A 57671-nucleotide genomic window follows, 5' to 3' on the forward strand; every position below is an offset into this window, starting at 1 on the left:
TTGCTGCTTTGGGTTAGATCTGTCATTAGTTTTGCTAATAATTGGATTGCCTCTGCATTCTGATTTGTTTTTTCGTTAATAGAAGCAATCAGTTGTTCTTGATTAATGGTATCTTCTGCTATGTTTTGACTGGATGCCGTAATAGTAGAAACATCCTTGGCGCGGTTTAATAATTCTTTCGAAATTTTTAATGTATGTTCTACGCTAATGGTGGTTTTTTGTTGACCTGATTCCATCGATTTGACGGTTGTATCTAAGCTCGAATTAAGGTTTGTTAGTACTTTTTCGATTTCATCTGTCGATTGACTAGAGCGAAGTGCTAGTGTTCTCACTTCATCTGCGACAACAGCAAATCCACGACCAGTCTCTCCTGCTCTTGCTGCTTCAATTGCAGCATTAAGTGCGAGTAAGTTTGTCTGCTCAGAAATACTTCGAATAGATTGCAATAATTGCGTGATTGCATCTACATCAGCGGTTAATGCTGTTAAAGATTCTGATACCGAAGTGATTTCGTCAGAAAGCAATTCCATATCTTTCATTATAATTAAAGCTTGATCGCTATCTGTTATTGTCGCTTTTTCTATTGCCTTAACAAAGTCTACCGATTGGGCACTGTTTTCTGCAACAATTTTCATTGATTGAGAAACTTCTGTTGATGTGTTGGCGGCGTCTTGTGAGCGGATCGTGCTTGATTCAACATTCGTGTTGGCCTGTGCACTAATTTTATTTATTTGCTTGCTTGTATTGACTAAAATAGTTGCGATATTACGATAATCAGCGAAAAGTGTAGATAACTGATCTAATAATTGATTTAGTGAAATTTCCGCATTTGATACGGGGTTTTCTACTCTTATGGAGAGATCATTACTATTTGAAACTTGTTCAACCACATTGGCAATTTTAATGTTAGCTGATGATTCTTTTGTCATGACCCATGCCATATAGATTAAAATAGCCGCTTCCGCAGCCGCAAAAGCACAATGAACAAACATTACTGCCATACTGTGATGGCCAGAAAATAACATAATTGGCATATCACCAAGATAAACATTGGCCATTTGAATATACATAAAACTAACGTGATAAATAGCTGTTGTTAATAATGCTGCAATAATTGGTTGCCATTTTTGATAGATTAGGAAAATAACCATCGAAGCAAATATATGGAAATGCATTTCAGTCATACCGAGTTGACTTTGTATCATTGCTGATGAGACTAGCATCATTAATATTCCAGCTAAAATAGAAAAAATGAGTTTCCCTTTGAATAAGCTATAACTTAACTGGGTTGCTATTAGTAAAATAACAGCAGAGACTAAGGTAAAAGAAAAGAGTTTTTCTCCTATTACTCCACTGATTAATAAAATAGGAGCTTGTGCAAGTAAAAATCGATAGGTAAATAAATCGTTGTTCAATGTGCGTTGTTTTATTTTTGATATTGGCATATTCGATCCATTATTTTGGGGTATCTAAAAATTGGTTTTTAAATAGTTTGTTATTGGTGAGTTTTTAGGTGTCGATTTTTATAAAATAATAATATTTTTAAGTTGTATTGACTTAAAAATTCACATAATAATTATAGATCATTTTCAATACTTGATTATTTGGTCGAGTAAATTTAATTGTATTGATCCATTCAATATAGGTAAAATCACCGTCTTTAAATTTTTAACCTAAATAAGTTGTTCCCCATGAATCAGAAAATAGAATTATTAGCCCCCGGTGGTGATGTTGATGCGATTAAAGCGGCCATTATCGCTGGCGCCGATGCTGTGTATTGTGGATTAGATACCTTTAATGCGCGTAACCGAGCTGCTAATATTTCCTTTGAGCAATTAGTCGCACTGATTCGTTTAGCACATCAATATGATTGCCAAATATTTTTAACGTTAAATATTGTTATGCTAGAGCGTGAGTTTAAATCGCTTGCTAAGTTATTAAGTAAGCTCGCTAATACCAAGGTAGATGGGATTATTGTCCAAGATATTGGTATGTTTAATTTGATTAAAAAACATTTTCCTACTCTGGATATCCACGCTTCTACACAAATGACAACTCATAACGTAGGGCAAATACCATTTTTGAAAAAATTAGGGGCATCTCGTGTTAATTTATCGCGAGAACTGAGCTTAAGAGAGATCACTCAAATTACTGCTGTTAGTCATGAGAATGACGTATTAACTGAAGTTTTTGTGCACGGTTCTCTATGTGTTGCTTTTTCAGGTTTATGTTATTCAACATCGGCAAGCGCGGGTAATTCTGGAAACCGTGGTCGTTGTAGTCAAGCCTGTCGAGAAGAGTACCAAACGACGCCATCTGGCCATAATTTTCCCTTAAATATCAAAGATAATTCAGCTTTTTTCGATCTACCTGCTTTAATTGAAGCGGGGGTTGATTCCTTTAAAGTCGAGGGGCGAATTAAAGGCGCAAGTTATGTACATACGGTGATTGATAGCTTTCGTAAACAGATCGATGGGTTTGTTGAAACCGGCGAATTAACACAAGATGGCGAACGGTTATATAAAGTATTTAATCGCGATTTTTCAAATGCATTTCTACGCGGTGATTTAAACCAGTCGATGTTTATTGATAACCCGCGTGATAATTCTAAAAATCATGTTATTGATAAAAGTAACGCTATTTCAATCGTCCAAATTCAAGAAGTAGAGCAACACTTACAGGAAGAAAAGAGTGAGATTGAAGCCTCTGTTCACGATAAAATTGCATATTTAACGATCAATAAAATTGGATTAACGCTGAGTTTTTCAGGCCAAGCTGGTAGCCCGTTGCTATTAACGGTTACGCGCGATGATTTAACAGAAGGACAAAACCGTTTCACTTTTAAGTCGACAAGTTTGTTAGGTCAAAGTGATAAATTCAGTATTGATCAGGCCGCCATTGAAAAACGTTTCAAGAGCATTAATAATGCTGAGTTCGATTTATTATCATTAACGACGTCTGAGTTAGATGACGGTTTATCAATTCCTTTTAAAGAATTAACGGCATTAAAAAAACAAGTCACTACATTTTTAAATGATGGTCAAAAGGTGCTACCAGAAGTGCAGTTACCGGCCCTTGAACATTTTCCAAAGGAGCGGGAACAATCACCTCGCTTATCATTACTCATTTGTGATCAAACGGATATTGATTTAGTCGAATTTACGGACGCCGATATTTATTTCAAATTGCCCGATGCTTATAAACGTGGTTGCACGAAATACATCGATTTTTTAAATCACAACCCGCGTTTAATCCCTTGGTTTCCGGCCGTATTGATTGGTAAAGATTACGATGTGGCGGTTAATATTTTAAAACAGGTAAAACCAGAAATTATCGTAACGAATAACACTGGGATTGCCTATGAAGCCCATCAATTAGGAATAAAATGGATTGCAGGGCCATTTTTAAATACAACTAATTCCTATGCTTTAATGGCATTAAAAGAGACCTTTGATTGCAGTGGGGCTTTTATTTCAAATGAGATAAATAAAGGACAGATTCAACATATTAAGCGTCCTGAAAACTTTAAGCTGTTTTACAGTATTTATCATCCTATTTTATTAATGACCAGCAGACAGTGCTTTTTCCAACAAAGTGTGGGGTGTGAAAAGCCACGTATTGACAATGGTTGTATGCTTTCTTGTGATAAATCGACAACGATTACGAACCTTAAAGATGTTTCTTTTAATATTGATAAACAAAAAGCAGGCTATCCGAGTATTTATAATCAAGAGCAGTTTTTGAATATGGATATTGTGAAGGATTTAAGTCATTTATTTGATGGCTTTTTAATTGATTTAACTAATATTGGTGCAGGAGACAGAGAGTCACCGGATAAAAAAGAACTGATTAGTCATTTCACTCAATTATTAAAGGGTAATGAACAGGAAAAAGTTGCGCTGAATAATATGGTGTCTGCTTCAACCCATAGTCAATATATTAATGGTTTGTAATGATCGCTAATTATTAACGGATAATAAAAAACGCCAAGCATTGAACATGCTTGGCGTTCTATTGATGTTTTTAGTGCGTGATGATTAACCGAATAATTTACCCGCCATACCTAAAGCACCACCAAGTCCTCCAACGGATTCTAATAAAGAACCACCATCACTTGCTTGGTCGATCATTTGAGGAATGGCTTCGGTTAAACCGCCAGCCGCTTCTGTTTCGCTTAAGCCAAGTTCAGAGGCAAAACTTGCAATTTTGTCTGAACCAAATAAATCCATAATGCTGGTTAGGCTCATTTCTGCGTTGTCGCCACCACCAAGAAATGATGAAGCCATTGCTGCCATGCCGCCACCTTGCATATTACTGAGTAACCCTGCGATATCTAATCCACCTTCGGCATTTTCACCAATAAGGTTAGATAAAGCGCTAACAATTGTTTCTATATTCAGTCCACTGCCTGCTTCGCCACTCATGTTACTGTTCATAAATGCCGTTGCACCCATTTTTAAAAGACTTCCCATATCCATACTCAACTCCTATTTGATGATACTATTGTGAATAAATTCGAATTAATAATAGCTTATAGGTCAAAAAAATGTAGAAAATTAGTCCAGTTGTGATGTGGCTCTTATTTTCAATATTTCTATTTATATAAAAAATGGTTATTTGAGACTTAAGCAACGCTAAATTTCAGGCTACTAACGCGGTTTAGCAAATACTTGTGTCCAATAGTAATTGTATGTAGAGCCACTATTTGATGCACATGCAAGGCCCATTTCGGTCACATTTTCACTCATAATATTTTTGCAGTGACCATCGCTCCCCATCCACGCATCTACCACATTCTGCGCTGTTGTTTGTCCTGCTGCAATATTTTCCGATACATAGGACCAGGAATAACCTTGATCTGTTACGCGTGTGCCAACGGTACTGTCATCAATACCTGTATGGTCAAAATAGTCGAAATTTGCCATGCTTTCAGAGTGTGATTGTGCTGCTAAAGTGAGTGCGTCATTCCAGGTAACTTCATCAACCGCTGGCATTGTTTGATCGCCACAGGTCTGTTGTGTTGTTCGTTTTTCATTAATTAAGGTTAAGACACTGGTTAAGTCACTTTCACAACTAAGTAAGCTGTAGTCTATTTCTTCATTGCTAGTTGTTTCATCGTCCGCTGCATCGCTACTGCTATCTTCATCGGTGGTTGCTTCATCGTCCGTAGTATCGGTGTTGCTATATTCATCGGTGGTTGCTTCATCGTCCGTAGTATCGGTGTTGCTATCTTCATCGGTGGTTATTTCATCGTCTGTTGTATCGGTGTTGCTATCTTCATCGGTGGTTATTTCATCGTCTGCTGTATCAGTATTGCTATCTTCATCGGAGGTTGTTTCATCGTCGGCTGTATCGGTGTTGCTATCTTCATCGGAGGTTGTTTCATTGTCTGCTGTATCAGCGGTGCTATCTTCATCGGAGGTTGTTTCATCGTCCGCTGTATCGGTGTTGCTATCTTCATTGGTAGTTGTTTCATCGTCAGTTGTATCGGAAGTGCTATCGTCACTGAGTGTTATTTCGGTGTCGTTATTAGTGTTGTCACCTTCAGATGAACTACTACCACACCCAATAAGAGTGAAGAAACAAAAGAGTGCCATTGAATAAGTGCGCATACAAATACTTCCTTTTTATTTTACTAAAAATAGACAAAGTTAGCGGCAGCATAACAATCTAAAGACTAAGTAGCAATTGCGAGTGGCTTCAAGTTGAGTTAATCCCGCATAAAAGTTAAAGTCTTTAAATAATTACATATTGGAATAATGACATGGCTCAACTTGTTCTCCCCCTATTGATCTTACTTCTTTCGTCTATCGTTAATGATGTGAGCGCAGAAATATACAAATACCAGGATGAAAATGGATCATGGCACTTTTCAGATAAGCAGCCAATGGAAGAGTCTGGTGCTGAATTGCTCGTTGTAGATACGACTAAAACAGAGTCTGAACGGTTTAATGCAAAGATAAATCAAGATTTATTAGTGTACTTAACGGACTTAATAAAACCTAATAATGAGATTGAAAAAGCGAGTATGTCCGTTGTGAAAATAGAGACGCCAATAGGGACTGGCTCTGGTTTTTTTATTAGTGATCATGGACATATTATTACAAATAAACATGTAGTTCGTCATATAAGCAGTGAGCAATGGCGACAGCAACAAAAAGAAACTGAACAACAATTAGCTGAAATGTCTGAATATTTATCTCAAAAAAAACTAGAAATCGGTCAATATAAAAAGAAATTGAGCAATTATAAGCAGCTTATTGTTTCTGCAAGTGACTCGGATAAACCGAATATGCAGAAAACCTACGATTATTACTACAAACAATATAATAAACGACAAACCGAACTTGATACGAATACTCGTAAATATAAACAAGCTAGTCGTAAGTTTTATCAATTAAAGCAAAAAACATTAGTGTCTGAAAATACCAATAAATTTAATGTTATTTTAAAGGACGGTACTCAATTGGAGGCGCGTTTAGTCAAACTTAGTCGTGATGTTGATTTAGCTTTATTGCAATTGACAGATAAATATAAAACTCCCTTTCTGAAAAACGAAACAGATTATATTCAAGCCATGGATGTTTATGCGATTGGGAGTCCCTTAGGTTTTAATGATTACATTACAAAGGGGATTATTACAGGACAAGAAAAAGGAAATATCGTTACCGATACACAAATATTACCAGGTAATAGTGGTGGACCTTTGATTACGCCAGAGGGGCATGTTGTCGGTGTAAATACTGCTGTAATTAATGCTGGTGGTAAACTTGGCACTGAGCTATTTGGGTATGCGATACCTATTTCTTTTGTCGAAAATGAATTTGCTAATGAAGTGTATCGCGTTGCCGGTACGCAATAATGGATAAAATCATTGCGCTAATTAAGCAAGATGACTTGAGGCTTGCTGCACTTGATTGTGTTTTTCAACTTGATTTACCTCAGTGTTATTTAGCTGCTGGTTTTTTGCGTAATTTAGTTTGGGATTATCTTCATCGTAAGACATCATCAACGCCTTTGAATGATATTGATGTTATTTACTATGACCCCTTCGAGCAGAAGGATGATAGACACGTTGAATATGAAGCCATGTTGAATTCGATGATGCCGACGATGAAGTGGCAAGTACGTAATCAAGCTAAAATGCATCATCGTAATGGTGATGCTCCTTATTTAAGTTGTTTAGATGCGATGCGTTATTGGCCAGAAAAGGAAACCGCTGTCGCTATCAGGAAAATAAGTCACGGGCACTATGAGTGTGTCTCTGCATTTGGATTTGAGTCCTTATTTAACCTTGAGATAACACATAATCTTAAGCGAGAACGCAATATTTTTGAAGGGCGTATTCAATCAAAAGATTGGTTATTACATTGGCCAAAATTAATTATTTCATCTTAAGCTAAGGCAAATAGTGATGGCAGAAAAGGTCGATAAAGCATTATATTGGATAATGTCTATTTTAGAAAATGAAGGTATTTCTTATCAGATTGTTGGTGGAATGGCTGCTTATATTCATGGAGGCAAACGCCCAATTGCAGATATTGATTTATATATTCGGCAATCAGATGCAGATACACTACTAAATCGTGTTGAACCCTATATATCAAAGCCACTTAAGCAATATGTTGAAGGGGCTTGGAATTTAGAATATTTTCAACTTATTTATCAGCAACAAAAAATTGAAATTGGGTTATCACCCGGCGCTAAAATATGGGATAAAACATCTCAACAATGGGTAGATCAAACCATTGTTTTTTCAGATTCAGTTATCGGTTTTTATCACAATTTGGAAGTGCCTGTTATGCCCAAAGATACATTGATTAAATATAAATCGATATTGGGTAGAGAGGTTGATCTGATTGATATTGCTGAGATATCAGATTGTAGTAAGGATAATTAAAATGGAAAAAGTAGTTGTAAAAACGGAATCACCTTGTGTCCGAAGTTGTTGTTTAGATGGTAATGATGTTTGCTTAGGTTGTTATCGAACATTAAATGAAATTCTTAATTGGGTTAAATCGCCAGAACAAGATAAACAGTTAATTATTTCTAACTGTGAATTTCGTAAACGTGAGCGAGAAGCAAATCAACAATAACGACCATAGGGTCAAAAACTATAGGTATTTTAGGAAATGATTCGCCATGAAATTGTCTGTTAAATGGTCGCGCCTCGATGAGTTAAGCGGTCTTCAGTGGTATAGGATAGCCAAAGCTCGAGAATCTATTTTTGTTGTTGAGCAGCAATGTATTTATCAAGAAACCGATGAAATGGATCCTGTTTCTTGGCATTTAGAAATGACAATAGATGATCAATTTGCTGCTTATGTTCGTGTGGTTGAACCGGGGATAAAATATAAACAACCTTCTATTGGTCGAGTTATGGTTATTGAACAATTTAGAAGTAAAAATATCGGGCGCGAGTTAATGAATGAAGCGATTCGATTTACAGAACAGCAATATCCAAAAATGGGCATTAAAATAGGCGCCCAAGTTTATTTACAAAAATTCTATCAGTCGCTTGGTTTTGAGACGGTTAGTGAACCTTACGATGAAGATGGGATTTTACATCTTGATATGATAAAACCTGCAACTTGTTAAGTTCAACTAAAGAGTAATTAATGAAAGATTCGTTAAAAAAAATATCTGAAATCGTTGCTGAAGGTAGTGATTTATTTTATGGCAAACATAAAAAACTCGATCCGGTTATGGGCATTATTGATCAGGCGTTACGTAAGCAGGGCATGAAAGCCGACGCCATTACCATCGACTGTATTACGCTAGATAAAAAAATAGTTTTTTTACTTGAAGATAATAAGCCTGATTCTATTGGGGTTGCATTAGGAAATAAAGCCGGAGATATTCATTCATCAAGTGAATATGTTTTAAATAAACTAACCAAAGAAGAGGTCTTGAAAATAATGGAATCGCATTTTATCGCATTTACATAGGCTCATGTGTTTGTTATTTAAACAGTTAATTCTTGCTATGGGCGATTAAGTTTGGTGTAATCAATTTGATTTTTTGTTTAACATTGAGTTAACAAGTGTGGATGACTTGCATATTGCCGGTTAGTTCTACTTTGATACAACATGGACTAGGAGAAAAAATGAAAAAGTTAATACTTGCTACGCTAGCTGCACTAACGATAGCTGCCCCTACTTTTGCTGCTGAAGGTTTAATTGATGTTAAAAGTGCCTATGGTGTGAAAGAAACGGGCGACCGACTAGAACATGTTCTACAGGAAAAAGGGATGACTATTTTCAATCGTATAGCGCATTCTGCATCGGCTCAAAAAGTAGGTATTGAGCTGCCTGAAACTGAACTGATTTTATTTGGGAACCCAAAGGTCGGCAGTCCATTGATGAAGTGTGAATTAAGTGTTGCGATTGATCTTCCACAAAAAGCATTAATTTGGGAAGACAAAGATCAACAAACGTGGATTTCATACAATGACCCTAAGTATCTGCAAAAAAGACATGAAATTGCTAATTGTGATGAACTGGTTACTAAAATAGGTAATGCCTTGGCAGGGATGACAAAGGCTGCTGCAACAAAATAATAATGTGCATCACGTTATCGATAGAGAATAATAAGTCAGTGTCAATCGTACTAACGTACTGATTCACGGTGATTTTATTATTCTCTTTTTTATGCACAATGCCAATCTGCATAATTATCTGATAAATTTTGTCTGTTAAAATGATTGCTTGTTTTGTCGTTTTCAATCCCAATAGCTAATTATTACCATTGCTATTCAATTCTTTTTCAACAGAATCAACGGTATTTTTCTATTATTCGTATTGCTACTAAGTATATTGTCAGGCGATAATAAAATTAGAAATTGACTAATAACCAAGAGACCAAAAAATGAATCCAATTATTCAAACCCTTAAAGATAATAACGTTAATGATCAGAAAATTGCTGAAGTTTTTCAAGCATTAACCGATAACCCGTTGGCTGCCATGGGGACTATTCAAAGCCTTGGTATTCCAGAAGAGGAGTTAAAATTATTAATGATGTCGGTAATGACCAACCCTGAGTTGATTAAACAAGCAGTAGAAGAATTACAGTTAGATTTTTCTAAGGTAGAAGCTGCTAAAGCTAAATTGCAAGAAAGCCAAACATTAGACTCGTGATTTGATAATAAAATCAACGTGTTGCCATTTCTCTATTGAGAAGGGCAACCGTTAATATCAAATAGTATTATTTAATGTTTAATTGAATAATTTATTGAGTTTACTTTTTAATTTATCTTCTAGTTCTTCACTTTTTTCATCAATTTTTTCCTGTGCTTTTTCCTGCAATTTTTGCTTTTCTTCATCAATTTTGGCTTCTACTTTTTGCTTCTCCTCTTCAATTCTTGCTTTGGCTTTTTCTTTTAATGCGCCTTCTGTATCAAGTGAGAATTTAGGTTCGGTGAAAGTGCCTTTAATTGCTAATGGAATAGTAATACCGCTTAGATCTGCTAAATCGGTATCAGCATCACTGTTAGATAAAGGTGTTACACTTAATCCATAATCAAGAGTTTCCTGTAAAAGGTTGGCGTTACCCTTGCCATCAAGTCGAAGCACGGGGGACAACATTAATAATTTTGTGTTGTTGAAAATACCATTATTAATAGTAAATTCCCCTGTTAGAGAAGCAAAGTCAGTCTTTTTAATATCAGTCTCAGTTGGTGCTGCTTGACCTGTTAGCGTTGCTTTCATTGCGCGTATTCGCTGAGGAATATTAATGCCATATAACTCACCATCTAAGAGGGTAAAGTCACCATTGGCGACTAATCCTGATTTTATTTTACTGCTGGTTAAACCATTACCCTTTGCTGAAATATTGAATGCGGTTGTCCCGCTAATCAAGTCAACTTGCGCTGCATCGACAAGTAGTGGATATATTTGGAGATCTTTTAATGTACTTGTTATTTGATAGTTATTACGTCCTTTTGCATCGCTTACTTCCCCATTGACTGTTAGTAATCCTTCATACAGTGCAACGGTTAATGGTTGTAATGCCGCTTTACCATTATTAATAATGATATCCGTGTTTATGTTACCAATATTAATTTTGTCGGCGGTGATTCCTGCAATTGCTAATGAACCTTTAACATCTAAGCTATTAAGAAAACTTAAATCGGGCTCTTGTTCGGGCTGTGAGCTCGATTGAGCGGTATCTGATGTAGACGTATTTTCTGTTTCGGCCGTTGCTGTTTGTTCAGATAAAAAAGGAGTGAGATCCCATTTATTCCCCTGTAAATCGAAACGTACCTTAGTTTTTTCTGCTGTTTGAGCTGATAACGTGCCGGCTAAATTAATATCCCCGACTTGTAACATAAAGTCGTTAATATTAGCCGTGCTTGTTGTTAGATTGTAATTAACATTACTGGTAATGGTGCTGTTAATTTTGCCTTGAGGTAAAGCATCACCGATAAATTCGGTTTGTATATTAAGGTCATTAATTTGAACTGAGTTCAGGTCTGTTGCAACGGTAACGTCTGCTGTTAGTTCAACATGGCCTGTTAACTCTGCAACAAGCAGGTCTGTTATTATCGACAGACGGGTCTTTTCTCCTGGTGTAAATTCACCGAGTTTGATGTGTTTAATTTCTGCTTTTGTAATTGAATTAACTTGCAAATCCTGCATTTCAATTTGTACGTTTTCGATATTAATACCAGCTAATTTAATCTTACTGATGTCAAAAGCGGAATCCGCGTCCTGATAAACTTGTGTTGTTTTATTTTTTGCATTGCTATCAATACTGTTGCTTTTATCACTTTCAACGGGAAATAAATTATCCAGATTACTGCTGCCATCTTTATTGGTAATTAAATTTACAACTAAACCATCAATAGCCAGTTCGCCAACTTGTACTTCGCCCTGAAATAGCGGTAAAAGAGCAATGCCAACGGATGCATTTTGGATTTTGAGTAGATGTTTTTGTTCGAAACCTGCTAGGTTGTTTAATTCGAGTTCCCCAAAATCAAAGCCAATTTTAGGATAAAATGACCAGCTGATATCACCCGTAATTAATAGATCACGGTTTATGGCTTGTTTTACTTTTGTTTGAATTTGTTCTTTATAGTCATTAGGGTCAATAAAAATAGCCAGTGCGACAACGGCCACGAGAAGTAATGCAATGAGAGCTATAAATAATTTAATAAACAATTTCATTCTATTTTCCTTAAATTGCAGTGTTGTATCTTGAATTAACAAAGGTATACGTTACTCAAGTATAATTGGTTTATTGCTCAGTACCAATCTAATAAGAACACTTGATCTTTTATGCTAGCAGGTTAACCTGTTATAAAATATTATTGTTTATATACCCGTTACCATTCAAGATGCTGATAAACGCATCTTGATTGGTAACGGGTATAAATGAGTAACTTAATTTGTTAGCAGATACACAGCCTATGCCTGAAACTAAAATGCAAATTCCTCACTCTCAGGTAAAAATAGCTACATTTAATTTGTTTAATTATCTCGAACCTCCCTTTGCATTTTATGATTTTGACCGTATTTATAGTGTTGAACAATGGCAAAAAAAACAATTGTGGATCCGCGATTATCTGCGCGAATTTCAACCCGACATTATTGCTTTTCAAGAAGTATTTAGTCCCGAATCTTTACAAAATTTAGTGGCTCAGGAAGGCTATGTACATTTTGCCGTGGTTGATCAGCCTGAAATTATTGATGAATTTATATTTCGTCATCCTGTGGTCGCCATCGCATCGCGATATCCCATTGTTAATGTTGATTCTCCCGAGCCAGACTTAGCTGTCGTGGATGCAATTGGTTTACGTCATGATTTTAGTTTTAGCCGTAACGTATTACGTGCGACGATTGACTTACCACATATTGGTGAGTGTGATTGTTATGTTGTGCATTTTAAATCTAAACGCTCAATGATTGATTTTGAAGATAATCCAACCATTTCTGCTGAAGAAAATATTGTGGGTAAGCTAAAAGCACAAATTGCCGGTGGATGGGGATCGACCATTCAACGAGGATCAGAAGCAACGTTATTGATGCTGAATATGATCGCGCGTCGTCAAAAAAGTGGTTTGCCGATGATGTTAATGGGGGATTTTAATAATACCTTGTCAGATGGTGTATTATCGCATTTATTAACGGATTCATTACGCTTTGTTTCTCAGATAGATCGCGATGCTTTTCTCGATAAGTATTTGTTAAAGGATGCCTGGGATCTTTATCAAGTCGTTGGAGGTGATATTGATGATAGTGAGAGAAAGCCAACGCATTACTTCGGGCAAAACAGCTCTGTGCTTGACTATATTCTATTGTCTAATGAGTTTGATGCACGTAGTCAATCAAATATCTTCGAAGTGAGTGACTATCAGACCTATGATCGGCATTTAATTAATCCGATATTTGACCGTGATGGCGAAAGCACCGATCACGGTATTGTCTTGGTTACGTTAACGCTTCGAAGCTAGTTAACTTCAATTCGGGTTAATACCAATCGTAATAATTAGCTGCTCTATTTTGCTGGTTAAAATAGTTTATTTCTTTGTTGAAAGTTTCGTTAAAGGGAACAACCATTTACATCAACTTTCGCCTCAAACTAAACCATTTTTCCAGTGCAAAATTTAGATCACATATTTAATACAATTGGTATAAGCTATTATCCCTATTCCCAATCAATATGCATTTATCAGTCATTTTCTATGACATGAGGAAAATGACCGTTCCTTACGGAAAGTTAGGGGATAAAATGTCAACTCGCGATTATTGACGGATACCTTCAAAAATAATGTCTAAGTCAACATAACTCGAAGCACCTACAACGGGAATACCAAAATCAGCAACTTGTAATCGTGTTGTGCCTTCGAAACCAGCTCGGTAGCCACCCCAAGGATCGTCACCAGAGCCAATAACAGCAGCATTAATATCAACTTGCTTCGTGACACCATGAAGTGTCATATCACCTGTAATCGTGAATTTTCCATTGTTAATAGGGGATACTTTGGTGCTCACGAATGTTGCTTCAGAGAATTTTCCAGCATCAATAAATTTACTGCCTTTAAAATGTTTATCTCGTTCCGCATGGTTCGAATCTAAACTTTGCGTATTAACCGTGACTTGTACTTTAGATGCTTCCATATTTGCCGGATCGAAACTAAAGGTGCCTTCAAATGTATTAAAACGCCCTTGAATAAAGCTGTAGCCTAGGTGGCTAACTTTAAAGTTAATGGAAGCGTGTGCACCATCGGTATCAATTTTGTAATCGGCTGCAAATAGTTGTGTGGGTAATAACATTATGGTTGTTAATGCTGCTGAACAAAGTAGTTTTTTCATAGGTACACCTTTATTGAGTAATGAATTTAAAGCATTTTCTTTAATGTATTATCTTTATTAACAACGTGATGTTTGATTGCCGCTAAAATATGCAAGCAAGCAAGGCCAATCACGGTTAACGCTAAGTAGTAGTGAATATTACCGGCAATGTCTTCTTGGTTTTCAAAAAAAGCACCAAAACCAGGAATAGAAAACCAATTAAACACGTCAATATCACGGCCATCGGCAGTTGAAATCATATAACCAGAAATAAAAACTAAAAAAAGCAGTGTATAGAGCAAATGATGCACTGATTTTGCTATTTTTACTTCTTTTCGTGTGCCCTCAATCTCTGGTGCTTTGGTTGTTGCCTTCCAAATTAAACGGAGGATCGTCAGGGCAAATAGGCATAATCCGACTGACTTATGCCAGTGAGGAGCGAGTTGATACCATTGGCTATAGTAATCAAGGTCAACCATCCACCAACCAACGGCAAACATGGCAATAATTATTAACGCTGAACTCCAATGAAGTAGTTTTGCTAATTTATTATATTGCGTTACTTGTTTTGTCATTCACGCCACCTCTTTATAATGATAACTATTATCATAAGAAATAATAACACAAAGTAATGAAAATCCAGCTATTTCTTCGCGGTATTGATTAACTATCTTCCTTTTTAGTCATACTCTCAGGGAACCGATACGCTTTTCCTGATGTTGACCAAGTAGGGTATTTGTCCATCACCGATAAAAATAGTTCAGAATGTTTAAATTGGTTTAACCATTTCTTCACTCGTGAAAATTCACTTTTTTCAAAATTATTCAAGTCTACCGATGCAAATTGGCGGATAAAGGGAAAGATTGCGATATCTGCAAGACTTATTTTTTCACCAAAAAGATAAGGGTGATGAAGCAGTTTTTGTTCTAATATAAATAAAAACTCCTCTGCTTTTTCACGGTAACTGTCTATTAATGAGGGGGTATTGTTGGGCGCGTATTTGTATTTATCGAGCCAAGTTTTGAATTCAAAGTCATTTTCATCAATAAGCGATAACATCTCCGTTAAGCTGGGCGCTAGCCAATGATCAGGATCAGATTTTTCTAAAGCCCAAATCATAATATCGAGACTTTCATCGATGATTTGTTTATCACTTAATTGTAGAACCGGTACCGAGCCTTTAGCGGAGATGGCAAGCATTTCGGGAGGTTTATCTTTTAAAGCGACTTCACGAAGCTGGACTTGATATTGACTATAGGAAATAGCTAAACGGGCACGGATGGCATAGGGACAGCGACGGAAAGAGTATAATATGTTGGTCATAATATGATCCTAAACAAGTAAGATGATAATTAACAGTCAGTACAGATTAACACGCTAGTGTTTATATATTAACCAAGCGTATAATATTGAAATGCTTCTATTCTGATAGACAAATCAAGGAATACTATGCCTGCTTTTATTTGGGACAGCTCATTTATGACTGGAATTGATACTGTTGATAAACAACACTTCAATTTAGTCGAATTGATTAATGAGTTCAGTGAACTACTTTCCGATGATAATTTATCCGAAGATAAAATCGAAAATATTTTTAGTGAATTATATCGGTACACACAATATCACTTTAAAGATGAAGAGTTGCTGATGGCCAATGAAGGCATTGCTAAACAATCTTTAATGCAACATCATCGAGTACATCAAGAGTTCTTGTCTAAATTAACGATTATGCATAGTGAAATATCGTTGAGTAATCCCATGTCGTTAAAAGAGTTTTTAAATTTTTTAATGCATTGGCTAGCCTATCATACCCTTGGAATGGATAAAAATATGACTGCGCAAATTAATGCGATTAAAAATGGCCATACTCCCGAGCAGGCTTATGTGTTATTTAATGATGATTTCAATGATGCGACGGGGGCGTTATTGAGTGCATTAAACAATCTTTTTCGGCAGATATCAGATCGTAACCAAGAGTTGTCATTGTTGAATAAAACCTTAGAAATAAAAGTTGCAGAGCGAACGAAAGCATTAGAAGATGCGAATGCCCACCTTAAAAAATTGTCTACTACCGATGCATTAACCAACTTACCTAATCGCCGTTATGCCATGTCTCATTTAGAAAAATTATGGAACGTTGCAAAAATAGAGCAAAAAACACTTTCCTGTTTAATGATTGATATTGATAATTTCAAAACAATTAATGATAGATTTGGCCATGATGTCGGCGATAAATTATTAGTTGAAATTACATTAGTACTCCAACAATCGATTCATAATGACGATGTTATTTGCCGGTTGGGGGGCGATGAATTTTTGGTAATTTGTGAGAACACAAATTATATCGGAGTAAAACATCTTGCTAATATTTTGTGCGAAAAAGTAACAAGCTCCCGGATCATGGTAGTAGATGAAGCACCTTTGTCTTCAATTAGTATTGGTATTGGTTCTACTAATCAAAGGATGCAAGAATTTCATGATTTAATTAAAATGGCAGACCAAGGATTGTATCTTGCGAAGGAAGCGGGGAAAAATTGTGTTAAATGTATTTGCTAAATACAGGTTATATCATTTTACTCCTGTCATTCTTTTCAATCGCTGTATTTTTCTAATAAGTTATCTCAATTCTCTATTTTATTTATCTATCATTACCTTTATTTATATTAGCTCACAGTTGTTATACTGGATTTTGATAAAGTAACCTTTAATTCCATGAATACTAGGGATGACTAATTTGACACCGCTTCAATATCAATTAATCAATAAAATCATGACCAATCCTGTGATTGACGGTGGGCAATTAGAGGAAGCGGGAGAGTTGATTGTGACGGCCCTTATTTCTGGTTTAGAAATTAAGCGGGCAGGGATCTGGTTATATCAAGATATTCTACGCGATATGCTGAAATCTCATTTAGTGATCGATCATTTCCATCAAATTAAAGATACAACGATGGAAATAAATAGAAAACAATTTCCTATTTATTTTTCTGCGCTTGATAAAGAAATTGTAATTAAAGCCGATGACGCTTCTTCTCACTCGGTGACTTCTGAATTTAAACAGGGGTATTTGGATGTCTTAAATATTTACTCCATGCTCGATGCACCGATTCGAATCAATGGTAAAACAGTCGGGGTTGTTTGTTGTGAGCAGGTTAATCAACCCGTTCAATGGTCTGAAAATGATGTGCTATTTGCGACTCTTCTTGCTGATCAATTTGGTCGCGCCATGGCTGCTGAAGAGAAAATTTCTCAATATAAAGAATTACGAAGAACAACAAAAGAACTCGATAAAAAAACCGATAATCTAAAAGCATTACATAATAGTTTAAACCGATTTAGTTTAATTGCGTCAATGGATGTTGAAGGAAATATCACCGAAATTAATGATAATTTTTTATCGCTTTCAGGCTATCACCTTGATGAAGTTATTGGTCAAAACTATCGTATTTTTGATTGTTCCTATAATTCTTCAAATTTATTTAATAATCTATTCCACCGTTTACAAGAAGGCCAGATTTGGCAGGGTAAAATCTGCCATTTGAAAAAAGATAAAGAAGTATTTTGGGTTGAATCAACCATTTCTCCAATTAGAAATACACTTGGTAAAATAGAGGGGTATATTGGCCTTTTTTATGATATTACCCATGAAGTTGATACTGAGCATCAGTTAAATAAGGCGGAAACACTGGCTAAAATGGGCAGTTTTCGATGTCACCTTCAAAATGAAGAGTGGAGTTGTTCTGTTAATTTTAAAGAAATACTGGGGATTCCAACTAATAAAGCGATGAGTTGGTCGTATTTACAACAAATACTCACTGAAAAAGATTATGGATTATTAAAACAAGCGTATTTATCTTTACCAAGTAATAAAAAATTAGATATAACCGTTTCGATGTTAAAGGACAAAAATAGTTGGCTACATTTTGTTGCCCAGCGACAGGGGAATTGGTTTGTCGGGAGTTGCCAGGATATATCTGTTGCGATCCAACAAAAACTTCATTTAGATAACATCATTGCGCTCCAAGAAACTATTCTCGACTCGGCAAATTTTACGATTATTGCGACTAAACCCGACGGGACTATTACCCATTTTAATCATATTGCGGAAAAATTATTAGGGTATTCAAGTGATGAGGTGATCGGTTGCCAAACACCTTTAATTTTTCATTTACAAGAAGAGGTTTGTGAATATACCAAGGTGTTAGAAGGGCAACTAAACCGTTCTATCTCGCCTGGATTTTCATCATTGATTGCTAAACTGTGTCATGGGGGCGTCGATGAGCAGGAGTGGACTTATGTTACTCAAAATGGAGATACATTTCCTGTTGCACTGTCGGTGACGGCTATTTTAGACAAGTCTAAAACGATTGCTGGTTACTTACTTATTGGTAAAGATCTTTCACAGCAAAAAGAGGCTGAACGATACTCAGAGCAGTTAAGCACTATTATGACAACGGCTGGAGAAATCGCTTCGTTTTCTGGATTTTTATACGATGTGAATAAAGGCGAATTTCAAATTACGAGCGATAGGTTCCGTCATATTATTACTTCTATTATTGGTAAAGAGACTATTTTATTTTCGGATATTGTAAATTTTTACGATTTGCCCGAAAGATTGGAAGGCGTAGAGTTATTTGAAAATGCGATTAGGAATGGTGTTGGTTATGACTTTCAAGCTAAGTTGATTGAATCGAATGAATTAACAATAAAGTGGTTACGCACTGTTGGTACGCCGCAATTTGAAAAAGGCAAGGTGACGTCTGTACTTGGCTTCTTTCAAGATATTAGCGCACAAAAAGAATTAGAAGATAAGTTGTCACGACAAGCTCAAACCGATGAATTAACAAAGCTTGCGAATCGTCGCGCATTAATGGATCAGTTAGAGCGTGAATGGCTACGATATGTTCGTTATCAAGATCCTTCCGCAATTTTAATTTTAGATATCGATTATTTTAAAAATGTAAACGATCAATGGGGCCATGATGCAGGGGATTTTGCTCTGAAAAGAATATCGGATTTATTATCAAAAGAACTGCGTGAAATGGATTTCTTGGGGCGTTTAGGTGGTGAGGAGTTTTTAATTATAACGCCATCTTGTGATGAAATTGGCGCGTCGATGCTTGCCGAGAAACTATGTAAAGTAATAGAAAAATCAGTGATTAGTTATACGCAACCATTTCAATCCGTTGCTATTAATATGCATATAACGATAAGTATTGGTGTTTGTGGTTTATATAACAGCGATATTCGTTCTGCAAATCAATGGTTAGTGGCTGCCGATAAAGCTTTGTATTACGCGAAGCAAAATGGCAGGAATCAGGTAATTAGTTATCGTCAACTAATTGAAGCGTGATATTGGCATGTTAAGCATGTCATTATTTTTTAGTCTTCTCTTTTTTTGTATTACTTTCGGTTTGGTGTTTTTTAGCCCCTCGGAGCATTGCATTAATTAACTCATAAGCATCAAATTTCGTTAATGCGTCATCGGCACCGACTTGCTTGGCACGATCGACACTAATTTCACTTGATAGCGAAGTATGTAAAATAATATATGCCTTAGCGAGTTCAGGCAGACTACGGACTTCAAAGGTTAATTCATACCCATCAATTCCGGGCATTTCGATATCGCACACTAAGACATCAATGGGATTATCTTTTGCCGCATATTCTTTCATTACATCTAATGCATCATTCCCATTTTTACATACCTTAAAGGGAACATCTATTTTGGTTAAGGCTGTCTCTAGTTGGCGTCGTGCTACGGCTGAGTCATCAACTAAAAGAATATGTGAATTTTGTAATAAGCCCTTTTGAATGCCATTAATATCAACTGTTTGTTGATCTTCATCGGGAAATATTTGTGCAAGCAATAACTCAACATCTAATAATTGCACCAATTGTTCTTCAAAATGAGTGATCCCTGTAATGTAGGTTTTGTTGCCTAAGGACTTTGGTGGTGGTTCAATTTTCTTCCAATCACATTCAATAATACGTTCAATTTTTCTAACTAAAAAACCGACAAACATACGGCTACAGTCGGTAATAATAATAACGCAGTTTTCTTTTTCTTCTTCAGTAATTGGTGGGTAGCCTACAGCCGCCGCCATATCAATTATCGATAACACTTGCCCTCGAATACTGGTCGTGCCGAGTATATTCGGATCCGCATTGGGCAGTTTTGTTAAGGGGTGGTAAGGCACTATTTCCTGTATTTTTAATGTGCCTAATGCAAAATCTTGGCGCAGTGACAATTTAAAAAGCAGTAATCCCTGTGATTGGCTGGATGTTGATTGCATGTTTAAATCCTATGGAAAATAAATGCCCTAGTTGTGATTATACGCATTGCTATTCAAGATGTAAAAATCAGCAACACGTAATATGAATATCTTAAAGGTGAAAGACAATTATACTTTACTTAAGGTTAAGTCGCTTAGCTAATCGGTGGAGATTGCCTGGATCAAGTTTTAGGCGTTTTGCCGTTGTCGCCCAATTATTGCCATTTTCTTTATAAGCTTGTTGAATAACACCCGATTGAAATTTATCCGTGGCTTCTCGTAACCCTGTTTTAATGGTTGAAGTGGGTTCATTAGATGATAGTGTGGGTGATTGTGTTTGAGAATCATCAATATTGAGCTGAAAATGTTTTTTTTGTAAAAGAAGAAAGGAGTCAATTGCCTGTGATTTAGCAATGACGGCTGCACGGTTGATTGCATGTTCTAATTCTCGGACATTGCCAGGCCAGTCATAATGTTGAATAAGCCCGATCGCTTCTGGTTCTATACTAATATTATCAAAGCCTAATTTTGCGCGGCAGCGCTCGGCAAAGAATCCCGATAATAAGACAACATCATTATCTCGCTCACGTAATGGTGGAACGTGTACTGGAAATACGTTTAAGCGATGATACAGGTCAGCACGAAATCGTCCTGCTTTGACCTCTTCATGTAATGCTCTATTTGTCGCAGCAACGATACGCGTATTCACTTTTAAACTTTTTTCATCACCAACACGTTGGATATCACCGTATTGCAGGGCGCGTAATAATTTTGCTTGCAATGAGAGTGGCAATTCGCCGACTTCATCTAAGAAGAGTGTGCTGTTATTGGCCAGTTCAAACTTACCCTTGCGATCACTAATTGCACCTGTAAATGCGCCTTTGACATGACCAAATAATTCACTTTCAGCCACAGATTCAGGCAACGCTGCACAGTTCAAATAGATTAAATTATTTTCACTACGTGCTGATTGTTTATGAAGTGCCGAGGCGACTAATTCTTTACCCACCCCTGTTTCACCAGTGATTAAAACAGATAAATCAGTATCTGCAACGGCACTAATATGCGATTGTAATTCGATAATCCCTTGAGATTGTCCGATCATTTCGGTTGGCTGGTAAACAAGAGAATCGAGGTTTTCTTCATGGTTAAAAATACCCACCTGATTTTCGAGTTTTTCCATTAATAACGAAGTATGAAGGCTCGCCGCCACAAGCGCACTAATAATACGTAGATCATCATCGCTAAACTGTTCAAATTGTTCTGGGTTGAATGCATCAATGGTTAGTGCGCCAATAAGGTGGTTATTGGCAAGTAGTGGTAAGCCGATACAGGAATGAATATTCAATTCGCCTTCATGGTTTGGAATTAGCCCATCGTAGGGGTCGGGTAATTGACTATCTGAAGGGAAACGAACGACATCGCCCGCCCGTGCAATTGCTTCTAATCTTGGGTGTTCTTGAATATTAAAGCGTCGACCTAAAACATCATCATAAAGACCATCAATCGCTAGTGGGGCGAACTGTTGATGTTGGAAAGCCAATAATGCAGAGGCATCACAATTGAATAAATTACGGATAGTAAAAAGGAGTTGTTCAAATCGATCTTGGCCTGAAACACTGGTGGTTAGGTCGATGGCTAATTGTGTGAATGCTTTATATTTGCTGTTCATATTAACGATGGCTTCGTTTTGAATTTATAATTGTTATTATGACACTCTCGGTGTTTAAATAACAATAAAAATATAGTGTCTAAATGACATTTACTATCTGGGTTTGTTTATTTGTCCTTTGTAATCAATCATTTAATTTTTGGCTCGTAGTTTGCTATAGAGATAATAACTTTTAATTATTTTTATCATTTTATAGGAACAAGTATGACTATTCATATTAAAAACAATATTCATTGGGTTGGACAACGTGATTGGGAAGTTGAAAATTTTCATGGCATGGAATTTAAATTAACTAAGGGGACGAGTTATAATAGTTATTTAATTCGTGAAGAAAAAAATGTATTAATTGATACTGTTGATCATCGCTTCAGCTTGCAATTTGTTCAAAACCTAGAAGCAGATATTGACCTTAATATAATAGATTATATTGTCATTAATCACGCCGAAGAAGATCATTCCGGTGCCTTGCCAGCATTGATGGCTAAAATCCCTAATACGCCTATTTACTGTACAGAAAATGCAATTGATTCAATTACCGGCCAGCACCATCATTCAGAATGGCACTTTAATATTGTAAAAACCGGTGACACACTTGATATTGGTAATGGCAAGCAGTTAGTTTTTGTAGAAACTCCTATGTTACATTGGCCAGATAGCATGATGACTTACCTTACCAATGATGCAGTGTTGTTTAGTAATGATGCATTTGGTCAACATTATTGTGATGAACATTTATTTAATGATGAAGTCGACCAACATGAATTAAAAGAACAGTGTTTACGTTATTACGCAAATATATTGACGCCTTTTAGTGCACTTGTAACGGCTAAAATTAAAGAGGTACTTAGTTTTAATTTACCGGTTGATATGATCGCAACTGCCCATGGCGTTATTTGGCGTGATGATCCGACCCAAATTATTCATCAATATTTAGAGTGGGCTGATAATTATCAAGAAGATAGAATTACTATTTTTTATGATTCTATGTCGAATAATACACGCATGATGGCGGATGCTATTGCACAGGGAATACATGATATTGATCCTGTTGTTGCAGTGAAAGTATTCAATGTTTCTCGTCAGGACAAAAACGAAATTTTATCTCATGTTTTCCGTTCAAAGGGCATATTAGTCGGCTCTCCAAGCATGAATAATGTCATGATGCCTCAGATAGCTGCGATGTTAGAAGAAATAACTGGATTGCGTTTTAAAGCAAAAAAAGCAGGTGCATTTGGTAGTTATGGTTGGAACGGTGGGGCGGTTGACCGAATTAATACACGCTTAATGGATGCTGGTTTTGAAACGGTTGTTAGTTTAAAAACAAAATGGCGACCTGATGGAAAAGCGATGAACGAATGCCGTGAGCATGGTCGAGAAATTGCAAAAAAATGGGCATTGCATGATATTAGTAATATTCAATCTATTACGACTAAATCAGTGGCACAGAATGGTAAAGTAGCATCCTCCGTTAATAGTACTGAGCCTGTCGCGGCAACGTCTGCCATTGAAACGACCCAAGTTGCAGAAGATCAAAATATGTTATGTACCGTGTGCAATTGGGTTTATGAACCTGTTCTTGGTGAGCCTAATCAAGATGTTGCACCGGGAACGCCGTGGAATGAAGTCCCTGAATTTTTTCTTTGTCCTGAATGTGGACTAGGAAAGGACGTTTTTATTCCTGTAGCACAGAGTAAAGCATCATGAGCGCGCCCATTGTCATTATTGGTAGTGGTTTCGGTGCCTACCAATTAATTAAAACAATCAGGCGTACCGACCAAAATATTGCAATTTCTGTTTTTACCCTTGATGAGGGCCATGACTATAATAAACCAGATTTAAGCCACGTGTTTACGAATCAGCAAAATAGTCAAGATTTGATCCGTATGTCAGGAGAAGCGTTTGCAACCGTTAATAATATCGATTTACATCCATTTTCGCTAGTTGAAAGCATTGATTGTGATAATCAAGAAATTTCAGTTGAAGGTATTGCTTATCCTTATTCAAAACTGGTTTTAGCAACAGGGGCACATGCCTTTATTCCTCCGATGTTAGGGGATGCAACTAAAAAGGTATTGACCTTAAATAGCTTACGAGAATTTGAAGTCGCGCACCCACAAATACAAGATGCTAAGCGTGTATTGATTATCGGTGCAGGGCTTATTGGTACGGAGATTGCCATGGATTTAATGAGTAGTGGCAAACAAGTTTTAGTGGTTGATCCGAGCATGGAAGTGATAGCAAGTATGCTTCCAGATTATGTTGCGTATCAGTTGCGTCATAAAATGGTTGAATTGGGAGTCATGTTCGAATTAAAAACAACGGTGACTGCCTTAGAGAATTGTGAAACAGGTATTTTAGTTACGCTTAGTTCAGGTAAACAACAGTATGTTGATTGTGTTATTTCTGCTGCTGGTTTAAAAGCAAATATAGCATTAGCAAAAAAATCCGGTATTACAGTAAATAAAGGCATCGTGGTCAACTCTCAGTTACAGACTTCGGTTAATAATGTGTATGGATTGGGCGATTGTGTAGAGATAAATGGCACTGTTATGTCATATCTACAACCTATTATGTTAAGTGCAAATGCATTGGCTAAAACCTTATTAGGGCAACCAACAGACTTAAAGTTACCTGCAATGTTAGTGAAAGTGAAAACACCGCATATGCCTATTCAATTGGGAGGAAGTAATGTCAATGGAGCAACATCTTGGAAAGTCGATATAGACTCGCAAGGCTGCTCAGTCAAAGCTTACGATGATAGTAAAAATTTGGTTGGATTTACCGTAGCAGAAGGGCATATGAAGCATGCTTTTCCATTGCTTAGGGGATTACCGGCCACGCTTTAAGATATACCCATTGTTGTTCAAGGTGTAAAAAAACAGGGCTCTGTTAATACATCCTGATTGATAACCGGAAGAAATGTATCAATATTAAATTAAATCGAAAATATAGTTAAAATAGGAGAAACATGATGAGTCATCAACGTATTCCTGTTGATTGGAAAATTCAACGTTCAACACCCTTTTTTACCACAAAGACTGTGCCTCAAGCACTGTTAACACATCATAATACAGCAGAAGGTGTTTTTGGCCAGTTGTGTGTAATGGAAGGTGTGGTTACGTATTATGGTTTCGCAGATAGTGAAGCAACGGAACCAGAAGTAAAAGTGGTTATTAAAGCGGGACAGTTTGCAACTAGTCCGCCGCAATATTGGCATCGAATTGAGTTAAGTGACGATGCCCAGTTTAATCTGAATTTTTGGTCAGATAAGGATAAAGCGGGCCAACCGATGTTTAATACCAACGCCGTTAATTAAATAGAGAGTTATTGGAATTAGTTTAATGCTCTTTGTGCCCGCTAGTATTAACAATGTACATTGATTAGCCATTATAATAAGAACATCAAGATGATTACCTTGCATCTTGATGTTACTTTCTTTTTAACTCTTCCATCCATAATTGTTCGAATTTCATCATTTGTAGATGTCGATTGGAATGTTGATGTTTTATCTCATCTTTTTCGGCTGTAAAAGGGCCTGTTCGACAAGCTGTACAGTAATTATCACCTTGATATTTCGGCTGTTGTAGTTTTTCTTTCATTGGATGCTGTTGTCGTTTACTCCATACGTAGGTTATACCATTGGTATCTTTTACATGCTTATCGCGATCGACATTTCGCACTTGATAACCGGGAAACTGGTTTATATCGAAGGGAGTGGAGCCCAGATAGTTAATATCGGTATAAAGATGAAGTGAGTTTTCAATATTCCATTGACGATAAGGAGCGACATCTTTAGAAGTGATGTAACAGAGCTGTTGTCCATTGGGATCAAGGAAATGATTAGATGAATTAAGTAAGAATTGGCGTAATAATCGACGATTAAGCGTATTAGTATTAACCGTTGAGCACTTTTGCTGAAATTCGTTAAATGATTTAAAGGCAGGGAGTAATGGAAATTGAAAAATAACCACGTCGAAACTCTGTTTGGTTAAATTTTTCCAACTGCTTTCATTACAAATATCAAATTCAAAGAGAACCTGCACATTTTGTTTTTTTAATGATTGGTAAAAATGATCATTATATTTATCCGATAGAGTGGCTAATGAATCATACACGGTTGCCGTTAAGGAAGCGGGAGCATGGTGTTTTATCAATGCATCGGAAAACGATAAGTCACCATCGCCAACGGTTAATATTCGCCAATTTTTATTAATGATCATAATCGTTATTTATTCTGATATTTTAACGGTGCTTGGGTCAATGCCATACAATGTTGCTAAATATTGTAAATAGCTTAGGTCTTCGCACATGCTTTTACCTGGCTCATCGGATATTTTAGCAACAGGACGGCCATTGGCAGATACCATTTTAATCACAATGTTTAAAGGAACATTCCCCACATCATTCATTAGATTAGTGCCGATGCCGAAGGATATTTTGATGCGTTTATTAAAACGCTTCCAAATTTCAAGCATGCGCGGGAAATTTAATGAATCGCTGAATATTAATGTTTTGCTTAGCGGGTCAATATTCATATCTTGATACATCTTTATGGCTTTTTCTCCCCACTCAAATGGACAGCCACTATCGTGACGTAAACCGTCATAAAGTTTACCAAAGTAAGGGTCTGAAAAATCGCGGATAAAAGAGTCCATGGAATAACAATCTGTTACGGTAATACCCAAACGGCCACGATATTCTTGAACCCAACCTTCAAGTGCGGCTTTTTGTGCATCGACTAAACGTGTAACAGCTTGCCAGCTTTGAAACCATTCATGGGCCATTGTTCCAATAGGCGGTAACCCTAATGTGTGGGCAAAGTGTAAGTTACTGGTCCCAGAAAAGCAGCGTGGTAATTGTTGATGAACGGTTTCTAATACTTCTTTTTGCCATGCTTTTGTTGCTCTTCTGCGTGTACCAAAGTCAGCGAAATGTAAGTTAGAAAGCTCTTTATCATCTTTGATTAATGCAATTTTAGAGGTTAATTTTTCACGTGCTAATGCGATATCAAAACCATCGCAATTTAGTTCGGTATGCAGTTCACTGATAATGGCTAGGGTATATATTTCAAACAGTGTGACGTGAACGAGTGGCCCATGAAAACGTAAATTAAGATCTTCGCCCTTGGGTTCTAGTTTTACATAGCGCATATTCAATCTAAAAATACGTAGAAATTCAATAAAGTCAGGTGTGATATAGGGAAGTTCACCGAGATATTCAAGTTCTTGATCAGTGAAATGAAGTGTACAGATATGTTTAAGTTGACGCTGTATTTCTGGAATTAATGGCGTTAAATTTAAACCATTTCGGTTGCGGCAAGTAAATTTCCATTCAACATCGACAGTACGAAATTCAGCTGAGTGATAATATGCCTGTAGCATGGTTATTTTGTAAAAATCAGTATCCATTAAGCTATCAATTAGCCAAGCTTTAACTTTCATAGTAATTCCAATTCGTTATTATTGGTTATTAATTCAGCACCTGCTGCAGTTAGTTCTTGGCAGGCTTTTTGAGTTGTCTCTGGTGCAACGCCACGGCATGCTGCAAGGTTTATTATGACCTTAAATCCTGCGCGGCAAAGTTGTAATACGGTTGTTTTTACACAGTAATCTGTAGCGAGTCCGCCTACGATGATTGTTTTTATTTTTTTGTTCTGTAACCACTCAATGGCCCCCGTGCTTTCTTTTTCAGCAAGATCATGAAAACAAGCACCGTAGGGATGTTTGAGAGGATCGGTCCCTTTTTCAATGACTAAATCATAACTTGCTTCATCGGGTAATCCTGGAATTAATTCATTTCCTTTTGTGCCGATAACACAATGTGCAGGCCATTTTATATCGAGATTGGGGTGTTCACCTTCAACCGGTGTCATGACTTCTTGTGGTGTGTTTGCAATCCATGGTGCTGACGTTGGATGACAATCTTTGCTGACTAATCGATAACAAGTAAATTGTGCCTGCGCATTGAGTTCATCAGCTATCTGATCACCTTCGTGAATTGGTAATTCATCAGGACAGATAAAAGTAAAACCACATTGGGGATCAACATCAAAACTTGCCGTTATAGACTTATTGATTTTAATCATAGTCCTCTCCGATTTATACGGGATAAAAATTCGTTAATCATATAGATACTGATACAACAGTTCAAACAATAGCGAAATAATACTAAAAGAATAAGCGATAAATAGATGCGTTATTGGATTAATTTTAAGTATAAAAAATAGGAATTAACGGGGTGTATATTTTGTTTGTAGAAGATTCTTTGAATTTACATCATTTGTATTCAATATGTGAACTGAATTTTGCGCCGGAAAATAGGGGATTTATAGGTCTTAGATTCAAATAGTAAGTGCATAACTTGAATAGGTAGAAAAAGTGGTCAGCTGAATATATGCTAATCGCTTTTCTCCGGCAAGAGATGCAACAATGAAAACATATAATCAACTGACCTATGAGCTAAGATGCCAGATTTATGCATTAAAGAAAATAGGAATAAGCCAAAATAAAATTGCACTGCAATTAAAAGTGAGTCAATCAACTATCAGTCGAGAGCTTTCTCGTAATACAGGAAAGCGAGGTTATCGCATTAAACAAGCCCAATCCCTTGCTCAGGAGCGCCGCTTACATTCACGTAAGGCCATTAAAATGACGAGTAACCTCATTGCATTAATTGATTCAAAGATTTATATGAAATGGAGTCCTGAGCAAATATCAGGCTGGTTAAAAGAAGTACACCGCATTCTAATTAGCCATGAAACAATTTATCTACATGTTTGGGCTGATAAGAAACGTGGTGGTCAATTATTTCAACATCTGCGTAGAAAAGGCAAGGCTTACCAATCCCGTAGTAAGGATAAACAGGCAGGTCGCGGCTTTATCAAAAACCGAGTCAGCATTGATGAACGCCCAACGGTTATTGATAATAAAAGCAGAATTGGGGATTGGGAAATAGATTTAGTCATCGGTAAAGGCCACAGTGGTGCATTAGTGACTATCGTTGAGCGGAAAACTAGCTTTACAGTCTCTATGCGTGTTGACGACAAATCAGCTAAATCAGTCACCGCTGCGACGATTGCTTTATTACAACCTTATAAAAAAGCCGTACATACGATCACAGCAGATAATGGTAAAGAGTTTGCTTACCATGAAATGATGAGTGAATACTTAGACTGTGGTGTTTATTTTGCAGATCCTTATTGTTCGTGGCAACGAGGTTTGAATGAAAACACGAATGGGTTATTACGACAATACTGGCCAAAAGCAACAGACTTTAAAAAAGTATCGCAATCAGAAGTTGAAGATGTAATAGTGCAACTGAATGATAGACCAAGGAAAAAGCTAAATTACAAACTACCAGCCAAATTAATGGCTGAACACATGGCAGCTATAGCTGCTTAGTGGTTATGCACTTCAGAGTTGAATCTGCGGGTGAAAGTTGATGTTAATTATGACGATTAGTATTAATACCCTGTATAGAATAATGTTAAGTGGATATTAATTTATAAATTTTAGGTATAAAAAACCAGCAATAAGCTGGTTGTTTTATTTCTTTCTCGAAGAAAGAATGGTGCGGAAGGAGATATTTGAACTCTCACGCCTTGCGCTTTCTTTGGGAATAGTTGAACCTAATTCTAGTGGGTTACTAATGCTTTAAATTAAGAAATAGAAAAATAGTTGAATCTAAATCCGGGCTGAGCTCCATTTGTTAAATTTCAGGTATAAAAAAACCAGCAATAAGCTGGTTGTTTTATTTCTTTCTCTAAGGAAAGAATGGTGCGGAAGGAGAGACTTGAACTCTCACACCTTACGATACTAGAACCTAAATCTAGCGCGTCTACCAATTCCGCCACTTCCGCAAAAATGTGGCTGGGATAAGAGGATTTGAACCTCTGAATGCCGAGATCAAAACCCGGTGCCTTACCGCTTGGCGATATCCCAGTTGTTATTTTTAAGAGATTGTTTCTCTTTTTCTGGGTGCATTCTAAATGCTGAAATCACAAAATATTCAGTGCTTACCGAATGGCGATATCCCAGTTGTTATTTTTAAGAGATTGTTTCTCTTTTTCTGGCTGCATTCTAAATGCCGAAATCACAAAATATTCAGTGCTTACCGAATCGCGATATCCCAGTTATAAGTTTAGTCTTCTTCAAGATACTCATTTGTTAAAAAACAAATCAGAGAATGTGGCTGGGATAAGAGGATTTGAACCTCTGAATGCCGAGATCAAAACCCGGTGCCTTACCGCTTGGCGATATCCCAAATATAATTTTTAAGAGTTAATGCTCTATGGTAATTCTTTCTCTAAGAAAGAATGGTGCGGAAAGAGAGACTTGAACTCTCACACCTTACGATACTAGAACCTAAATCTAGCGCGTCTACCAATTCCGCCACTTCCGCACGTAATTGTAAGTAAATGGTGGCTACACCGAGATTTGAACTTGGGACCCCATCATTATGAGTGATGTGCTCTAACCAGCTGAGCTATGTAGCCATGTATTTACTTTGTAATCTAAACTTCGTTTTGTAAACAGCCCGTCGTTTCGATGGTGCGCATTATGCTGATATCGGTGATTGTCGTCAACTATTTTTTATTAAAAAAAGTAATTTTTATGCCTTTCGCCTAAATGCTGCGCATATCGACTTTATTTTAAACAAATATGAACTGTTTTGCTGTAAAAAAATAATAAAACTATTTAAGTTCTTAATCAGTAAGTTTGAATAAAGACTAAATCGCTTCAATTTACCTTTTAATTTATCTGCTAAAAGCAGTTTTCTATCAATGAAATAGGTAAACTAAAATAGATATTACTAATGAGAGTGAACAATGAAGATATTGCATACATCTGATTGGCATCTTGGCCAATATTTTATGATGAAAACACGAGAAGCTGAGCATTTATCGTTTTTAAATTGGCTTGTGGCACTTATAAAAGAACAGCAAATTGACGCGGTGATCGTTGCTGGCGATATCTTTGATAGCAGTGCTCCACCTTCCTATGCAAGAAAGCTGTACAGCGACTTTATTGTTAAACTGCAGGATTCTGGGTGTAATCAACTGATTATTGTTTCAGGCAATCACGATAGTGTTGCTGTGCTTAATGAAAGTAAAAGTTTATTAAATGCATTAAATGTTTCTGTTTTAGCTGGGCTGAATGATGAGTTAAGTGAACATATTGTTACATTAAAAGATAAGGATAAACAGGACGCGGCGATTGTTTGTGCATTACCTTTTCTACGTGCCGGTGATGTCATGGGCAGTGAGGCCGGATTATCGGCTGAAAGGAAACAACAAAATTTGCAACGGGGAATTGAAAAAATATACACTGATATTTACCAAATTGCACAACTACAGTGCCAAGAAAAAACATTGCCTATTATTGCAACGGGTCATTTGACTAGTGTCGGCTGCAGTGTGTCTGAGTCTGAACGTGATATTTATATCGGTACATTAAGCGCGTTCCCTGCATCATTATTTCCCGCATTTGATTATATTGCGTTAGGCCATTTACACCGTAGCCAAAAAGTTCAGAAAAGTGATGTCATTCGTTATTCCGGATCACCAATCCCATTGAGTTTTGCAGAAACAAAACATGATAAGCAGGTTATGATTGTTGATTTTCTTGAACAAGGTGAGGTGAAAGTGACGCCGATTGTCATTCCACGCTTCCAAGACCTTCAAGTTATCAAGGGAAGTTTAGAGGAAGTGAGTGAACAGCTCAAAACATTGGCGTCTGAAAAAAAACAGCAGAGTATGTGGTTAGAAATTAAATTGAATCAATCCTTTTATGTATCCGATGTCCAAAGCCAGCTTAATAGTCTGGTTGAAGGGACTAATATTGAAATATTAAAAATTAGTAGTCCAAAACTGAATGAAAATAGCCAATGGCAAGAAACCGATAGCACCACCTTGGATGATCTAACGCCAGTAGATCTTTTTCAGCATCGGTTAAAATGTGAAGATAATTTAAGTGAACAACAACAAACGGAGTTAAAAGCGCTATTTGTTCAAGTTTGTGAAGCGTTGGAGGATAAAGCATGAAAATACTATCGCTTAAATTCAAAAACTTAAATTCATTGAAAGGTGATTGGAAAATAGATTTTGAAACACCCGAGTTTTCAGAAAATGGCCTATTTGTGATTACCGGACAAACTGGCGCAGGCAAAAGCACAATTTTAGATGCGATATGCCTAGCGCTATACCAGCAGACACCGCGATTAGATAGGATTACGCAAAGTAAAAATGAATTAATGACGCGCGGTACTGCTGATTGTTTATCGGAAGTTGAATTTAGCGTTAATGGTAAAGGCTATCGCGTTCACTGGGCACAAAAAAGAGCGAGGAAGAGTCCTGAAGGTAAGTTACAAGCTCCATCCTGTGAGTTAGCTGAAATAAATGGTGAGACCTTATCAACTAAAAGCAGTGAAGTTTTAAGGTTAGTTACAGAGTTAACAGGCTTAGATTTTTCTCGTTTTACTAAATCTATGTTACTTGCTCAGGGCGGTTTTGCTGCTTTTTTAAATGCTAATTCTAAAGAGCGTGCCGAATTACTAGAAGAGCTTACTGGCACTGAGATTTACTGTGATATTAGCCGCCATATTTTCGAACGCAATAAAGAAGTTCAAGCCGAGTTAACCTTACTGATGAAGCAAGTAGAGAGTATGGATGTGCTATCTGAACTCGCTGTCAGTGAATTACGTGAGCAATTAACTACCCTCGAAACGAACAAGCAACAAGCTGAAATAAACTTAAAAAGCACTGAAGCTGCGTTGTTATGGTTGAATAAAGCGGAAGAGTTAAACGGTAAATTGGCGTCGCAATTAAAAGTAGTGCAAGCCTGTGAATTGGATAAACAAAATTTTGCAAATAATTTGATTGCGATTGAATGGGCAGAAAAAGCCAGAGAGTTAGAGCCTGCTTATCAGGAGTTAGCCGCTAACAAGCAACAATTAGCGCAGGGGATTAAACAGTTAACCACTAATCAACAAACAAAAGAAACCTTAACAAAGCAATTAGTTAAAAACAAAAATGAATATGACAAAGCACTAAATCAACAAATGTTGCAGGATAAAAATGCACAACAGCAATTACACCGTATAAATGAAACATTAGTACCCCTAGATATTACAATTAATCAGTTAAATACGCTATGTGGTGAACAAGGTAATGAACTGACAACGTTACAAAGCACATTACAAGCTGCTCAGGCATCGTTAGATGCGGAACTAATAACGCAAAAAAATACAACGGTGGCGTTTAATCAACTTAATGCGGAATTACAACAACAGCAAGCAATTCAAGTTTTACAGCAATCATTACCTGTTATTGAGCAACAATTTTCTCAATATATAAAACAGCAGGTTCATCTGAATAAATTACAACAAGAAAGTAAAGAATCAGTTGAAAAACAAAAAGCACAGGATAGTTTATTGGTTGAACATCGTCGCCAAACAACGGAAATAACTCAACATTTACAAGCAAAGCAATCGGCTTTTCAACAACAAATTGATGCCAAAAGTAAGCTACTTAATGAGGCTTCATTTACTAATGTAACAGAGGTTAGCCATGTTTTAGCCGATATATATGAGCAACAGCGTAAAAATCAAGGTTCGATTGAATTAGCACGTCAATTAGCGGCATCGGCAGAACGTTTGGCCGAAACACGTCGTGTTAGTACTGAGTTACAAAAGAATATAACTCAAAATGAACGTGAATTAGTGGCAGCAAAAAATATTGGGCTAGAATATAAAGCTGATAAAGAAGTTTTACAAAAAGCCCTTGAACAAGAGCAAATTCTTGCACAACTAAGTGACTTGAAAAAATTATTACAAGAAGACCAAGCTTGTCCTTTATGTGGTTCTTATGACCATCCCGCTATTTTAGAATATAAACCTTTAGACGTGCCTGAAACCAAATTAGCATTGGATAAAAAAGAACAACAATTAAATAAAGCGCGAGAAGATTACGCAAATATTAAATCGCAAATTATTGCAGATCAAAAGCAAGCTTCGACTTTCCAAGCTCAAATTGAGCAACTTGAAGCCGAACAACAGTTGTTAATATCGGAATGGGATAATTATCATAAAGATCCTACAAATCAGTATAAACAGGAAACGTTACAGGGATTACAGGGTACTGCTCAGCAGCTTGATGAAAAACGAATTTACATTGAGCATTTGCAAACACAGTTACAAGAAATAGATCTCAATTTGCCAGCATTACAGCAGCAAGTTCAGCAATTAACATTACAACTTAGCCAACATTCAGGCCTAGAAAATCAAATACTGGCGCAAAAAGAAGCTTCTGTACACGAGTTGCAACGCGTTGAAACTGAGCATCAGCAGTTAAATACTCAGTTCCAAGAAAATAAACAGTTAATAATACAGCAATTACCTGAATTGTTAGTGAACAACGCAGAAGAATTGACGGCATTATTTGATGGTCCTGAGATATGGATTGCAAAGCAGAAACAGAACATAACAGACTATCAGGCGAGAGAGAAAACGCTGAAAGAGCTGCACGAAAAGAAAGAAAAATTAGAGCACGTTATTGCGTTACAGAAACAGCAATGCGCACATTTACACAAGGATGTACAAGGGCGTTTAACGCAATTACAACAGAATAAAGATAAATTAGCTCAATTGCAGGGACAACGTACAAGTGATTTTGGTGAACAATCTCAACAGCAAATGCTAGACGTTATTGACGCCGAGAAAAGTGAAATTGCGTTGTTAGTGAATAATAAAAAACAACAGTTACAGCAAGTTGAAATTAGTGTTGAGCGGTTATCCGGGCAATTACTTGAGCAGGAGCACCAACAACAAAAACTGCAAGAACAGCAAGCTAGCCTACTTGATAACTTCACTCATTTATTGACTGCTAGTGACTTTCTCGATGAAAAACAATTTATTGATGCGCGTCTGTCTAAAGATCAATTGGCGTTATTATCACAACAGCGGAAGCAAATTGATGATCATTTGTTAACTGAGCAGACTCGCTTTAGTTCAGCACAAAAAAATGTAGAAGAACATATGGCGTTAGCGGTGACGGATAAGCAAAAAGAGGACTTATCAACACTGCAGGATGAACAGAAAGCAGCTTTTGAGTTATTAAATAATCAATTCATTGAAATAAAATCTAAATTAGATGTTGATTCTCGATTGAAAGCACAACAAGCTGAACTGATTATTGAACAACAAAAACAGAAGGTATTGGCTGAACAATGGGCCATGTTAAATAAACTGATCGGTGCAGCTGACGGCAGTAAATTTAGAACATTTGCGCAGGGAATGACTTTAGATAACTTGGTATATCTGGCCAATAAAGAAATGGATAACTTACATCAACGTTATCAATTACAACGTAATATCGACGAACCATTAGCGTTACAGGTGATTGATCTGTGGCAGGCTAATGCGATTCGAGACGTTAAAACGCTGTCTGGCGGTGAAAGCTTTCTGGTCAGTTTAGGACTTGCTTTAGCATTATCAAATCTAGCCAGCCAGAAAACGCAAATAGAATCGTTATTTCTCGACGAAGGATTTGGTACCTTAGATGCTAATACGTTGGAAATTGCACTTGATGCTTTAGAGAAATTAAACGCAACGGGCAAGCTGATTGGAGTCATTTCCCATGTCGATGCCTTAAAAGAACGTATCAGTACGCAGATCCATGTGCATAAGGGAAGCGGAGCGGGTTACAGTCAATTAGATAGCCAATATCAATTTATTGAATCTAAAGGTAATGCTTAGGACGAATGGCGTAAAGAAAGCGACCCTTGATAGGTCGCTATCTTTCATTTCTGATGATTAAAATAACGTTTACGTTTGGATGGTTTGAGTTGGTTAATATCTACGGCTACAAATCCATCAATACAGTCAGCAAAATCAGCATCTATGTTAAAATCAACAAACTGTACACCGCCTGGTTCGCAGATCTCTGAATATTGTTTATACAAGGTGGGTACACTGACGCCTAAACTTTTCATCTTCGCTTTAAGTTCGGCAAAGGCTTCCTGGTAAGATTGCTCTTTATCAATCAGTTTTTGCTCGTTGCAGTGATAAGGTTGCCTTGCTTTTACCCAGGTAGCTGGGCTATTAAAGTGGGTTTTATAAAAGTTAACTAATGCATGTTTAGCCGCCGAAGGGTAAGCATTACTTAAACTAACCGGGCCGATTAGGTAATGCACTTCGGGAAAGCGTTTAAGATAAGCACCAATCCCATACCATAAGTAATTTAAGCTACGTGTCCCCCAATATTCTGGTTGCACAAAGCTACGACCCAGTTCCACACCTTTTTCGAGATAGGGTTTTGCACTCAGTTGATATTCGAAAAGCGTATTAGTATATAAGGCTTCTATGCCTTTTTCTTCAATGATCTGTTTGGTTTTCACTAAACGATAGGCACCGACAATGGCTAGTTTTTTATCATCCCAGAGCACAATATGATCGTAATAACTATCGTAGCGATCTCTATCCCTGCGTTTACCCGAACCTTCTCCAACTGCGCGAAAGCTAACTTCTCTCAGTCGAGCAATTTCACGCATAACAACAGAGTCTCCATTGTTATTGTACAAATAGATAGACATATCATCAGACGTACTACCCAGTAGCTCACAGGCCCTTATCTCCTCACGAAGAAGTTGTCGAGGCTCAGAGTAAGCTATATTTTCAAAACTACTTTCTAATGCTGGAATACCACGGTTTTTGGCCAGTTTATAAACATGTTTGCGGAATAGTTTTGCTTTGCCGTTTAAATCAAGGGGGAGGCTGTCGTAACAGTCAAAGGGGATGGCTTTCCCTATTCGAATTGGAATATCGCAGCGAGTTTGCTTAAACATTTCTCTTACTAACCACAGTGTGGATAAGGGTTTTGCGACTAAGGATAAACTATAAAAGAACCATGAATTTCGGGCATCGACAAAGATAGGAACAATTGGTGCTTTGGTTTTGGTTGCGAAGCGTAAGAAGCTATTTCTCCAGTGCGTGTCTCTTACTCCCATTGGGCTAATTCGAGACACCTCACCGGCAGGAAAAATGACCAATGCCGCATCATTTTCAAGGTGTGCTTCAATCGCTTTGATACTATGGCGAGAGGTACGGTTATTCATATTATCAACGGGCAATAATAACGCATTTAGTGGTTTGACTGCCATTAACACTGCATTTGCAACGACTTTTACATCGCGACGAATTTCACCCACCATTTTTAATAGTGCTAAGCCATCTAAACTGCCAATAGGGTGATTAGCGACAATAACCACGCGACCTTTTGCCGGAATTCGAATACGATCACGGCTACGTACGCTGTAACTAAAGTCAAAATATTCGAGGGCTTGTTCTAGAAAATCAAACCCTTGAAGGTGTGGATAGTTTTGTTCAAAGTGCTTAAATTCTCGTTCATGTAATAATTGTCTTAGTAAGGGGAGCAGACGTTTACGAATATAAGGTCGCTCTTCCAAGATAGGGATATTGTTGGATAAAACCGTTTCAACTGAAATCATATGGTACCTCCTAGATAATAGGTTAATGAGCTCAGATGACAGAGGGATGACATAATGTAAATTGCGCGAGTTATTTGTATTTGCATGCGAAGGTTGCTCGCTAAAGAGAGATAAACTAGCAATTTGAGTCGTTATTTATTGGCATTTATTGATGTAATTAATACACTTGTGAAAATTAAAGCTGCACCTAATATTTGGGTAATGGTGAGCGCTTCATTAAGCCAAATAATTGCAAAGATAGCGCCAAATAATGGTTCGCTACCCATTAATAAAGATACTTTTGTTGGTGATAGACGGCGAATTGCATAGTTCTGTATATAGAATGCGAATAAAGTACAAAATAGAATGAGATAAGCCATTGTTAACCAAAACTGTGGCTCTACAGGTAAAGTGATTGTTTCTAGTGGTTGAGTGATTAAACATAAAAGCATGGCACTGAATGCAACAACGAATGATTGAATCGCGGTCAAGGTTGATGTGGTGATCGATTTTCCTTCAGATAAACGTTTGGTTGCCGTGACTAAAACGGCACGTAATGCAGCGGCAAGTAAAATAAAATAGTCGCCAGTATTAAGTGAAAATGTTGAGCTTGTCGGGTTCGTCAGTAAATAGACACCGGGGATAGAACAGAAGGCCAACATTAATAACGAAGAAGGAATTGATACCCTATTAATAATAGGCTCAGCAAAGGCGGTTAATATTACTGATAGGCTAATTAAGAAAGCCGCTTTGGATGCTGTTGTTTCTGAAACGCCATAAACTTCGCAAAGAAAAATACTGGATAAAATCAGTCCACTTGGTAGTGCAACTTTCCAATCCTTATTTAAACCTCGGCGAAAGTCGCGGACTACAATGGGTATCATGCAGAGAAATGTGAGTGAGAAACGGATAGTAATAAAGAGCAAAATACTGGTAAAAAATAGGCTTTCCTTGGTTAACCCATAACTCGTTCCCCAAAAGATGGCGACCATTACTAACATGATTTCTGTGATTGGCCATTTTACGTTTATGGTCGGTGCAGTTGTTAATAGTGCCATCGTATTCCCCTTCTCTATTTTGACATTGAGAGTATTAACGATTAACTTAAGTGAAACAATAGTCTGAAATGGGATAGATAATTGCATCATGGACACGAATAAACTAATACCTTTGTTGGCTGAAATGGCTGTATTTGTGAAAATTGTTGAAGCAGGTACCTTTTCTAAGGCAGCTACATCACTGGGACTTTCTCCTTCCTCTGTGAGCCGAAGCGTTGCACGGTTAGAGCAAGCGGTTAATCAAAAGTTATTGGAAAGAACAACGCGAAAAATGCGGTTAACTTCCATTGGAGAAGAGGTTTTCTTATTATCGCGTGATATGTTATCGTCTGCAAAAATGGCCGTCTCTGCAGCGCAATCAAACAACAGTGAAATATCTGGTACATTACGAGTTGCTGCTCCTAAAGCGCTTGCTAGGCGAATGCTTATGCCTCATCTATTAAGCTTTGCTAAAATGTACCCTAAAGTGACTTTTCAACTTAAAGTTGCCGATCATTTTATCGATCCCGTTGGTAATGAAATCGATGTCGTTATTCATATAACAGATAACCCTGTGGAAGGGCTTGTGTCTAAGCATTTAGGTGTTTGCAAACAACTACTCTGTGGCAGTCCGCAATATTTAAAAAACCATGGCACCCCGGAACATCCTAATCAACTTGTTGAACATAATTGCATTAGTCTTGGGGAGTTTCCACGAGACAAAGAGTGGTTATTTAGTAAAGATAAACGAGTGCTGAAAATGAATATACAAGGTTCATTAACCGTTAATCATAGCGAGATTAGGAGAGAGGCAGTTTTGCAAGATATTGGTTTAGCACTTTTTCCTGATTTTATGGTGACACCTTATATTGAATCTAAGCGCCTTGTTTTATTATTACCGGATTGGCAAGTAGGGGGAAGTTATCAGGGCAATATTATTGCGCAGTATCCTCAATCTAAATTTATTCCCAGCCGATTAAAAGCTTTTGTTCTGTATTTACAAAACCAACTTACCGGCCAACAGTAATTAAAATTGAATGGTATACCCGTTACCATTCAAGATGCAGAAATCAGCAAGACGAGAGGTGAGCAGATTCTAGGCATAAAGGTAAAGATCTAACGGGTTAAATCGAGACTTTATAACAACGAAGATGTTTGCCTCTCGTCTTGCCCTGCGGGTCACTAGCTTGAACACCAATACTGCGTTATAACATTCGATAAGGGCTAGCCATTAAAGATGTAAAGTCTTGTTTTTACATCTACCGATAGAGGATTAACGCAGTTAATCGCTCGAAAGGTCATCATGTTACGCCTTGCCTTGGTATCCGAGCTAGTGACTGATAAACGCATCTTGATTGGTAACGGGTATAAATGACTTTATTCCTAGAAGTAATACACGTTTTAGCATAATTAAAGCCAGCGTTTTTTCTTAAAGAAGTAGATTAAACTAATCGAGATAATCGCCATTAATCCAATTAAATAGAAATAACCATAATGTGCTTTGAGCTCTGGAATATATTCAAAATTCATTCCGTAAAGACCTGCGAGAAAGCCTAGCGGGATAAAAATAGCCGTGATGACCGTGAGTATACGCATGGTTTCATTAAGTTGATGAGAAGTGATCGATAAATAGCCGTTTATTAGATCGCTACAGATATCGTAATGCATTTGCGATAAACTTAATAGCCGCTCAATACGTTCATGCACATCGATAACCGTATGGAGTTCGAGTGGCGTGATAAGCTCGGTGTCGTCTTCTACTAAAATTTTTAATTCGGAACCAATATTACAGTGATAATTAAAGGTTCGTTTTAATTTGGTCAAACGAGATTGATAAAGAGTGATTTCTTGCATCATTTTATCGTCACCGCCGGATTGAAAATCATCTTCAAGTGCTTCTAGTTTTTCTTCAAATTCAAATAAGTTTTGCAAGTAAATGCCACAACTAAAGTGAAAAATTCTGAGTGCTAAGGTAATAGGGCTTTTTTTTAGGTATTTTTCGCCTTCAATTTTAAATAGTTGGTCAATGGAAATGGATGGTCGATTATGACGGGTAATAAGCACTTTTTTACCAACAAACATACCAATTTGTAGGTGATCAAATAGTAAGTCTTCTTTTGAAGAGTGTACGCCGCGATAGAGCATGAAAATATAATCGTCAAACAATTCTATTTTTGGAGGATGTCGTTCGCGTTGGACATCTTTTATAGATAATGAATGGCAGTTAAGTTGTTTTAGTAATCGTGCTTCTTGTTCAAGGTCATGGGAGTCAATATCTATCCATAAATATGCATCAGGCTGTGATTGCCAGCTTTCTATTAGTGATTCATCACCGTATATGGTTTGCTGATCCGTTTGTAATAACATACATTTTATCATGAGCGCTCTCTTTTCAAGGTGTGCGGTACAAATACCATTACGTAGTAGATATCGCGAGTGTAACCTTATTATGATAAAAATAGGTAAGATTATATCGTTTCATTATTGAGGACGTTATGGATGTTCAAAATATCTTGATTGGTTAGGGAGATCGCCGTGCTTGATTGTTGAGATAAGGTCTAACACTAGTGGAAAAATAAAAGTAATTAGACCTTATGTTATTTAAGTTGAGTCGGATAAGTGTGTTTAGGATTGGGTTAAAGTCCAATATTCACGAGACAGTTCTTTGCCATTTTTATAGGTTACTTCGAGGTGTTTTTTACCATTTTCAAACCAGCCAGTCATCACACCATCGCTATGTTTACCTTGTTTATAGTTTGCAACAAGGCGTTTTTGTCCATTAATATACCATTCTGTTTGTGGGCCATCTTGTTCACCATTCTTAAAGGTTAATTGTTCTGATTTTTGGCCATTTTTATACCACTCGGTAACTAAACCTTCTATTTTTCCATCTTTATAATGTGCTTCATTGCTTTTTTGGCCATTGTAGTACCATTTAGTCGCAACACCATTTTCTTTACCATCTTTATAAGTCACTTCAACTGCTTTTTGACCATTATCATATTTTTGCTCAAATTCACCAGTGAAAGGGGTCTCTTCATTGATTTGATATGCAACACCATTACGTAACTGAAGGTAATCAACAGTCGCAGCTTGGGTTAGTCCTGCAAAGGAAAGTAAAAATAGTGTAAGAGGAATTGTTTTTTTCATAGGATCACCAAAATAAATTTTGTTAATAGGTAGTTAATACCACATCAGATTATTAATCGAAAACATGATGCTCATTAATCTGACAGAGCCTTTTCAGGTAGGTTCATGAACTGTTTACATTTATATGAAAAATAGTATTTTTTGCATATTTTATTCTTTATTGATGCGATTTTGTTTTGTTATTTCCGATGATTTAAGTTGAAAGGATTAGGCCTCAAGGGGATGTTTTACATTTATTTAAATTACTGCCGATTGGTTATTACATATTAAATTGGCATCTTTATTATTTGGGGTAAGAAATTCATAGTGTCAGGCTAAGGTGTGAAGTGAATATTATTGACATAAAGATGAAAAAAATTCACATTGATATAAATATTCATCCGAATATTTAATGATATACTAATCATTATTATTATATTTGCTTAAATAATGTAAGTGGGGATCATGGACGAAAAATCAAAAGATTTTCTAAATCAATATCTTGAGTCATTAACTGACTTTGATCGTCAAAAATATCACTCATTCAGTGCCGATTATTTTTGTGCCGATAAATATAATGCTAACGTATGTGCCGATCTGATTTGTATTGGCCAAAAGACCGCAACCTGTAGCCTTAAATATTGGTATGACTCGGGACAAGAACCAATGCCGCAGGTTGGGCATTTAATGGTAGTCACTGATTGGGATGGAACACCCGTTTGCATTATTGAAACTGACTCAGTAAAAACCTGCCGTTATATTGATGTCTCTGCTAATTTTGCATATTTAGAAGGGGAAGGGGATCGTTCCCTGGAATGGTGGCGTAAAACACATTGGCAATTTTTTGAAAAGGAGTGTGAAGAGCTTAATATCCAGCCTAGTAATGAGATGATATTAGTACTAGAACATTTTCATGTTGTCTATCAATAGTCGGCTTTAAGTTTAAAGTAGAAGGCTTAATACTAATCGTAATGATTATCTGACCTATTTTATTGATTAATATTGTTTATACTAATCGCAATAACTAGCTGATTAAAATAGTTTATTTCTTTGTTGGACGGTTGTAAAGAGGACAATCATTACATTAATTTTCGCCTTGAATTAAACCATTATTATACGTCTAACTGGAACATTTAATTAACTGAGTTGATATTAATACAATTGATATGATGAGTCTAAATTCTTTAGAAGCACAAAGGCAGCCGAAGCTGCCTTTGTTTTAATATCAATACTCATTAATTAAGCGTGATGTTTAAATTCAAATTTTCTATTATTTAAACATTAAAACGGAAATGTACAACATCGCCATCTTGAGTAATGTAATTCTTGCCTTCTAAGCGCCATTTACCAGCATCTTTTGCGCCAGATTCACCTTTGAATTCGATAAAGTCATCAAAGCTAACGACTTCCGCACGGATAAAGCCGCGTTCAAAGTCGGTATGAATAACACCGGCAGCTTGAGGTGCTGTAGCGCCTACTTTAACCGTCCAAGCTCGCACTTCTTTTACACCTGCTGTAAAGTAGGTTTGCAAATGCAGTAGTTGGTAACCACTGTTAATAACACGATTTAAGCCAGGTTCATCTTGGCCAATTCCTTCTAGGAATTCTTGTTTATCTTCTTCGTCAAGTTCTGCAATTTCTGATTCAATCGCTGCACAGACTGGTACCACAACGGCACCTTCTTTGTCTGCAATTTCGCGTACTTTATCTAAATATTCGTTATCTTCAAAACCATCTTCGCTGACGTTGGCGATATACATTGTTGGTTTTGATGTTAAAAAGTTTAAGTAAGCAACGGCTTCTTTTTCTTCTTTTGATAAATCTAAGCCACGAACCATGCCATCAGCTTCAAGATGTGCTTTAATTTTTTCTAAGACAGGCATTTCAAACTTAGCGTCTTTATCGCCGCCTTTTGCTTTTTTACTGACACGAAGTAGACTACGGTCACAACTTTCTAGGTCAGCAAGTGCTAACTCAGTGTTGATAATATCAATATCATCTGCAGGATCAATTTTACCCGCAACGTGAACAATATTTTCATCTTGGAAACAACGAACTACGTGACCAATTGCATCGGTTTCACGAATATTGGCCAAGAATTTATTACCTAGACCTTCACCTTTAGAGGCTCCTTCGACTAATCCTGCAATATCAACGAATTCCATCGTTGTTGGCAAAACACGTTGAGGATTAACAATTTCAGCTAATTGATCAAGACGAGGATCTGGCACCGGTACAATCCCTGTGTTAGGTTCAATTGTACAAAATGGAAAGTTAGCAGCTTCAATACCCGCTTTAGTCAGTGCGTTAAATAAAGTTGATTTACCGACGTTTGGTAAGCCGACTATGCCACATTTGAAACCCATGGTTCATATCCTATATTGTTAGTAGTTTGTATTAAATAAGCAGGAATTTTAAAGGAATATTATTCAGCTTTAAAGCTGTGTAAGCGATTCATCGCTTTTTCTAATCCGTCTTGGCCTAAAATATGAGTGCATCGTGCAGCTTCGTCAATACTTTGGTCAATTAAGCTTTGTTCTTTATTAGAGGGTCTACCAAGTACATAACCACTCACTTTATTACGATCACCCGGGTGACCGATACCGATACGAAGTCGGTAAAAATTCTTGTTATTACCTAATCGAGAAATAATATCTTTTAAGCCATTGTGTCCACCGTGACCACCACCTAATTTGAATTTTGCAACACCTGGAGGAAGATCTAGTTCATCATGAGCAATAAGAATTTCTTCAGGTTTAATGCGATAAAAATTAGCCATTGCAGCAACTGCTTTTCCGCTAAGATTCATAAAGGTAGTTGGAACGAGGAGACGTAGGTCGTTACCGTCAAATTGAATGCGTCCAGTTAAGCCATAAAATTTGGTTTCTGGTTTAAGTTGGATATTTTTTTGAGAGACGAGTTGTTCTAGATACCATTGTCCGGCATTGTGTCTTGTTTGTGCATATTCGGGGCCTGGATTAGCCAGGCCCACAAGCAGTTTAATCGTAGTTGACACGATTATTCAGCTGTATTTTCTTCAGTTTCAGCTACAGGAGCTTCTTCTTCTTCAGTTTGAGCTGTTTGTAAAGAAATTGAAACAACTGGAAGGTCGTGTTCTTCACCTTTAGATAGTTCAACTGATTCAACGTTAGCAGGTAATTTTAGATCAGAGATATGGATAGTATCACCAATTGCCATTGTGCTTAGGTCAACTTCAATGAATGCTGGTAAATCAACAGCGAAACAAGAAAGTTCAACTTCATTCGCGATGCGAGAAACAACACCACCATTTTTAACAGCTTCAGCAGTTTCTTCGTTTAAGAAGTGAAGAGGAACAGCTGTAGTTAATTTTTGAGTTGCATCAATACGTAGAAGATCTAAGTGTTGGATGCGCTCTTTATATGCATGACGTTGGATAGCTTTTAATACAACTTGCTCAGACGTACCATCAATTTCCAGATTTAAAACTGAAGAGTAAAATGCTTCAACAGCTTCAACTTTACGTAAGTCTTTTTGTTCAAACGTAACAGATACTGGCTCTTTGCCTGCTCCGTATACGATTGCTGGAACTAGATCTGCGTGACGTAGGCGGCGGCTCGCACCTTTCCCTAAATCAGTACGGCTTTTTGCGATTAATTTGATTGACATGGTGTAACTCCATTAGTGAGTATGCTGTTATTAGCATCTCAGATTTAAAAAGTGTTTTATCTTGCGACCAGATAAAACCGTCTTCTATTATTCTCTCTATTAGAGGATAAAAAAGGTGCCGTATAATAACGTAGTGGAACATTTTGTACAATCTAAAAGCATAAAAAAACACCTGTTTATTAAAAAATAAGCGGTGTTTTTTTATCAATCGAGAATTTAGCTATTTAAATAGCAGGAATTCTTATTTAGTAATGAAACATTGCAGAGATCGATTCTTCATTACTTACGCGGCGAATAGCTTCTGCTAACATGCCACTTAACGTTAATTGCTTAACTTTACCCGTTGCTAGGATTTCTTTTGCAAGTGGAATTGAATCAGCAACAATGAATTCATCAATGACAGAGTTTTTGATGTTTTCTGCTGCTTTACCAGAAAAGACAGCGTGAGTTGCGTAGGCATATACAGATTTAGCACCGCGATCTTTCAAGGCTTTAGCTGCTTGACATAATGTACCGCCAGTATCAATCATATCATCAACGATAATACAGTTACGGCCTTCAACATCACCTATTAAATGCATAACTTGTGCGACGTTTGCTTTAGGGCGTCGTTTATCAATAATGGCAAGGTCAGCATCATGAAGCAATTTAGCGTGAGCACGGGCACGTACAACACCACCAATATCAGGTGAAACAATCATTGGGTTGTCTAATTTTTTTTCTAACATGTCTGCAAGAAGTACTGAACTACCGAACACGTTATCAACGGGAACGTCGAAGAAACCTTGAATTTGTTCAGCATGTAGGTCAACGGTTAAGACACGGTCAACACCTACGTTTGATAAAAAGTCAGCAACCACTTTTGCGGTAATGGGTACACGAGTCGAGCGTACACGACGGTCTTGGCGTGCGTAACCAAAGTAAGGGATAACAGCAGTAATACGTCCTGCTGAAGCGCGACGAAGTGCATCAATCATCACGATGAGTTCCATCAGATTATCGTTGGTTGGTGCACAGGTAGATTGCACGATGAAAATATCATCTCCACGTACATTTTCGTTAATTTGAACGTGGATCTCACCATCACTAAAGCGTCCAACTTCTGCGCTTCCTAGTTTAATGAAAAGACGATCAGCAATTTTTTTAGCTAAATCGGGTGTCGCGTTACCTGCAAATAGTTTCATATTTGGCACTTTGAGGACCTCTGTCATCCTATTGAGTGGGAGTTAATAGCAACATGCTAATTAACATTTGTGACTGGTTTACATCAATCACTAACTTTTTAATTTAAGTGTGGATAATAATTCGTTTACGGGTGAATTATTTAACCCTTTTGCGGCAAAGGTATTTAGCCACGAAGGGGCGTTCTTTATTATAACTTGAGCTTCATCGAGTGTGGTTAATGTACTGAAAACACATGCACCGGTTCCGGTTAGTCTAGTCGGGGCGTATTCTACCAACCAGTCTATTGCCTTGGCAACCTCCGGATAGTTATTTTTTACACAGGGTTCGCAGTCATTTGACCAATTTTTAGCCATTAAATTTTGATGGGATTTTTTTGTGGTATTACGTGTTAAGGAAGGATCATTGAATACTTTAGGAGTACTAACATGGCATGTGGGAACGGCTACTAGGTAGCTGTTTTCAGGCGGGTTTATTGCCGTTAAACGTTCACCGACTCCTTCTGCAATTGCTGATTTTCCAAATACAAAAATAGGGACATCCGCACCTAATTTTAAGCCTATTTCAGCTAATTTTTCAGACTTTAAGTTGAGATCCCAATGATAATTTAATGCGATCAAAGTTGTGGCTGCATCTGAGGAACCACCGCCTAATCCACCGCCCATCGGTAGATTTTTTTCAATTTGAATATTTGCTCCGTAATCAATCGGTGCATATTGCTTTAATAGCATTGCCGCTTTGTAAATAAGGTTATCGGTTAAGGGAACATCAATAATATTGTTGGCTAAGGTAATTTGACCTGAATGATTAGGAGTGATTATTAAATAATCACAGCGATCAATAAATTGAAAGAGTGTTTGTAATTCATGGTATCCATCCGACCGTTGCCCTGTAATATATAAAAATAAATTCAATTTAGCTGGGGCAGGCCAACGAATTGTATCGCTATTTAACATGTCATTCTCGGTTAATTGTGTTTTGGTAGAGGAGAGTAGTCCGTATAAGCCCCTAGGCTAACTAATTTTTTAACGAGGATCTATTTCCCATTCAGAAATAGCGAATTTTAGTCTGATGTCTTGTTGTTTTAGTCCGACTTTTTTCGGTAAATAGACATTTTCAGTTGGCATATAATCGCTATAAGTAATTTCCCAAGGAATATTTTTATAATCGAAGCCCGACAAACTTAACACTTGATTATTACTATTGAGGAGATAGCTTGCATTGGCCGGATTTCCTTTTATCCATTGCTGTAACGCTTGAACTGGAATAACTAACCCCGACAGGTCTTTAATTAAGCTTTCGGTATCTTCTCCGTAATAATGTTTTCCTTTACTATCAATTATCTCGGTAAATTGTTTGGTCTTATTTAATTCTAAAACTGTTCCACCAATAAAAGTGGTTAATGTGATATGGAATTCATCATCTAATTGTTGCCAATAAATATTCAAACTATGTCTGTCTTCGGGGGTGATAACTGCGACTTTACCGCGAAAAGACCAAGTATCTAATGTGTTTAATTGTTGTAAATGAGTTTGCCAAGAGACATTACTGGGAGTGGATTTTGGTGTCTGCGTACAGCCTGCGAGTAAGCAAGCCATTAGGAATAAAATAATTTTCTTGTTCATAGGCATCCAATTATCGAGAAATATTTATTTACATAATTCTGAGTTACGTCGCTATTAAAACATTTAGTGATAAACATTACGATAATTAACTGAATAGATAACCTCAATTATGGATAAGCTAAACGATACAGTACTGTTATTTACGCGTTAAATCATCTCTCAATAACCCATTATTGCTGCGATGACTCGCCTTTAACTCAGTAAAACTAACAGTATGGTATGCTATATTTTGAAGCGATTGATACTGAGGTTTATTTCGCTTCTAGCTAGATAAATTGTTTGGTCAAAGGATGGAAATTGCTTTGTAATAACCATCGACTGTAAACTGTTACAAGTCATCAATATGAATACCAATTGTTGTTGTGATACTTAGTTTGTGTATTTGTCGCGAATAGTTAAAAATTGCGGCAAATTATTGAGTAATAAATCGACTAATGTTGGATCAAAGTGAAGACCACGTTGTTCTTTAAATAGAGCGAGTATTTTTTCTAAGGGCCATGCTTCTTTATATACTCGTGCACTACCAAGTGCGTCAAATACATCGGCGATTGCAGTAATACGCCCATAAATATGTATATCTTCACCCGCTAATTGTTGGGGATAGCCATTACCATCCCATTTTTCGTGGTGTTGATAAGCAATAATTGCTGCTGTTTTAAGTACGGGGCGGTCCGAGTGATTTAGTAAATTAAACCCTAATTCAGCATGTGTTTTCATAATAGTAAATTCATCGCTGGTTAATTTACCGGGTTTATTGAGTATGGCGTCGGGAATACCTACTTTACCAATGTCATGCATGGGGGAAGCAAATTTTATTAATTCTGCTTCAGCGGGAGAAATGCCAGTTAATAAGGCTAATAACTCAGAATACTCTGCAACTCGACGAACATGATCGCCCGTTTCTTTTGATCTTGTTTCTGCTATTTCGCCCATGGCGTAAACAATTTCTTTTTGTGTATTTAATACTTCTCTATTGAGATGCGTGATTTCTGTAATATCGGAACCATAAACCATTACTGAATCGAGTTCGATAGATCCTCGAATTAATAGTGAATACTCTTTACCATTATCCAATTGCAGTGTACGACGCTCAATAAATTGCTGGGAGATGATTCTTTTGAGGTCTAAATCCGCTAAATCAGAAAAGTCTTTTACATCGGGGAAAAGTGTTTTTGCGGGTTCATTGCGAAAAGCGATTTGATTATCAGACTTAAAAATGAAAACGGGTTGAGGATTATGTTTCGGTAACAAGTCACCATAGAAATGATCGCGTCCAGCTTGCGTTTCCGGTCTTATAAAGCGCGTTAATCCACATTTAGAGAGTAAACCGGAACGGATTAATATGTAGCCTAATGGTAAAAAAATGAACCATAAAAAATGAGTTCCCAGGGTAACGGCTGCTGCCCCTGAGATTATTCGAACTTGGCTTTCTCTTTTACTTAGATTAACTAACATATAATAGGCACTCTACATTTTTAATATAAATAAAAATATAGAGCGAAAGCGAAACATTGCAAACTAAATCGATGATTCTTATGCATTTATAATCTATTTTTGATTAATCTTATTTGGAACCTTGTTATTCTAAAAAGGTTATGAAATCAATAACTCCTGTGCATTAGCTAAGGTATGTTCGGTAATCGTATCTCCTCCTAATAAACGTGCTAATTCATTAATGCGTTCTTGATGATTTAAGGCAAACATACGGGTATTGGTAGACTTTCCATCACTTTGTTTATTAACGAACATTTGTTGATGACCATTGCCAGCCACCTGTGGAAGGTGAGTAACACAAAATATTTGTGTATTTTCTCCAAGACTACGCAGTAATTTACCAACAATAGCCGCCGTTGAACCACTAATACCGACGTCAACTTCATCAAAAATAAGTGTAGGGGTAGAAACGCGTTGGCTGATAATGACTTGAATCGCCAGTCCAATACGGGACAGTTCACCACCAGATGCGACTTTGCCGAGATCTTGCAATGTTTGTCCTGCATTGGTTGCAACTTGAAATTCAATGTTATCGATACCTAGGGGACTGAGTTGCTTGCATTCATTCTGTTCAAGCGCAACATGAAATTGGCCTTCCTGCATATTAAGTTGGTGAATACTTTTGGTTATTTTGGTGCTTAGTTCTTTACTGTAGCGTAGACGGCTTTGGCTGAGCTTACGAGCATGCTTAAAGTAGTTTTCTTCTGCATGTTGCAAATCGATGGTTAGTTGTTCGATTTGTATTTCACTATTGTTTAACTGTTTATATTCTTTACTTAATTTTTGGTGTAGTTCGTATAATAATTCGGGTTGAACTTGATGTTTACGTGCAAGGCTTAATATCTCGCTCATGCGCGTTTCGAGTTGTTGAAAATGTTCAGGATCAAGCTCTAAGTTGTCACGGAAATGACGTAATTCATAACTTGCTTCTTCGATTTGAATGACGGCTTCTTGTAAATTAGATACGATTGTTCCGATAGCTGGGTCGTTATCAACTTGCATTTCAAGTAACGAAATACTTTTTTGTAACAAACTAAGAGAATCGCCTTCTTCACCTTCACTAATTTGGTTCAAACTAACCTGGCAAGCTTCTAATAATGCGCCACTATTTGCCAATCGTTTATGTTCTTGTTCAATGGTCTGAAATTCATCTTCGCCTAGGCCAAAGTCATCGAGTTCTTCTATTTGATATTCAAGTAATTGTTTACGGGCTTGTTTTTCCTGTTGAGAAAGAAGCTGTTGTTTTAGTTGTTTATTAAGAAAGAACCAACCTTGATATGTATCTTTCACTTTTTGTAAAAGTGCCTGATGATTGGCATATTCATCGATAATTGAGAGTTGTATTTCGTTTTTTAATAGACTCTGATGTGCATGTTGACCATGAATATTAACGAGTAGATGCCCTAAGCTTTTTAATTGCGATACTGGAACGGGAGTGCCATTGATATAAGCACGAGAACGTCCTTCTTTACTGATGGTACGGCGTAATAGACATTCGTTATTATCATTTTCAAGTTCATTACTTTGTAACCAAGATAAGGCATGAGGCGTATCTTTAAGGTTAAAGCGGGCATTCACTTCTGCTTTTTCTGTATTCGTTCTTACCATATTTGCATCTGCCCGTTCTCCTAGACATAGGCCAAGTGCATCAATAGCGATTGATTTACCTGCGCCTGTTTCGCCTGTAATGGTTGTCATGCCCTGGCGAAATTCTAATTCGAGAAATTGAACAATAGCAAAATTTTGAACGGTTAATTGAGTAAGCATAATTTTCACACCTAAGAGATTAAAAAACACTGTTTATAGATACAGTTTACACTGTATTTATAAACAGTAAAGTTTGCAAGGGCATTTTATTTGACGACATTCAATTATTTAATAATAAAAACAATTAAAAATCATTTTGTCATAGAAGTGAAATAATTAATGGTTATCTTCAACTTCATTAAATTGTTTAATAATTCAATGCTAGCTAAGGAAATACTATGAGAGATAACAACTTGGATATGCAAATAGTGTCAGATGATTTATCGTATACACAGCCTACGAAAAAAGCGTCAAAAGTTAGAAAATGGCGTGAAATTGAAGCGTTAAAGGCGCGAAATCAATTATCAAAAGAGCTACAGGATATTGACCAAAGTTTTAAGCTTTCAGTAACGGATTTCTTTTAAGGTTATAACGCAACTTATCAAATTAATAATAAATTACTACCAAGCCTTTGGTTATTAAAGTAAAGGCTTGTGGTTTCCTTTTTCTTCTCGATTTCTTTTCTTTCACATGATACCCGACTATTTTAGTTAACAATAAACCAAGGCTTTATTATTGATTTTGCTTATAAAAGCCTAGATAAAATAAGGTTTTGCACTACGCTAATAGTAGACGATTATTTTCACGAACAAATAGGAGAAAACATGATAATTACAACTACTCCCACGATCGAAGGAAAGAAAATATTAGGCTACAACGGTGTGATTGCAGGCGAAGCCATTCTGGGGGCCAATATGTTTAAGGACTTATTTGCAGGAATACGTGATTTAGTAGGGGGACGTTCAGCTGCTTATGAAGCTGAACTTAAAAAGGCACGAGAAATGGCAATTGAAGAGCTAACTCAAAAAGCGGTAGATTTAGGTGCCAATGCTGTGATTGGTGTTGATATTGACTATCAGGTCTTAGGACAAAGCAATGGTATGTTGATGGTGTCGGTAAGTGGAACGGCTGTTGTTATAAGTTAAATAATTGTTTCCTTTATTGCTCATTTATAGAGCGTTACGTCCTGTAACGCTTATTCTTATTACATACTTTATTTAAAATAATTTGTTACCCCAACCTAATTTACTTTGTAAAACATGAAAGTAGTTGTAATTCTTGGGGTGGACTAATTTTAATTGATCTTTGGTTTTTTTTATAATCACTTCATCGCCCGGTAATACGGATAAATTAACATGGCTATCACAGCTTATTTGCATTTCTGATTTATTGGTATTTGATATTTTTAAATGCACGTAACTGTTTGCGTCAACCACAATAGGGCGGCTATTTAAAGTATGTGGAAACATGGGTAAAAGGCTAATCGCATCAAGGTGGGGAGTTAAAATCGGACCACCGCCAGATAGAGAATAAGCGGTAGACCCTGTTGGTGTTGAAATAATTAATCCATCTGCACGTTGATTAAGCATAAAATTTTCATTGATATAGACTTCAAATTCAATCATATGTGCAATTTTATCGGGATGAAGAACTGCTTCATTAACGGCTGTATTACTACTTTTTAAATGTCCATGGCGGTGGACTTGTGCTTCTAAGAGAAATCGTTTTTCTATTTGATATTGTCCTTCTAAAACATCCGTTAATGGTTGCTCAAAATTATCGGGATCAAGATCGGCTAGAAAACCTAAATTACCGCGATTGACGCCAATAACAGCAATATCAAAGCGCGCTAAAACTCGTGCGGCACCTAACATGTAACCATCGCCACCAACAACAATAGCTAAATCACAGGATTGGCCAATACCAACTAAATCGGTACAACTTATATTGTCAACGGGTAAATCATCAGCGATACGTTTATCAACAACTAGCTGGGCTCCTTTTTTTTCCAAGAAGTTATATAAAGCCATTAACGTTTGTTTTGCTGCAGGGTGATTAGGTTTGCCAATTAAACCAATAGTTTTAAATTCACTCTGCTTGCTATCTTGGCCGGGCATAAAGCACCTGTATTTAGTGAGGTTAGATGGATTTTGAGTATACCCAAACTAATTGAAGAAGCAACTTGCTGGGCGTTGGGAGCGGTTTTATTGTCATTATTATTGGCCGAAAAGAAATTTATTTTCTGATATTCAAATAACAGGGTTGAAACTGCTACGCTAGACCCCATAATAAAGAGGATCAATTTAATGAATAAAATGTAGGATTTAATAGATGAGTGAAGATCAAAACAAAACACCTGAAGAGCAGCTAGAAAACGAGCAACCTGAAAATGTTGAAGAAACAGCACCTGAAAACGAAGCAGAAGCTACGGTTGAAACTGCCCAAGAGATTGATATGGTTGCTGAATTAAGCCGAAAATTGGCTATTGCTGAGCAAAAAATTAAAGATCAACAGGATTCTGTTATCCGTGCAAAAGCTGAGATGGAAAACGTCCGTCGTCGTGCGACACAGGATGTTGAAAAAGCACATAAATTTGCACTTGATAAATTTGCAGAAGGGTTGTTGCCTGTTATTGATAGCATGGAGCTGGCCATTTCTCATGCAGATCAAGAAGACGAAGCGCTTAAGCCTATGATTGAAGGTGTTGAGTTAACGTTGAAATCAATGTTATCTACGATTGAAAAATTTGGATTGACACCTATTGACCCAGTTGAACAGGCATTTGATCCAGAGAAACATCAAGCAATGAGCATGCAGGTTGTTGAGGGTGTGCCAGCTAATCAAGTTATTGCAGTAATGCAAAAAGGTTATGAGTTAAATGGTCGTTTAATTCGTCCTGCCATGGTGATGGTCTCTAAAGCAGAATAAAAATTATTTTGCTATTTATTTGAAATAAAAGGTACTTCGGTACCTTTTTTATTTATTTTAAAATTTTTTTTAAATAAGCCTTGAAAGTCTAAATTATCGCCTCATATATACAGTATCGAAGCGATTTATGAAGTTCTTATAAAGTCGACTTACATATACAACGTAATATTAATAAGTTTGGAGTAGAGTCAAATGGGTAAAATAATTGGTATTGATTTAGGTACAACGAATTCATGTGTTGCTGTGCTTGATGGTGATCATGCAAAAATCATTGAAAACGCAGAAGGTGAACGTACCACTCCTTCAATTATTGCTTATACAGATGGTGAAACATTAGTTGGTCAACCAGCGAAACGTCAATCAGTAACAAATCCACAAAATACTCTTTTTGCGATTAAACGTTTAATCGGTCGTCGTTTTGAAGATGATGAAATTCAACGTGACCTTAAAATCATGCCTTACAAAATTATCAAAGCTGATAATGGTGATGCATGGGTTGAAGCACACGGTCAAAAAATGGCGCCTCCACAAATTTCTGCTGAAGTTTTGAAAAAAATGAAAAAAACAGCAGAAGAATATTTAGGTGAAAAAGTAGATGGCGCTGTAATTACTGTTCCTGCTTACTTTAATGATGCACAACGTCAAGCAACGAAAGATGCTGGTCGTATCGCAGGTCTAGATGTTAAACGTATTATCAATGAGCCAACTGCGGCTGCATTTGCTTACGGTGTTAACAATTCTAAAGGTGACAGTACTGTTGCTGTATATGACTTAGGTGGTGGTACATTCGATATCTCAATTATTGAAATCGATGATGTTGATGGTGAGAAAACATTCGAAGTACTTGCAACAAATGGTGATACTCATTTAGGTGGTGAAGATTTTGATAACCGTTTAATTAACTTTTTAGTTGATGAATTTAAAGCGGACCAAGGTTTCGACTTAACCCAAGATCCACTAGCAATGCAACGTGTTAAAGAAGCTGCAGAAAAAGCGAAAATTGAGCTTTCAAGTGCACAACAAACTGATATTAACTTACCTTACATCACAGCTGATGCGTCAGGTCCTAAACATTTAAATATCAAAGTAACACGCTCTAAACTTGAATCTCTTGTTGAAGACATGGTTAAAGCGACACTTGAACCTCTACGTATTGCATTAAAAGATGCTGACTTAAGCGTTGGAGAAATCAATGATGTTATTTTGGTTGGTGGTCAAACACGTATGCCACTAGTACAAAAAACAGTTGCAGAGTTCTTCGGTAAAGAAGCGCGTAAAGATGTTAACCCTGATGAAGCGGTTGCAATGGGTGCTGCAATTCAAGGTGGTGTATTATCTGGTGATAAAACTGACGTTCTTCTATTAGACGTAACGCCATTATCATTAGGTATTGAAACAATGGGTGGTGTATTAACGAAAGTTATTGATAAAAATACAACAATCCCAACTAAACAGTCTCAAACGTTCTCTACAGCTGAAGATAATCAAAGTGCGGTAACAATTCACATCCTACAGGGTGAACGTAAACGTGCTGCTGATAATAAATCATTAGGCCAATTTAATCTTGAAGGTATTCGTGCGGCAACACGCGGTACGCCTCAGATTGAAGTTACTTTTGATATGGATGCGGATGGTATCTTACATGTATCTGCAAAAGATAAAGATACCAATAAAGAGCAAAAAATCACCATCAAATCTAGTTCTGGTCTTTCTGATGAAGAGATCCAACAAATGGTTAATGATGCTGAAGCTAACGCTGAGTCAGATAAACAGTTTGAAGAAGTGGTTCAAGCTCGTAACCAAGCAGATGCAATGGTTCATGCTACACGTAAACAAATCGATGAAGCAGGTGATGCATTAGCTACGGATGAAAAAGAAAAAATCGAAGCTGCATTAAAAGAATTACAAGATGCTGCTAAAGGTGAAGATAAAGAAGCAATCGAAGCAAAAACAACTGCACTTGCTGAAGCATCTCAAAAACTGATGGAAATTGCACAGCAAAAAGCACAAGCTGAACAAGCTGGTGGTGCAGAACAACCGCAGGGTGATGCAAAACAAGATGATGATATTGTTGATGCTGAGTTTGAAGAAGTAAAAGACGATAAAAAATAATTCTTAAACTAACCTTTAATTGAATTAGTCTTTATTACTGAATAATGCGGGTTATGGAATTTCTTCATAATCCGCATGTTTGTTTGAAATACCAGCAATAAATTTGATGGTTAACAGCAATGCTGAGAAATTAAAAATGGCAAAACGTGATTGTTATGAAGTACTCGGTGTCAGCCGTAGTGCAACAGAGAAAGAAGTTAAAAAAGCTTATAAACGCTTAGCAATGAAGTATCATCCGGACCGTACTAAAGGTGATCACGAGCTTGAAGAGAAGTTTAAAGAAGTTAAAGAAGCTTATGAAATCTTAAATGATCCACAGAAAAAAGCGGCTTATGATCAATACGGACACGATGGTGTAAATCAGGGCCATGGTGGTGGCGGATTTGGTCAAGGTGATTTTGGTGATCAGTTCGGTGATATTTTTGGTGATATTTTTGGTGGTGGTCGCCGTGGTGGTGGTGCACAACGTCCGCAACAAGGTGCCGATCTTCGTTACAATATGGAATTAACACTGGAAGAAGCGGTAAAAGGTATTTCCAAAGAAATCCAAGTGCCGACACTAGTTCATTGTGAGCAGTGTAATGGTACGGGAGCGAAAAGTGGTTCCGATGTTAAGACCTGTGGTACCTGTCATGGCCAAGGCCAAGTGCAAATGCGTCAAGGTTTTTTTGCGGTTAATCAAACCTGTCCAACATGTCATGGTAAAGGTAAAATTATTACTGACCCTTGTACGAAATGTCATGGTGAAGGACGTTATGAACGCAGTAAAAAATTATCCGTTAAAATTCCAGCCGGTGTTGATACGGGTGACCGTATTCGTTTAAGTGGCGAAGGTGAAGCGGGTGAACGCGGAGCACCAGCTGGCGATCTTTATGTACAAATGCATGTACTTGAGCATGAAGTATTTGTACGAGATGGTGATAATTTGTACTGTGAAGTACCAATTAGTTTTACCGATGCTGCCTTAGGTGGGGAAATAGAAGTACCGACATTAGATGGACGTGTAAATCTTAAAATACCTGCAGAAACGCAAACTGGACGTATGTTCCGTATGCGTAATAAAGGTGTTAAATCTGTACGTAGCCAAAGTACTGGCGATTTAATGTGCAAAGTTATTGTTGAAACACCGGTTAAATTATCGATGAAGCAACGTGAATTACTAAAAGAATTTGAAGCATCACTTTGCTCTTCTAGTTCAAAGAAGCATA

49 protein-coding genes, 5 tRNA genes and 1 pseudogene (2 of these 55 only partly in view) are annotated in these 57671 nt (G+C 37.0%); 25 read left to right on the plus strand and 30 right to left on the minus strand.

Annotated features, from left to right (window positions below; all coding sequences use genetic code 11):
• A protein-coding gene (locus ACR30L_RS04670; protein ID WP_435236881.1) for a methyl-accepting chemotaxis protein crosses the window boundary here: on the minus strand, positions 1 to 1445 show its 5' portion. It extends 58 nt beyond the left edge of the window; the window shows 1445 of its 1503 coding nt (coding positions 1-1445); its start codon is at positions 1443 to 1445; the stop codon falls past the left edge of the window.
• 246 nt (positions 1446 to 1691) lie between these two features.
• On the opposite strand from ACR30L_RS04670, the gene ACR30L_RS04675 reads away from it, so the two are divergent.
• Positions 1692 to 3953 (plus strand): peptidase U32 family protein, encoded by a 2262-nt coding sequence (locus ACR30L_RS04675; RefSeq protein ID WP_435236882.1) that lies wholly within the window; start codon positions 1692 to 1694, stop codon positions 3951 to 3953.
• An 84-nt stretch (positions 3954 to 4037) separates the two neighbouring features.
• Here ACR30L_RS04675 and ACR30L_RS04680 read toward each other — a convergent pair whose 3' ends face one another.
• Both ACR30L_RS04680 and ACR30L_RS04685 read right to left on the minus strand, forming a co-directional pair.
• Entirely contained in the window at positions 4038 to 4478 is a 441-nt protein-coding gene (locus ACR30L_RS04680) for a YidB family protein (protein ID WP_435236883.1), read from the minus strand.
• A 171-nt stretch (positions 4479 to 4649) separates the two neighbouring features.
• Positions 4650 to 5612, minus strand: coding sequence for a CAP domain-containing protein (locus tag ACR30L_RS04685; protein ID WP_435236884.1), 963 nt, complete (start codon positions 5610 to 5612; stop codon positions 4650 to 4652).
• 152 nt (positions 5613 to 5764) lie between these two features.
• On the opposite strand from ACR30L_RS04685, the pseudogene ACR30L_RS04690 reads away from it, so the two are divergent.
• The 8 genes and pseudogenes from ACR30L_RS04690 to ACR30L_RS04725 all read left to right on the plus strand — a co-directional run.
• Positions 5765 to 6727, plus strand: a pseudogene (locus tag ACR30L_RS04690) (trypsin-like peptidase domain-containing protein); the annotation flags it as partial.
• A gap of 134 nt (positions 6728 to 6861) precedes the next feature.
• Complete coding sequence (locus ACR30L_RS04695; RefSeq protein WP_435236885.1) at positions 6862 to 7398, plus strand: nucleotidyltransferase family protein; 537 nt, start codon at positions 6862 to 6864, stop codon at positions 7396 to 7398.
• A 16-nt stretch (positions 7399 to 7414) separates the two neighbouring features.
• Positions 7415 to 7900: a hypothetical protein gene (locus ACR30L_RS04700; protein WP_435236886.1), complete on the plus strand. Its 486-nt coding sequence runs from the start codon at positions 7415 to 7417 to the stop codon at positions 7898 to 7900.
• Between the two features lies 1 nt (position 7901).
• A complete protein-coding gene (locus ACR30L_RS04705; protein WP_435236887.1) occupies positions 7902 to 8096 on the plus strand; it encodes a DUF1289 domain-containing protein in 195 nt (64 codons plus the stop codon).
• A gap of 46 nt (positions 8097 to 8142) precedes the next feature.
• On the plus strand, positions 8143 to 8598 hold the full coding sequence (locus ACR30L_RS04710) for a GNAT family N-acetyltransferase (protein ID WP_435236888.1): 456 nt from the start codon (positions 8143 to 8145) through the stop codon (positions 8596 to 8598).
• A 20-nt stretch (positions 8599 to 8618) separates the two neighbouring features.
• Positions 8619 to 8948 carry a hypothetical protein gene (locus tag ACR30L_RS04715; protein WP_435236889.1) on the plus strand — a complete coding sequence of 110 codons (330 nt, stop codon included), beginning with the start codon at positions 8619 to 8621 and terminating at the stop codon, positions 8946 to 8948.
• A 158-nt stretch (positions 8949 to 9106) separates the two neighbouring features.
• Positions 9107 to 9559, plus strand: coding sequence for a DUF302 domain-containing protein (locus ACR30L_RS04720; protein ID WP_435236890.1), 453 nt, complete (start codon positions 9107 to 9109; stop codon positions 9557 to 9559).
• A 308-nt stretch (positions 9560 to 9867) separates the two neighbouring features.
• Positions 9868 to 10137, plus strand: a complete 270-nt coding sequence (locus ACR30L_RS04725) for a DUF2999 family protein (RefSeq protein WP_435236891.1) — start codon at positions 9868 to 9870, stop codon at positions 10135 to 10137.
• Between the two features lie 78 nt (positions 10138 to 10215).
• On the opposite strand, the gene ACR30L_RS04730 is transcribed toward ACR30L_RS04725, so the two are convergent.
• Positions 10216 to 12165 (minus strand): AsmA family protein, encoded by a 1950-nt coding sequence (locus ACR30L_RS04730; RefSeq protein ID WP_435236892.1) that lies wholly within the window; start codon positions 12163 to 12165, stop codon positions 10216 to 10218.
• A 257-nt stretch (positions 12166 to 12422) separates the two neighbouring features.
• On the opposite strand from ACR30L_RS04730, the gene ACR30L_RS04735 reads away from it, so the two are divergent.
• The gene (locus tag ACR30L_RS04735; RefSeq protein ID WP_435237868.1) at positions 12423 to 13451 is read left to right on the plus strand and encodes an endonuclease/exonuclease/phosphatase family protein; all 1029 of its coding nucleotides are present in this window, start codon (positions 12423 to 12425) and stop codon (positions 13449 to 13451) included.
• Positions 13452 to 13743: 292 nt separating this feature from the next.
• On the opposite strand, the gene ACR30L_RS04740 is transcribed toward ACR30L_RS04735, so the two are convergent.
• The 3 genes from ACR30L_RS04740 to ACR30L_RS04750 form a co-directional block, all read right to left on the minus strand.
• Positions 13744 to 14313, minus strand: a complete 570-nt coding sequence (locus ACR30L_RS04740) for a YceI family protein (protein ID WP_435236893.1) — start codon at positions 14311 to 14313, stop codon at positions 13744 to 13746.
• Positions 14314 to 14339: 26 nt separating this feature from the next.
• Positions 14340 to 14867 (minus strand): cytochrome b, encoded by a 528-nt coding sequence (locus tag ACR30L_RS04745; protein WP_435236894.1) that lies wholly within the window; start codon positions 14865 to 14867, stop codon positions 14340 to 14342.
• A gap of 88 nt (positions 14868 to 14955) precedes the next feature.
• Complete coding sequence (locus tag ACR30L_RS04750) at positions 14956 to 15615, minus strand: glutathione S-transferase (RefSeq protein ID WP_435236895.1); 660 nt, start codon at positions 15613 to 15615, stop codon at positions 14956 to 14958.
• Between the two features lie 126 nt (positions 15616 to 15741).
• On the opposite strand from ACR30L_RS04750, the gene ACR30L_RS04755 reads away from it, so the two are divergent.
• Together ACR30L_RS04755 and ACR30L_RS04760 are read left to right on the plus strand one after the other, a co-directional pair.
• On the plus strand, positions 15742 to 16848 hold the full coding sequence (locus tag ACR30L_RS04755; RefSeq protein WP_435236896.1) for a GGDEF domain-containing protein: 1107 nt from the start codon (positions 15742 to 15744) through the stop codon (positions 16846 to 16848).
• A gap of 178 nt (positions 16849 to 17026) precedes the next feature.
• Positions 17027 to 19645 carry a diguanylate cyclase gene (locus ACR30L_RS04760; RefSeq protein WP_435236897.1) on the plus strand — a complete coding sequence of 873 codons (2619 nt, stop codon included), beginning with the start codon at positions 17027 to 17029 and terminating at the stop codon, positions 19643 to 19645.
• A 22-nt stretch (positions 19646 to 19667) separates the two neighbouring features.
• On the opposite strand, the gene ACR30L_RS04765 is transcribed toward ACR30L_RS04760, so the two are convergent.
• A complete protein-coding gene (locus ACR30L_RS04765) occupies positions 19668 to 20588 on the minus strand; it encodes a chemotaxis protein (RefSeq protein ID WP_435236898.1) in 921 nt (306 codons plus the stop codon).
• 115 nt (positions 20589 to 20703) lie between these two features.
• A complete protein-coding gene (gene norR, locus ACR30L_RS04770) occupies positions 20704 to 22239 on the minus strand; it encodes a nitric oxide reductase transcriptional regulator NorR (RefSeq protein WP_435236899.1) in 1536 nt (511 codons plus the stop codon).
• A 204-nt stretch (positions 22240 to 22443) separates the two neighbouring features.
• On the opposite strand from norR, the gene norV reads away from it, so the two are divergent.
• The 3 genes from norV (at position 22444) to ACR30L_RS04785 (ending at position 25555) form a co-directional block, all read left to right on the plus strand.
• On the plus strand, positions 22444 to 23943 hold the full coding sequence (gene norV / locus ACR30L_RS04775) for an anaerobic nitric oxide reductase flavorubredoxin (RefSeq protein WP_435236900.1): 1500 nt from the start codon (positions 22444 to 22446) through the stop codon (positions 23941 to 23943).
• Positions 23940 to 25085: an NADH:flavorubredoxin reductase NorW gene (gene norW / locus ACR30L_RS04780; protein ID WP_435236901.1), complete on the plus strand. Its 1146-nt coding sequence runs from the start codon at positions 23940 to 23942 to the stop codon at positions 25083 to 25085. Before norV ends, norW begins: the two co-directional genes overlap by 4 nt.
• 125 nt (positions 25086 to 25210) lie before the next feature.
• Positions 25211 to 25555, plus strand: a complete 345-nt coding sequence (locus tag ACR30L_RS04785; protein WP_435237869.1) for a DUF1971 domain-containing protein — start codon at positions 25211 to 25213, stop codon at positions 25553 to 25555.
• Between the two features lie 112 nt (positions 25556 to 25667).
• Here ACR30L_RS04785 and ACR30L_RS04790 read toward each other — a convergent pair whose 3' ends face one another.
• The 3 genes from ACR30L_RS04790 to ACR30L_RS04800 are packed head-to-tail and all read right to left on the minus strand — an operon-like array spanning position 25668 to position 28324.
• Positions 25668 to 26459 carry a class I SAM-dependent methyltransferase gene (locus tag ACR30L_RS04790; protein ID WP_435236902.1) on the minus strand — a complete coding sequence of 264 codons (792 nt, stop codon included), beginning with the start codon at positions 26457 to 26459 and terminating at the stop codon, positions 25668 to 25670.
• A gap of 9 nt (positions 26460 to 26468) precedes the next feature.
• Positions 26469 to 27680 carry a nicotinate phosphoribosyltransferase gene (gene pncB / locus ACR30L_RS04795; protein ID WP_435236903.1) on the minus strand — a complete coding sequence of 404 codons (1212 nt, stop codon included), beginning with the start codon at positions 27678 to 27680 and terminating at the stop codon, positions 26469 to 26471.
• The gene (locus ACR30L_RS04800) at positions 27677 to 28324 is read right to left on the minus strand and encodes an isochorismatase family protein (RefSeq protein WP_435236904.1); all 648 of its coding nucleotides are present in this window, start codon (positions 28322 to 28324) and stop codon (positions 27677 to 27679) included. The genes pncB and ACR30L_RS04800 overlap by 4 nt, the downstream gene beginning before the upstream one ends.
• Positions 28325 to 28667: 343 nt before the next feature.
• Here ACR30L_RS04800 and ACR30L_RS04805 point away from each other — a divergent pair, with 343 nt between their 5' ends.
• A complete protein-coding gene (locus tag ACR30L_RS04805) occupies positions 28668 to 29639 on the plus strand; it encodes an IS30 family transposase (RefSeq protein WP_435234365.1) in 972 nt (323 codons plus the stop codon).
• A 373-nt stretch (positions 29640 to 30012) separates the two neighbouring features.
• Here ACR30L_RS04805 and ACR30L_RS04810 read toward each other — a convergent pair.
• From ACR30L_RS04810 to ACR30L_RS04830, 5 genes are all read right to left on the minus strand, one after another.
• Positions 30013 to 30097, minus strand: a tRNA-Leu gene (locus ACR30L_RS04810).
• 7 nt (positions 30098 to 30104) lie between these two features.
• Positions 30105 to 30179 (minus strand) — tRNA-Gln (locus ACR30L_RS04815).
• A gap of 247 nt (positions 30180 to 30426) precedes the next feature.
• Positions 30427 to 30501, minus strand: a tRNA-Gln gene (locus tag ACR30L_RS04820).
• 53 nt (positions 30502 to 30554) lie between these two features.
• Positions 30555 to 30639: transfer RNA gene (locus tag ACR30L_RS04825), tRNA-Leu, on the minus strand.
• 17 nt (positions 30640 to 30656) lie between these two features.
• A tRNA-Met gene (locus ACR30L_RS04830) sits at positions 30657 to 30733 on the minus strand.
• 333 nt (positions 30734 to 31066) lie between these two features.
• Between ACR30L_RS04830 and sbcD the strand changes: the two genes are divergently transcribed.
• Both sbcD and ACR30L_RS04840 read left to right on the plus strand, forming a co-directional pair.
• A complete protein-coding gene (gene sbcD, locus ACR30L_RS04835; protein WP_435236905.1) occupies positions 31067 to 32281 on the plus strand; it encodes an exonuclease subunit SbcD in 1215 nt (404 codons plus the stop codon).
• Positions 32278 to 35991: an SbcC/MukB-like Walker B domain-containing protein gene (locus ACR30L_RS04840; RefSeq protein ID WP_435236906.1), complete on the plus strand. Its 3714-nt coding sequence runs from the start codon at positions 32278 to 32280 to the stop codon at positions 35989 to 35991. Before sbcD ends, ACR30L_RS04840 begins: the two co-directional genes overlap by 4 nt.
• 44 nt (positions 35992 to 36035) lie before the next feature.
• On the opposite strand, the gene ACR30L_RS04845 is transcribed toward ACR30L_RS04840, so the two are convergent.
• Both ACR30L_RS04845 and ACR30L_RS04850 read right to left on the minus strand, forming a co-directional pair.
• Positions 36036 to 37742, minus strand: a complete 1707-nt coding sequence (locus ACR30L_RS04845; RefSeq protein WP_435236907.1) for a GNAT family N-acyltransferase — start codon at positions 37740 to 37742, stop codon at positions 36036 to 36038.
• Between the two features lie 131 nt (positions 37743 to 37873).
• Positions 37874 to 38779, minus strand: coding sequence for a DMT family transporter (locus ACR30L_RS04850; RefSeq protein WP_435236908.1), 906 nt, complete (start codon positions 38777 to 38779; stop codon positions 37874 to 37876).
• Between the two features lie 88 nt (positions 38780 to 38867).
• Between ACR30L_RS04850 and ACR30L_RS04855 the strand changes: the two genes are divergently transcribed.
• Positions 38868 to 39785, plus strand: a complete 918-nt coding sequence (locus ACR30L_RS04855; protein WP_435236909.1) for a LysR family transcriptional regulator — start codon at positions 38868 to 38870, stop codon at positions 39783 to 39785.
• Positions 39786 to 40168: 383 nt separating this feature from the next.
• Here ACR30L_RS04855 and ACR30L_RS04860 read toward each other — a convergent pair whose 3' ends face one another.
• Both ACR30L_RS04860 and ACR30L_RS04865 read right to left on the minus strand, forming a co-directional pair.
• Positions 40169 to 41137: a magnesium transporter CorA family protein gene (locus ACR30L_RS04860; protein ID WP_435236910.1), complete on the minus strand. Its 969-nt coding sequence runs from the start codon at positions 41135 to 41137 to the stop codon at positions 40169 to 40171.
• Between the two features lie 246 nt (positions 41138 to 41383).
• Positions 41384 to 41908, minus strand: a complete 525-nt coding sequence (locus tag ACR30L_RS04865; RefSeq protein WP_435236911.1) for a toxin-antitoxin system YwqK family antitoxin — start codon at positions 41906 to 41908, stop codon at positions 41384 to 41386.
• 444 nt (positions 41909 to 42352) lie between these two features.
• Between ACR30L_RS04865 and ACR30L_RS04870 the strand changes: the two genes are divergently transcribed.
• Positions 42353 to 42817, plus strand: coding sequence for an ASCH domain-containing protein (locus ACR30L_RS04870; protein WP_435236912.1), 465 nt, complete (start codon positions 42353 to 42355; stop codon positions 42815 to 42817).
• Positions 42818 to 43161: 344 nt separating this feature from the next.
• On the opposite strand, the gene ychF is transcribed toward ACR30L_RS04870, so the two are convergent.
• The 8 genes from ychF to recN form a co-directional block, all read right to left on the minus strand.
• The gene (gene ychF / locus ACR30L_RS04875; RefSeq protein WP_435236913.1) at positions 43162 to 44253 is read right to left on the minus strand and encodes a redox-regulated ATPase YchF; all 1092 of its coding nucleotides are present in this window, start codon (positions 44251 to 44253) and stop codon (positions 43162 to 43164) included.
• Positions 44254 to 44312: 59 nt separating this feature from the next.
• Positions 44313 to 44903 carry an aminoacyl-tRNA hydrolase gene (gene pth / locus ACR30L_RS04880; RefSeq protein ID WP_435236914.1) on the minus strand — a complete coding sequence of 197 codons (591 nt, stop codon included), beginning with the start codon at positions 44901 to 44903 and terminating at the stop codon, positions 44313 to 44315.
• 2 nt (positions 44904 to 44905) lie between these two features.
• Positions 44906 to 45535 (minus strand): 50S ribosomal protein L25/general stress protein Ctc, encoded by a 630-nt coding sequence (locus ACR30L_RS04885; RefSeq protein ID WP_435236915.1) that lies wholly within the window; start codon positions 45533 to 45535, stop codon positions 44906 to 44908.
• Between the two features lie 245 nt (positions 45536 to 45780).
• Complete coding sequence (locus tag ACR30L_RS04890; protein WP_435236916.1) at positions 45781 to 46728, minus strand: ribose-phosphate pyrophosphokinase; 948 nt, start codon at positions 46726 to 46728, stop codon at positions 45781 to 45783.
• Between the two features lie 81 nt (positions 46729 to 46809).
• Entirely contained in the window at positions 46810 to 47673 is an 864-nt protein-coding gene (ispE, locus tag ACR30L_RS04895; protein ID WP_435236917.1) for a 4-(cytidine 5'-diphospho)-2-C-methyl-D-erythritol kinase, read from the minus strand.
• Positions 47674 to 47742: 69 nt separating this feature from the next.
• Positions 47743 to 48342 (minus strand): lipoprotein insertase outer membrane protein LolB, encoded by a 600-nt coding sequence (lolB, locus tag ACR30L_RS04900; RefSeq protein ID WP_435236918.1) that lies wholly within the window; start codon positions 48340 to 48342, stop codon positions 47743 to 47745.
• A 369-nt stretch (positions 48343 to 48711) separates the two neighbouring features.
• Positions 48712 to 49797, minus strand: coding sequence for an HD-GYP domain-containing protein (locus ACR30L_RS04905; RefSeq protein WP_435236919.1), 1086 nt, complete (start codon positions 49795 to 49797; stop codon positions 48712 to 48714).
• Positions 49798 to 49935: 138 nt separating this feature from the next.
• Entirely contained in the window at positions 49936 to 51603 is a 1668-nt protein-coding gene (gene recN, locus ACR30L_RS04910) for a DNA repair protein RecN (RefSeq protein WP_435236920.1), read from the minus strand.
• Positions 51604 to 51842: 239 nt separating this feature from the next.
• Here recN and ACR30L_RS04915 point away from each other — a divergent pair, with 239 nt between their 5' ends.
• Positions 51843 to 52007, plus strand: a complete 165-nt coding sequence (locus ACR30L_RS04915; protein WP_435237870.1) for a DUF3545 family protein — start codon at positions 51843 to 51845, stop codon at positions 52005 to 52007.
• Between the two features lie 240 nt (positions 52008 to 52247).
• Positions 52248 to 52568, plus strand: coding sequence for a heavy metal-binding domain-containing protein (locus tag ACR30L_RS04920; protein ID WP_435236921.1), 321 nt, complete (start codon positions 52248 to 52250; stop codon positions 52566 to 52568).
• Positions 52569 to 52640: 72 nt separating this feature from the next.
• On the opposite strand, the gene nadK is transcribed toward ACR30L_RS04920, so the two are convergent.
• Complete coding sequence (gene nadK, locus ACR30L_RS04925) at positions 52641 to 53540, minus strand: NAD(+) kinase (protein ID WP_435236922.1); 900 nt, start codon at positions 53538 to 53540, stop codon at positions 52641 to 52643.
• Positions 53541 to 53754: 214 nt separating this feature from the next.
• Here nadK and grpE point away from each other — a divergent pair, with 214 nt between their 5' ends.
• From grpE to dnaJ, 3 genes are all read left to right on the plus strand, one after another.
• Positions 53755 to 54351: a nucleotide exchange factor GrpE gene (grpE, locus tag ACR30L_RS04930; protein ID WP_435236923.1), complete on the plus strand. Its 597-nt coding sequence runs from the start codon at positions 53755 to 53757 to the stop codon at positions 54349 to 54351.
• 192 nt (positions 54352 to 54543) lie between these two features.
• Positions 54544 to 56463, plus strand: coding sequence for a molecular chaperone DnaK (gene dnaK / locus ACR30L_RS04935; RefSeq protein WP_435236924.1), 1920 nt, complete (start codon positions 54544 to 54546; stop codon positions 56461 to 56463).
• A 136-nt stretch (positions 56464 to 56599) separates the two neighbouring features.
• Positions 56600 to 57671: the 5' portion of a molecular chaperone DnaJ gene (gene dnaJ / locus ACR30L_RS04940; RefSeq protein ID WP_435236925.1), read on the plus strand. It continues 62 nt past the right edge of the window; only the first 1072 of its 1134 coding nucleotides appear in the window; the start codon lies at positions 56600 to 56602; its stop codon lies beyond the right edge, outside the window.

The organism is Psychromonas saccharinae (genome assembly GCF_051201515.1).
Lineage (GTDB): Bacteria > Pseudomonadota > Gammaproteobacteria > Enterobacterales > Psychromonadaceae > Psychromonas.

Excerpts from the sequence above, each read along its gene's own strand:
- ACR30L_RS04675 (WP_435236882.1), top strand. The coding sequence starts at position 1,692 with ATGAATCAGAAAATAGAATTATTAGCCCCCGGTGGTGATGTTGATGCG.
- ACR30L_RS04680 (WP_435236883.1), bottom strand. The coding sequence starts at position 4,478 with ATGGATATGGGAAGTCTTTTAAAAATGGGTGCAACGGCATTTATGAAC.
- ACR30L_RS04685 (WP_435236884.1), bottom strand. The coding sequence starts at position 5,612 with ATGCGCACTTATTCAATGGCACTCTTTTGTTTCTTCACTCTTATTGGG.
- ACR30L_RS04695 (WP_435236885.1), top strand. The coding sequence starts at position 6,862 with ATGGATAAAATCATTGCGCTAATTAAGCAAGATGACTTGAGGCTTGCT.
- ACR30L_RS04700 (WP_435236886.1), top strand. The coding sequence starts at position 7,415 with ATGGCAGAAAAGGTCGATAAAGCATTATATTGGATAATGTCTATTTTA.
- ACR30L_RS04705 (WP_435236887.1), top strand. The coding sequence starts at position 7,902 with ATGGAAAAAGTAGTTGTAAAAACGGAATCACCTTGTGTCCGAAGTTGT.
- ACR30L_RS04710 (WP_435236888.1), top strand. The coding sequence starts at position 8,143 with ATGAAATTGTCTGTTAAATGGTCGCGCCTCGATGAGTTAAGCGGTCTT.
- ACR30L_RS04715 (WP_435236889.1), top strand. The coding sequence starts at position 8,619 with ATGAAAGATTCGTTAAAAAAAATATCTGAAATCGTTGCTGAAGGTAGT.
- ACR30L_RS04720 (WP_435236890.1), top strand. The coding sequence starts at position 9,107 with ATGAAAAAGTTAATACTTGCTACGCTAGCTGCACTAACGATAGCTGCC.
- ACR30L_RS04725 (WP_435236891.1), top strand. The coding sequence starts at position 9,868 with ATGAATCCAATTATTCAAACCCTTAAAGATAATAACGTTAATGATCAG.
- ACR30L_RS04730 (WP_435236892.1), bottom strand. The coding sequence starts at position 12,165 with ATGAAATTGTTTATTAAATTATTTATAGCTCTCATTGCATTACTTCTC.
- ACR30L_RS04735 (WP_435237868.1), top strand. The coding sequence starts at position 12,423 with ATGCAAATTCCTCACTCTCAGGTAAAAATAGCTACATTTAATTTGTTT.
- ACR30L_RS04740 (WP_435236893.1), bottom strand. The coding sequence starts at position 14,313 with ATGAAAAAACTACTTTGTTCAGCAGCATTAACAACCATAATGTTATTA.
- ACR30L_RS04745 (WP_435236894.1), bottom strand. The coding sequence starts at position 14,867 with ATGACAAAACAAGTAACGCAATATAATAAATTAGCAAAACTACTTCAT.
- ACR30L_RS04750 (WP_435236895.1), bottom strand. The coding sequence starts at position 15,615 with ATGACCAACATATTATACTCTTTCCGTCGCTGTCCCTATGCCATCCGT.
- ACR30L_RS04755 (WP_435236896.1), top strand. The coding sequence starts at position 15,742 with ATGCCTGCTTTTATTTGGGACAGCTCATTTATGACTGGAATTGATACT.
- ACR30L_RS04765 (WP_435236898.1), bottom strand. The coding sequence starts at position 20,588 with ATGCAATCAACATCCAGCCAATCACAGGGATTACTGCTTTTTAAATTG.
- norR (WP_435236899.1), bottom strand. The coding sequence starts at position 22,239 with ATGAACAGCAAATATAAAGCATTCACACAATTAGCCATCGACCTAACC.
- norV (WP_435236900.1), top strand. The coding sequence starts at position 22,444 with ATGACTATTCATATTAAAAACAATATTCATTGGGTTGGACAACGTGAT.
- norW (WP_435236901.1), top strand. The coding sequence starts at position 23,940 with ATGAGCGCGCCCATTGTCATTATTGGTAGTGGTTTCGGTGCCTACCAA.
- ACR30L_RS04785 (WP_435237869.1), top strand. The coding sequence starts at position 25,211 with ATGAGTCATCAACGTATTCCTGTTGATTGGAAAATTCAACGTTCAACA.
- ACR30L_RS04790 (WP_435236902.1), bottom strand. The coding sequence starts at position 26,459 with ATGATCATTAATAAAAATTGGCGAATATTAACCGTTGGCGATGGTGAC.
- pncB (WP_435236903.1), bottom strand. The coding sequence starts at position 27,680 with ATGAAAGTTAAAGCTTGGCTAATTGATAGCTTAATGGATACTGATTTT.
- ACR30L_RS04800 (WP_435236904.1), bottom strand. The coding sequence starts at position 28,324 with ATGATTAAAATCAATAAGTCTATAACGGCAAGTTTTGATGTTGATCCC.
- ACR30L_RS04805 (WP_435234365.1), top strand. The coding sequence starts at position 28,668 with ATGAAAACATATAATCAACTGACCTATGAGCTAAGATGCCAGATTTAT.
- sbcD (WP_435236905.1), top strand. The coding sequence starts at position 31,067 with ATGAAGATATTGCATACATCTGATTGGCATCTTGGCCAATATTTTATG.
- ACR30L_RS04840 (WP_435236906.1), top strand. The coding sequence starts at position 32,278 with ATGAAAATACTATCGCTTAAATTCAAAAACTTAAATTCATTGAAAGGT.
- ACR30L_RS04845 (WP_435236907.1), bottom strand. The coding sequence starts at position 37,742 with ATGATTTCAGTTGAAACGGTTTTATCCAACAATATCCCTATCTTGGAA.
- ACR30L_RS04850 (WP_435236908.1), bottom strand. The coding sequence starts at position 38,779 with ATGGCACTATTAACAACTGCACCGACCATAAACGTAAAATGGCCAATC.
- ACR30L_RS04855 (WP_435236909.1), top strand. The coding sequence starts at position 38,868 with ATGGACACGAATAAACTAATACCTTTGTTGGCTGAAATGGCTGTATTT.
- ACR30L_RS04860 (WP_435236910.1), bottom strand. The coding sequence starts at position 41,137 with ATGATAAAATGTATGTTATTACAAACGGATCAGCAAACCATATACGGT.
- ACR30L_RS04865 (WP_435236911.1), bottom strand. The coding sequence starts at position 41,908 with ATGAAAAAAACAATTCCTCTTACACTATTTTTACTTTCCTTTGCAGGA.
- ACR30L_RS04870 (WP_435236912.1), top strand. The coding sequence starts at position 42,353 with ATGGACGAAAAATCAAAAGATTTTCTAAATCAATATCTTGAGTCATTA.
- ychF (WP_435236913.1), bottom strand. The coding sequence starts at position 44,253 with ATGGGTTTCAAATGTGGCATAGTCGGCTTACCAAACGTCGGTAAATCA.
- ACR30L_RS04885 (WP_435236915.1), bottom strand. The coding sequence starts at position 45,535 with ATGTCAATCAAATTAATCGCAAAAAGCCGTACTGATTTAGGGAAAGGT.
- ispE (WP_435236917.1), bottom strand. The coding sequence starts at position 47,673 with ATGTTAAATAGCGATACAATTCGTTGGCCTGCCCCAGCTAAATTGAAT.
- lolB (WP_435236918.1), bottom strand. The coding sequence starts at position 48,342 with ATGAACAAGAAAATTATTTTATTCCTAATGGCTTGCTTACTCGCAGGC.
- ACR30L_RS04905 (WP_435236919.1), bottom strand. The coding sequence starts at position 49,797 with ATGTTAGTTAATCTAAGTAAAAGAGAAAGCCAAGTTCGAATAATCTCA.
- recN (WP_435236920.1), bottom strand. The coding sequence starts at position 51,603 with ATGCTTACTCAATTAACCGTTCAAAATTTTGCTATTGTTCAATTTCTC.
- ACR30L_RS04915 (WP_435237870.1), top strand. The coding sequence starts at position 51,843 with ATGCAAATAGTGTCAGATGATTTATCGTATACACAGCCTACGAAAAAA.
- ACR30L_RS04920 (WP_435236921.1), top strand. The coding sequence starts at position 52,248 with ATGATAATTACAACTACTCCCACGATCGAAGGAAAGAAAATATTAGGC.
- nadK (WP_435236922.1), bottom strand. The coding sequence starts at position 53,540 with ATGCCCGGCCAAGATAGCAAGCAGAGTGAATTTAAAACTATTGGTTTA.
- grpE (WP_435236923.1), top strand. The coding sequence starts at position 53,755 with ATGAGTGAAGATCAAAACAAAACACCTGAAGAGCAGCTAGAAAACGAG.
- dnaK (WP_435236924.1), top strand. The coding sequence starts at position 54,544 with ATGGGTAAAATAATTGGTATTGATTTAGGTACAACGAATTCATGTGTT.